Genomic DNA, 54,015 nt, shown 5'->3' on the forward strand with positions numbered 1-54,015 from the left:
AGCTCGGCCATGAGGCCACCGTCTCGAAGGTCAGCGAGGAGCAGCTCTTCTACCTGCAGTCCCGCGGCATGCCCGAGGACGAGGCGATGGCGATGATCGTGCGCGGCTTCATCGAGCCGATCGCGCGGGAGCTGCCGATGGAGTACGCGATGGAATTGAACAAGCTCATCGAGATGGGCATGGAAGGCAGCGTCGGCTAGATGACGGCTCAGGCTACGGCGTCCGCAGGGACGCAAGATTCGAACGCGCACATCGACCCGGCGGCACAGGTCGCCTCGGCGGGCTTCGTCCCGGTGCAGACCCGCTCCGAGCGGCCGCACTCCTTCGAACCCGGCGACTTCGGTGCGCCCACCGGCCGCGAGGTCAACTGGAAGCACACGCCCGTCGCGAAGCTGACGTCGCTCTTCGCGGTGGCGTCCCCCAACGACGGAGTCCGGTACGAGTTCGGCGCGGGGGAGCAGTACGTCTCCTCGCCGCTCGCCGCCGGCGACGCTCCTCGCGGCGAGGTCTTCCTCGCCGAGGACGTGACCGCGGCCGTGGCGTGGCAGGGCTCGACCGAGGGTCTGCACGTGCGCATCCCTCGCGAAGAAGAGGTCGCAGAGCCCGTCTTCGTGTCGATCACCGGACTCGGTGCCGACCGACGCGCCGACGCGCACATCGTGATCGAGGCGCTCGAGCACAGCTCCGCGACGGTGGTGCTCCAGCACACCGGTTCGGCGCAGTACGCGCAGAACGTCGAGATCATCGTGCGGGACGGTGCCAAGCTCACCGTGATCAGCCTCCAGCAGTGGCAGGATGACGCCGTTCACGCGGCCGCGCATCAGGCCCGTGTCGGAGCCGACGCGACGCTCAAGCATTTCGTCATCAGCTTCGGCGGCGGCGTCGTCCGGGTGAACCCGAACGTCGAGCTCGCGGGAGCCGGCTCCGAGGGCTACCTCTACGGCCTGTCCTATGCCGACGCCGGGCAGCACCTCGAGAGCCAGGTGTACCTGCACCACAAGGGCCCGCACACCAAGGGCGACGTGCTCTACAAGGGTGCGCTGCAGGGCAAGGGTGCACACAGCGTCTGGATCGGCGATGTGCTGATCGGCGCGAACGCCAACGGCACCGACTCGTACGAGGCCAACCGCAACCTGGTGCTCACCGAGGGTGCACGGGCCGACTCGATCCCGAACCTCGAGATCGAGACCGGCGACATCCTCGGCGCCGGGCACGCGAGTGCGACCGGTCGTTTCGACGACGAGCAGCTCTTCTACCTCCAGGCTCGCGGCATCAGCGAAGAAGAGGCACGACGTCTGGTCGTGCTCGGCTTCCTCACCGACATCGTGCAGCGTCTCGGCATCCCGGCCCTGGAGACGGAGCTGCTCGACGCCATCGAGACCGAACTCTCGGCGGTGAACGGATGACCGCCGAGCGCGTCTGCGGCGTCGCCGACCTCGAGCAGGACACGCCCCTGCGCGTCGAGCCGGCCGGCGTTCCCATCACCGTGATCAAGGACGGCGAGGGTGTCATCCACGCCATCGGCGACGTCTGCACCCACGGCGACATCTCCCTCTCCGAGGGCTTCGTCGAAGGTGACACGGTGGAGTGCTGGGCCCACGGCTCCGCCTTCTCCCTGATCACCGGCAAGCCCCAGAACCTCCCCGCTTATGAGCCCGTCCCGGTCTACGTCGTCGAGATCGACGGCGACGACGTGCTCATCGACCCGACCGTGACGAAGGAAGTCTGAATGTCTGTTCTCGAGATCCGCGACCTGTTTGTGACGGTCGAGACCGAGTCGGGGAACACCCCGATCCTCAACGGAATCACCCTCACCATGAACACCGGTGAGACCCACGCGATCATGGGCCCCAACGGCTCGGGCAAGTCGACGCTCGCGTACACGATCGCCGGTCACCCCAAATACACCGTGACCTCCGGTTCGATCACCTTCGACGGCGAGGACGTCCTCGCGATGACCGTCGACGAGCGCGCTCGCGCCGGCCTGTTCCTCGCGATGCAGTACCCGGTGGAGATCCCCGGCGTCACCGTGACGAACTTCCTCCGCACGGCCAAGACCGCTCTCGACGGCGAAGCGCCGGCGATCCGCGGCTGGACCAAGGACGTCAAGGCGGCCATGGCCAACCTGCGCATGGACCCGAAGTTCGCGCAGCGCAACGTCAACGAGGGGTTCTCCGGCGGTGAGAAGAAGCGCCACGAGATCCTGCAGCTCGAGGTGCTGAAGCCGAAGTTCGCGATCCTCGACGAGACCGACTCCGGTCTCGACGTCGACGCGCTGAAGATCGTCTCCGAGGGCGTCAACCGCGCCAAGGAGTCGACCGGCCTGGGCGTCCTGCTCATCACGCACTACACGCGCATCCTCCGCTACATCCGCCCCGACTACGTGCACGTCGTGGTCGCGGGAAAGATCGTGGAAGAAGGCGGACCCGAGCTCGCCGACCGGCTCGAGGACGAGGGATACGACCGTTTCCTCGACCCCGCCGCCCCCATCGAGGCGTAGGCTGACCGCATGACCGCGACGCTCAACGACCAGAAGTACGACGAGGTCACCGAGGCACTGAAAGACGTCATGGACCCCGAGCTGGGGATCAACGTCGTCGACCTCGGTCTGATCTACGACCTGGCCTGGGATGACGAGAACGACGCTCTCGTGATCCACATGACGCTGACCAGTGCCGGTTGCCCGTTGACCGATGTCCTCGAGGAGCAGACCGCCGAGGCGCTGGACAACGTGGTGGATCGCTTCCGCATCAACTGGGTGTGGATGCCGCCGTGGGGCCCCGAGAAGATCACCGACGACGGCCGCGACATGATGCGAGCCCTCGGCTTCGCGATCTAGGGATGCTCCGGGTCACGGCCCTGCCTCTGGCAGAGCTCCGCGAGCGCAGCAGCGAGAAGTGGCGGGAGTACCCTGCCGACGTCCTGCCGCTGTTCGTCGCGGAGACGGACTTCCCGCTCGCGCCGGCGATCACGACGGCTCTGCAGCGTGCGATCGACGTCGGGGACACGGGCTACGTGGCCTCGCGCACTCCGCTCGCCGAAGCGTTCGCCGCGTTCGCGCAGCGAAGATTCGGCTGGACGCCCGACCCTGCGCGCATGCGGAGCACGGCCGACGTGAGCATGGGGATCGTCGAGATCCTCCGCCGCGTCACCCAGCCCGGCGATCGCGTCATCGTCACTCCTCCGGTGTACCCGCCGTTCTATGAGCTCGTCGCCGAGGCCGGCGCCGAGGTCGTGCGCGTTCCCCTGGCCGACACCGGCACGGCGTGGGAGCTCGATCTCGACGGCATCCGTGCCGCCTTCGAAGACGGCGCCGCGGCGATCCTGCTCTGCAATCCGCACAACCCGACCGGCACCGTGCACGACCGTGACGCGCTGGCCGCCCTTGCGGAGATCGCCGACGAGTTCGGCGCCGCGGTCGTGTCGGATGAGATCCACGGACCGCTGGCCCAGCCCGGGACGGCCTTCACGCCGTTCCTGTCGGCCGGCGATGCCGCGCAGCGCGTCGGCTACGCGGTCGTCAGCGCGAGCAAGGCCTTCAACCTCGCGGGTCTCAAGTGCGCGCTGATGGTCACGGCGGATGACGAGACGAGCGCCGTCGTGCGCGGCCTTCCCGTCGAGGTCGAATGGCGCACCGGACAGTTCGGGCTGCTGGCCGCGGTCGCCGCGTTCTCCGAGGAGAGCGACGAGTGGCTCGACGGGCTGCTGCGCACGCTCGACGAGAACCGGGTGCTCCTCGAAGACCTGCTCGCCTCGCGCCTGCCGGGTGCCCGCTACCGCATCCCCGACGCCGGCTACCTCGCGTGGATCGATCTTTCGGCCTTCGAGTGGGGAGACAACCCTGCTCGACGGATCCTGAAGGACGCCAGAGTCGCGCTGCACTACGGTCCCGCGTTCGGGACCGAGGGCGCCGGACACGTGCGGCTGAACTTCGGCACCAGTCCCGAGATCCTCATCGAGGCCATCGAGCGCATCGCGGCGCTCGTCGCTCGATGACTCTCCCCGGCGCCGTCGCTTCGATCTGGGACCGCAGCCGCATCTGGGTCACGCTCGGCGCTGTCGCGCTCATCTTCCTCGCAGCCATCGAGGCGCTCGCGGTGACGACGGTGATGCCGATCGTCAGCGAGGCCCTCGACGGGCAGTCGCTCTACGCGGTCGCGTTCGCCGGGACGCTGGCGACGAGCGTGATCGGCATGGTGGCCGCGGGGGCATGGTCGGATGCGCGCGGGCCGCGCGGGGCGCTGTACGTGGCCGTGACCCTCTTCGTCGCGGGCCTCCTCATCTCGGGCCTCGCCGTGACCATGCACCAGTTCCTCATCGGGCGTCTGGTGCAGGGCCTGGGCACGGGCGGGCAGACCGTGGCGCTGTACGTCGTGGTCGCACGGCTGTACCCGCCGCACCTGCACGGGCGCATCTTCGCCGCGTTCGCCGCCGCGTGGGTGGTTCCGTCGATGGTCGGGCCGTTCCTCGCCGGAGCGGTCGCGGAGTACCTCGACTGGCGCTGGGCCTTCCTCGGTGTCGCGGTGCTGACCGCTGCGGCGTTCCTCATGATCGCCGTGCGGCTGCGCGGGGTGGATCTGGGACACGGAGAACCGCAGGACGGCCGCGCGCTGGTCCGGCGGCTGCTGCTCGCCGTGGTGGTGGCCGTGCTCGCCGTCGTGATCGGCTTCTCCGCCGACATGACTCCGGCGATCGGCTGGCCGGTCGCTCTCGGTGCGGTCGTGGTGATCGCCTTCGCGGTGCTCCCGCTGGTGCCGCGACGCACTCTGCGCGCCGGGGCCGGCCTGCCGAGCGTCGTGCTGATGCGCGGCATCGTGGCTGGGGCGTTCTTCGCCGCAGAGGCCTATATCCCGTACCTGCTGATGGAGCGGTTCGCGTTCACGGCGACGTGGGCCGGCGTCGCTCTGATGCTGGCTGCGTTCGCCTGGGCCGGAGCGTCCGCACTGCAGGGGAAGTTCGGCGAGAGCCTCGGCAATCACCGCATCACCCTGATCAGTCTCAGCCTGCTGCTGGTGGCGATGATCTGCGTGCTGCTGGCCGCCGTGTTCGGCGTCTCACCGCTGTTCGTGATCGTCGGCTGGGCTTTCGGCGGCGGCGGCATGGGACTGCTGTATCCGCGCCTCACCGTGCTGACGCTCGCCTACTCCGACGAGACGAATCAGGGATTCAACTCCTCGGCGCTGTCGATCTCCGACGCCACGGGGTCTGCCGTCGCCATCGCTCTCGCCGGGCTCGGTGTCGCCACTCTCGGCGGCGGGGCAGGTGCGTTCGCGGTCGTGTTCGTGTTCGGGATCGCGCTGGTGCTGGTCGCGGTGGTCCCAGGACTCAGGCTCGGTCACGCGGCGGAGTCGCGGACGCACTGACCGCACCCGCGAGGGCGGTGACACCCAGGTCGAAGATGCGATCGAGGCCCGCGGTGACGTCGGTCTCGTCGCCGCCGAGCAGGGCTCCATGGCTGTCGGCGTGCATGCGCTGCTGCACGAGCGTCGCGTGGCCGAGCACGAAGTGCAGGATCGCGACGGCGCGTTCCTCGGTGTCTGCGGCGCCCTCGCTCTCGAGTGCCGTCGCCAGAGCGGACTGGGCGGGGGACGACCCCAGGCGCAGGGCGTAGGTGCTGAGCACGAGTTCGGCGCCGTCCCGGTGGGCGAAGAGCGCGTCGCGGATGCTGCGGGCCGTCGCCAGGACGCCGGCGCCGTCGGCGGGAATGACCGCGGTGATGCGGTCGGTGAGGTCGGCGAGGAGTTCCTGCTTACTGGAGAAGTGCCAGTAGAGGGCGCTGGGCTGCACGTCGAGACGGGCGGCGATGCGCCGCATGGAGAGGTCGGCGAGCCCCACCTCGTCGAGCAGCGCGAGGGCTGTGCGGGCCACACTCTCGCGGTCGTGCCGTGCCGGATTGTGTTCGGGGCTCATGCTCTCACTATAGTGAACAGCGTTCAGGTGAACAGTGTTCAGGAAGCGAAGATCTCGCCGACAGACGGAGTGCGGAGTGCGGATGACGAAGAGCAGCACGACGACGGAGGTCGCGTCGATCATGCTCGAGCAGGTGTCCGTCGACCTCGACGGACGCGCCGTGATCGACGACGTCACCCTCGAGCTCCGCGCGCCGACCATCGCGGTGATCGGTGCGAACGGCTCCGGCAAGTCGACGTTCGCCCGGCTCCTGAACGGGCTCGTCGCTCCGACGAGCGGTCGTGTGCTCGTGCACGGGATGGATGCGACCCGCGACCGCGCAGCCGTCCGTCGGCGCGTGGGCTTCGTGTTCGCCAACCCCGAGGCGCAGATCCTCATGCCGACCCCGGCGGAGGACCTCGCCCTGTCCCTACGCGGGCGCCCTCGCGACGAGGCGGCCCGCCGTGTCGCCGAGACGCTCGACGCGCACGGGCTCGCCGGCCATGCCGACGTTCCGGCGTCGGCGCTCTCCGGCGGACAGAAGCAGATGCTCGCCCTCGCGTCGGTCCTCATCACCGAACCCGACCTGATCGTGGCCGACGAACCGACGACGCTCCTCGATCTGCGCAATGCCCGCCGCATCGGCGATCTGCTGCTCGCGCAGTCGGCGCAGGTGGTCCTGGTGACCCATGATCTCGAGCTGGCCGCCCGGTGCGACGCCGCCGTGCTCTTCGACGACGGTCGCGTCGCGGCATCCGGTGAGCCGGCAGAGGTCATCGACGCCTACCGGCGAGGGTGCGGATGATCCAGCTGTACCGGCCGGGATCGAGCCTGATCCACAGGGCGCCCGCCGCGGCCAAGCTCGCCGTCCTCGCGGTTGCCGCACTGGTGCTCTCGCTGTACCCCCACGATGCTCTGAGCATCGGCGTCGCCCTGCTCGTGGTGGTTGTGCTCTACGGCGTTGCGCGCCTTCCCGTGCGGGTGCTGGTCGCCGAGCTCTGGAGGCTGCGCTGGATCGTGCTGGTCCTCTCCGTCGCCCTGGTCGTGTTCGTGTCACCGCAGGCGGCGTGGATCAGCGCCGGACGTCTCGTGGCTCTGCTGCTGCTGGCAAGTCTGCTGACTCTCACGACCCGCATGTCCGCCTTGCTCGACGTGCTGCGGGGGCTGGTGCGTCCGTTCCGTCGGGTGGGTGTCGATCCGGAGGCCGTCGCGATGACGATCTCGCTCACCCTCACGATGATCCCGGTGGTCGCGGGGTTCGCCGATCGTGTGCGCGAGGCCGGCCGTGCTCGCGGCGTGCGGCTCGGGCCGCGCGCCGTGGTGCCGCTGCTGGTGCTCGCTCTCCGGCACGCCGACGATGTCGGCGACGCGCTGGCCGCCCGAGGCATCGGCTGATCACTCACGCGACGGCGAGGGACGCCCGGAGCGGCGCCGTCGCCTCGGGTGTGCGCCGGGCGAGGCGGAGCGACGCGGCCATGAGGGCGACGGCGATCATCGCGGTCGCGACCGACGTGCCGAGGACGAGCAGCAGCACGATGCCGATGAGCCCGAGAGACGCGCCGAGCGCGAGGCCGCGTGCGGTCCGTGTCGGCTCAGGTGCCGGCTGCGTCTCGAAACGGGTGAACACCAGCGCCACGAACGCCGTGAGTGCGAGAGCCGTCGCCAGCCACAGCGGACGCCCCGCCCACCATTCCACGCTGCCGAGTGCCGGCAGATCCGCACCGGTGAGGAGCGCGAACACCGCGGAGACCCCGGCCATCGCGAGCAGGACCGGCATGTGCCAGAGGTAGATCGTCATGGCGCGGCGCGTCACGAAGCCGGTGAAGGCGGCGGGCAACGGACGCCGGCTGAACTGCTCGATCCGGTCGCGATGCAGGGAGAGAGCGCCCGTGTGCACGACGCCGACGAGCAGCAGGGCCGCCGTGGGCGGATTGATGTTCGCGATGAGGTCGGGGGAGTAGACGCCGGTGAGGAACGTGACCGCCAGGACGACGAGCGCGCCGGAGACCGCGAGGATGCGCGTTCGACGGCTCAGCGCATCGATGCGGCCGTCCGCGAGGAAGAATCCGAGCTGCTGGAGAGTCATCCACACGAAGGCGAGGTTCAGGAAGCCCAGGCCCTCGATGCCTGTGGCGGCGCGGAGAACGTCCACCAGGACGGATGCCGCGGCCAGCGCGCCGATCGTCGCATACGGCGCGCGCCGATGGGCTGCCGCCACCAGCGGCAGGAGCGCCTGACAGAGGACGAACACGCCGAGGAACCAGAGCGGCTGTCCGTAGCGGAAGCCGGCGGTGGCGATGAGGTCGGCGGGGATGCCTATGACGGTCAGCACGGCGAGGGCGAAGCCGACGACGACCACGGTGAAGATCGCCGGGCGGAGGAGACGGTGCAGGCGTCCGGCGACGAAGTCGGTCGCCGTGCCGCCGCGTTCCCGCAGCCGACCGTAGGCGAGGTACCCGGAGAATCCGCCGATCACGAAGAACAGCGGCATCACCTGGAGCACCCAGCTCAGCGGAGTGATCCACCAGGAGCCGTCGCTGGCGTTCTCGAAAACCGGTGCGGAACCTGTCACCGTGACGCCCACCATGATCGCGTGCAGCAGCACGACGCCGAGGACGCAGAGAGCCCGGACGAGGTCGATTCCGGTGTCGCGCGAAGGGGGAGACGGGGGAGCGGGAGTCGCGGTGCGCGGCGCCTGGGCGATGGTCATGGTTCCTCCTCGGGAGCGGTGTTCCCGAAGACTATGGACGCGGTGCGCGGCGGGACATCACCCCCAGGTGCCGTTCCCGACCCCTACCCGGGGGTGAGTCAGGAGGAGGGCTCGACGAGCCCGGTGTCGTAGGCGAGGATCACGGCGTGCACCCGGTCGCGCAGACTCAGCTTCGCGAGCACCTTGCCGACGTGGGTCTTCACGGTCTGCTCGGCGATGAAGAGATCGGCGGCGATCTCGGTGTTCGAGCGTCCTCTGCCGATCAGCACCAGCACCTCGCGTTCGCGCTCGGTGAGCTCCGCGAGCGCGGTGGCGGACCGGGGAGCGCGGGGTCGTCGCCCGGCGAACTGCTCGATCATGCGGCGCGTGACGCTGGGTGCCAGCAGCGCATCACCGCCCGCGACCACGCGCACGGCGTGCACGAGCTCCTCGGGGAGGGCATCTTTCAGCAGAAATCCGCTGGCGCCGGCTTCGAGGGCGTCGTAGACGTAGTCGTCGATGTCGAAGGTCGTGAGCATGAGGATCCGAGGAACGTGCGCGGCCGGGTAGTTCGGCCCCAGGATGCGGCGGGTGGCCTCGATGCCGTCGAGTTCCGGCATCCGCACATCCATCAGGATCACGTCGGGGTCGACGCGCGCCGCCAGCGTGACCGCCTCGGCGCCGGTCGCGGCCTGACCCACCACGCGGATGCCCTCGTGGGCGTCCAGCAGAGCGGCGAAACCGGCGCGGACCATGGCCTGGTCGTCGGCGATGAGCACGCTGATCGTCACGTGGTCTCCTTCTCGGGGGCGGGGTGGTCGGCGGGGGTGAGGGGGAGCGTCGCCTCGACGGTCCAGCCGCCGTCGGCATCGGGACCGGCGGAGAGACTGCCGCCCAGCAGCTCGGACCGCTCGCGCATGCCGCGAAGTCCGTATCCGGTGCCATGGCTCTCGGGGCTGCGGGGCGGTGCGCCGTTGTGCACGCGGATCCGGATGCTCGTCGCATCGGCGTGCAGACGCACCCCGATGCGCGCGCCGGGGGCATGACGCACCGCATTGCTCAGAGCCTCCTGGATGATGCGGAACGTGGCGATCTGCACGGCGGGGTTCGCGGTGGCCGCGGCATCGCCGCCCTCGACCACCAGTCCGACCTCCACACCGGCGTGACGGATGCTGTCCACCAGGGCCGGCACATCGTCGATGCCCTGCTGCGGGGCGAGCTCCGCGCTCTGATCCTCGGTGCGCAGCACGCCCAGCATCCGCCGCATCTCGGTGAGGGACGCACGGGCGGTGGCGGCGATGTCCTCGAACTCCGCGGTGGCGGCCTCGCCGATCTCCGGGATGCGGTAGCGGGCTGTGGAAGCCTGCACCTGGATCACCGACATGCTGTGCGCCACGACGTCGTGCAGTTCCCGCGCGATGCGGGTGCGTTCCTCGACCAGGGCCCGACGTGATCCCTCGAGTGCGCTGTGCTCCTTCTCCCGCGTGAGCTCCTCGGACACGCGCAGGCGCCCGGCCACCAGCGCGGCGACGACGAACATCGCCGCAGCGATCGAGGCGGTGACGATGAGATCGGCGGTGGAGCTGCCCGCGGTCGCCGGGGTGGCGACCATGTCCGGACGCAGGATCGGCGCGATGAGCGAAGCGAGCACGCCGAAGACCAGCGGGAGGGCACCGACGCGCGCGCCGTGGACGAACGTGACGACACCGACGAAGAGCACGAAGGTCACGAGCGCCGGCACGGACCAGGGCCAGGGGGCGTGGGTCGCGAGCTCCGGGACGACGATGAGCGGCAGGACGAAGGCCGCCACAGTGAAGAGCAGGGTGGCGGCCCGCGGGCGGGAGAGCGCCAGGATCGGCGATCCGCACAGCGCTGCGCCGAGAAGGAACGACAGAGGGAGCGGCGTGCCGTAGGCGACCGTCTGGATCGGCACGAGGTTGGCGTACAGGCCGATGGATGCCACGTACATGGCCACCAGGGCAGCGGTACGCGGACTGATCCGCGGACGGCGCGGGGTACGCTCTCGGCGACGTGCCATGTCTGTCATCCTGCCAGTTGCGCGACGGACTCGCGCCGACGACGGGCCGCGGCGATACGGTCGATCACGAAGCCGATGACGAGGGCGATGACGACGCCGAGCGCGGCGCTGAGCAGCGGCTGGTCCTTGATCCAGGCCCCCGCAAGGAGACCGATGGCGAGGCTGAAGATGCTCCAGCTGAGACCGGCGATGAGACTCAGCGGCAGGAACCGTCGCCACGGGAAGCCGAGCGCACCGGCGGACATGTTCACCGCGACCCGGCCGACGGGGATGTAGCGGGCGCCGAGGATGAGGGTGGCGCTGCGGTGATCCAACGCGGTCTGGGCGTGCGCGAAGGCTGCGGCCACACGGGGTCGCCGCATCCAGGCGTAGCGCGTCGTGCCGAGCCTCCGGCCGATCGCGAAGGCGATGTTGTCGCCGATCGCCGCGCCGATCGCGCCGACGAGACCGAGGAGCAGCAGGTTCCCGTCCCCGGAGGAGGCCGCGACCGCTGCGGCGGCGACCAGGACCGTCTCGCTCGGGATCGGCGGGAAGAACCCGTCGATGATCGTCACGGCGAAGAGCACGAGGTACAGCCACGGAGAGGCGATCGCCTGCATGATGATGTCGTTGAGGATGTCCACTCCTGCACGCTATGAAGCGGATGCCCCTACCGGCATCCCTCTGCGGTATCTCCCTCCTCACTCTCCGGGGTGATCTTCCTGACCGTCGCTCCCTGTCGCGCCGCTTATACTGGGAGGCTGGCCCGTCGGCCGACTCTCTCCCTCTGAACGAACGGACATCCGCTGTGCTTGCCGTGCACGACCTCGAGATCCGCGTTGGCGCGCGCCTGCTCATGGAGAACGTCTCCTTCCGTGTCGCCGACGGCGACAAGATCGGACTCGTCGGCCGCAACGGCGCCGGGAAGACCACGCTCACCAAGGTCCTGGCCGGCGACGTCCTGCCGTCCGACGGCACTGTGACGCGCTCGGGCGAACTCGGCTACCTGCCGCAGGACCCGCGCTCCGGCAACCCGGAAGACCTCGCCCGTACGCGCATCCTCGACGCGCGCGGCCTCGGTCAGCTGAACCTCGGGATGACCGAGGCGTCCCTCGCCATGGGATCGGACGACCCCGCGCTGGCCGAGAAGGCGATGAAGCGCTACGCCTCGCTGACGGAGAAGTTCGAGGCGCAGGGCGGTTACGCCGCCGAGGCCCAGGCGGCGTCGATCGCGCACAACCTCTCGCTGCCCGACCGCATCCTCGACCAGCCGCTGTCGACGCTCTCCGGTGGTCAGCGCCGTCGCATCGAGCTCGCGCGCATCCTCTTCTCCGACGCCCAGACGATGATCCTCGATGAGCCGACCAACCACCTCGATGCCGACAGCGTCGTGTGGCTGCGCGAGTTCCTCAAGGGGTACAAGGGCGGGCTGATCGTGATCAGCCACGACGTCGAGCTCGTCGGCGAGACCGTGAACCGCGTGTTCTACCTCGACGCGAACCGTCAGGTCATCGACACGTACAACATGAACTGGAAGAACTACCTGCGCCAGCGGGTGGCCGACGAGGAGCGCCGCAAGAAGGAGCGCGCCAACGTCGAGAAGAAGGCCACGACTCTGCAGCTGCAGGCGGCGCGCTTCGGCGCGAAGGCCTCGAAGGCGGCGGCCGCGCACCAGATGGTCGCCCGCGCGGAGAAGATGCTCGCAGGGCTCGATGACGTGCGCCAGGAAGATCGCGTCGCGAAGCTGCGGTTCCCGAAGCCGGCGGCGTGCGGCAAGACCCCGCTCATGGCGACGGGACTGTCGAAGTCCTACGGCTCGCTGGAGATCTTCACCGACGTCGACCTCGCGATCGATCGCGGCTCCAAGGTCGTCATCCTCGGTCTCAACGGTGCCGGGAAGACGACGCTGCTGCGCATGCTCGCCGGCGTCGACCAGCCCGACACCGGACAGCTCGAGCCGGGGCACGGTCTCAAGGTGGGCTACTACGCGCAGGAGCACGAGAACCTCGATGTGCACCGCTCGGTGCTCGAGAACATGGTCTCGGCGGCTCCGCACATCACCGAGACCGAGGCGCGCAAAGTGCTGGGCTCGTTCCTGTTCACGGGCGACGATGTGCTGAAGCCGGCGGGCGTCCTGTCCGGCGGCGAGAAGACGCGTCTGTCGCTCGCGACACTCGTCGTGTCGTCGGCGAACCTCCTGCTCCTCGACGAGCCGACCAACAACCTCGACCCCGCCTCGCGCGAGGAGATCCTCGGCGCGCTCGCGCACTACGAGGGCGCGGTCGTCCTCGTCTCGCACGACCCGGGTGCCGTGCAATCGCTCAACCCGGAGCGGGTCCTGATCCTCCCCGACGGCGTCGAGGACATCTGGAGCCAGGACTACCAGGACCTCATCGAGCTCGCCTGAGCGCGGCCGTCGCGTGGCATAGTCGAGAGCGTGACTCCCGACGAAAATGTTCGCGACATCCTCCCTCTCAACGAGTGGCTTCGCGGTCGACATGCGCTCACCGGTGACGCACCGGAATGGGACCTCGACGCATTGCCCCCGGAACCGACATCCCTCTTCACGGAGTGGATGCTGCGGGCAGATGCGGACCGGGTTCCCGAACCCCACACGGCGACTCTCGCGACCGTCGATGCGAACGGGGTTCCGGACGCGCGGACTCTGATCCTGAAGGGAATCGACGACGGACGCTGGGCCTTTGCCAGCACCCGGTCGTCCCGCAAAGGCTCCCAGCTCGCTCAGGTGTCCGCGGCTGCGCTGAACTTCTGGTGGCAGCCGCAGGTGCGCGCTGTGCGGGTGCGCGGGCGTGTGGAAGAGGCGACGACAGAGGAGAGCGCCGCGGACCTCGCCGCGCGCTCCCCGGCGGCGCAGCAGGGCATCGAACCCGGGGATTGGGTCCGCTGGCGGATCGTCCCGTCGAGGATCGAGTTCTGGCAGGGGTCACGCGACCGTCGTCACACGCGGGTGGTCTACGTGCCCGACGGTGAAGGCTGGGCGTACTCGATCCTCGGGGACGCAGGATGAGCGCGGAAGGAACACGATGAGCGGATACCAGGTCGTCGAGATCGGAGCGCTGGACGAGTGGCGCGGCCATCACGGCGGTTTCGATGCGACGCGGTCGCGTGACGGACGCCGGGTCGTCGACCACGAGCTGACGATGCAGTACATCGGCATGACGGCGAATGCCCTCGAGCCCGGGGAAGAGGCCGGCTACTGGCACGTGCACGCGAAGATCGAGGAGGTCTACGTCTTCCTCAGCGGGCGCGGCCAGATGGGTCTGGACGACGATGTCGTCGAGGTGGGACCCGGTACCGTCATCCGCGTCGGTCAGGGGGTGGCGCGCACCTGGCGGGCCCGCGCGGACAGCATCGGAGAATTGCGCTGGCTGTGCATCCGAGCCGGCGGTGACGAGCTGCCGCACCTTCCGGACGACAGCACGCGTCTGCCGGAGAAGCCGATGCCCTGGGCGGACTGAGCCGTGGCGGAGGCGCTCCGGCCCGTGCCATCGCGGGCGCCGGACTTCACCGATGGTTTCCGGGACGGACTCGACCCGGAGAAGTGGATCGCCCACTACCTTCCGCAGTGGACCGTCCCCGAACGATCGGAAGCACGGTACAGGATCGTCGAGTCCGGTCTGGAGCTGCGCATCGAGTCCGATCAGCTCGACTGGCGCGTCGAGGATGCTCCGATGCGTGTGTCGAATGTGCAGACCGCCGTCTTCTCCGGTCCGGTCGGTTCGACGCGCGGAACTCATCGTCATCGCCCCGACGGTCTCGAGGTGCGGACCGCCATTCCGACGCGCATGCTGTTCAGTCCGTCGCGAGGTCGGATCGACCTGACCGTCGCGGCGAGCACCGACGAAGGATGCATGCTCGCCGCCTGGCTCGTCGGAACGGAACATCTCTCGGAGACGGATTCCGGCGAGATCTGCATCTTCGAGATCGACGCCGACGCCGTCTCGACGACGACGCGCGCGCGATCGGGCATCAAGGCGCATCATGATCCGCGGCTCACGACCGACATGACCGAGGTGGTGCTCCCGTTCGATGCGAGCGCGTCCCACACCTGGACCGTGATCTGGGGAGACGGCGAGACGGCGATCGGCTGCGAAGGGCGGGTGCTGCGTCGCGTGCCGCAGGCGCCGGACTACCCGCTGCTGCTGTTGATCGATCTCTTCGAGGTCAGTGCTCCCTCGGGCAGCTACCCCAAGACCGCCGTCATCTCCGGGGTGCGGGCCTGGAATTGATCGGTCTCAGCGCGCGTCGAGCAGTTCGTCCTCGACATCGGCGTCGGCGTCTCGCCGGCGCCGTCTCTTCGCCGGGGCCGGGGCGCCCTCTTGATCCTCGCGATGCTTCACGATCTCGGTGCGGATGATGTATCCGATGAACACGAAGCCCATGAGCGCGAACAGGATCCACTGGATCGCGTACGAGAGATGCGGGCCGGGGTCGTCGGTCGGCGAATCGAATCCGCCTAGAGCGCCCGCCCCCGCCGGCTCCTCGCTGACGATCTGACCGTACGCTCCGGTGATCACGTCGCCGTCGACGAGGTCGGCGATCGTCGGCAGGTTGATGGTCGGCACCTGGCCCTCCGGCGCGCCACGACCTGACGCCGGGACCTGCTCGCCCGGGCGCAGTCGCACCGTCACCTCGACCTCGCCTTCGGGCGGCGCCGGCACGGCATCGGGAGAATCGCCGTCACCGGGCGGAACCCAGCCGCGGTCGACGATGAACACGCGCCCGTCCGCGTCGCGGAAGGGTACCAGCACCTCGAAGGCGCTCGTACCGCCGTGCGGGCGGTTGCGCACCAGCAGCTGCTGATCGGCCAGGTACTCGCCGCGCAGAAGAACCGGATGCCACTGATCTCCGGGATCGAGTTCGCCGTCATCGCCGATGAGGTCGGAAAGCGGCACCGGTTCGGCATCGTAGTTCTGCTCGACGAGCGCGATCTGCTCGGACCGGGACTCGTTCCGATCGAACTGCCAATGGGACAGGAAGGCGCACGCGATCGCGAAGCCGATCGCGATGAGCACGTACACGCTCCACCGGGTCATCCTCTTGCTCATGCGGTGACACCGGCCCGGACGGTCACAGGGAAGTCGCGTGCCGCGAGGTAGTCGTGGAGGAAGCCGACGTGCTCGTCGCAGGCCAGCCAGATCTTCTCGCGGTCAGCGGCGTGGATGCGCGGATTCCGCCACACCACGCGGCTGGTCGCCGCGCTCCGGCAGCCGGCGCGCGAGCACTCGAGTTCCGTCACGATTCGTCCCGGCGGCTTTCGCGGATCGTGTACACCGTCGGATCCGCTGTCTCGATGACGACCGGCTCGGGCTTCGGCGCTTCCAACTCCTGGAGCGGCGATTCCACGACGGTCTCCGTGCTGTCGCTCCCTGCGTTCGCGAACACGACGGCGATGTAGGGAAGCACGGCGGCGGCGATCCCGAAGATCCAGGTGTACCAGCCGTAGGGCTGTACGAGGACCATCAGAGCGAAGCACGCGATACGGATCGTCATCGTGAGCGCGTAACGGCGCACACGATGATCAGCCTCATCCCGCGGGGACTGCGGCAATGAGGTGACAGCCGGAACCTGACGTGCGTTCTTCACGATGCCTCCAGCCTACGCCGGTGCGGCACTCGCGGCGTGCGGTCTCGCGGCTCAGCTGGAGAACAGGAACGGCAGCGTGAAGGCTCCGAAGAAGAGGGCCCCGATGACGCCCGACACGATCGTGAAAGCCAGCAGCGCCACGACGACGTAGCCGGTGATCAGACCGGCGAACGCCATGCCGCGGCCGCCGAGCGCGGGGTTGCGCTTCGTCTGACCGAGCGCCATGTGGCCGGTGATGACGGCGACGATGGAGGCCAGCATCGGGATGACGGCCCAGAACAGGACGATTCCGGCGATTCCACAGACCAGCGAGGTGACCGCGAGGCCACTGGTCGGCCGGGGCGCGGGCACGGGGTACCCGGGTGTGACGTACGGCGCATATCCCTGCTGCGGGGGGAACTGAGCGCCGGCGTACCCCTGCTGCGGCGGTGCGATGCCGTACGCGGGCTGCGCGGGGACCACGGCGTATCCGGGCTGGACGGGAGCGACGCCGTACCCCGGCTGGGGCGGAGCGGGGGGAGGGGTGCTGTATCCCGGCTGCGCCGCGGGAGGCGGAGCGTACGTCGGCGCGGCACCCGGATACGCCTGAACGGGCTGTGCCGGAGCGGGCGCCGGATAGGCGGGCGGCGGAGGAGTGAGCGGCTGCTCGTCGGCCGGGGGAGGGAAGCTGTTGTCGCTCACGCTGATGCCTTTCGTCTCGTTCAGAGTTCCAGCACGGCCTGCTCCTGTCAAACGCCTCGCCGGTGCTCGCCGGAGCATCCTCGGTAGGATCGATGACGGCTCGGAAGACCCGGGGCCACCGCCCAGATCAGGAGTGATACCCATGAGTGCTCAGCGCGTCGTCCTCGTCACCGGAGGAAACCGCGGCATCGGCCGCGCCATCGCGGAGCGCTTCGTCCGTGACGGCTACCGCGTCGCCGTGACCGCTCGTTCGGGCGAAGGCCCGGAGGGAACCCTCACGGTCCGTGCCGACGTGACGGATGCCGTGGCTCTCGATGCTGCGTTCACCGAGGTGGAGCAGCAGCTCGGTCCGGTCGAGATCGTGGTCGCGAACGCGGGCATCACCAAGGACACCCTCCTCCTGCGCATGAGCGAGGACGACTTCGACAGCGTCGTCGCGACCAACCTCGGCGGCACGTTCCGGGTCGTGAAGCGCGCATCGAAGGGCATGATCCGGGCCCGCTTCGGTCGCGTGATCCTCATCTCCAGCGTCGTCGGGCTCTACGGCTCGGCCGGTCAGGTGAACTACTCGGCATCGAAGAGTGCATTGGTCGGTTTCGCCCGCTCGCTCACCCGGGAACTCGGCGGCCGCGGGATCACCGCGAACGTGGTCGCGCCCGGATTCATCGAGACCGACATGACCGCGGAACTCCCCGAAGAGACCCAGAAGCAGTACAAGGCGAATATCCCCGCCGGACGTTTCGCCACGCCCGACGAGGTCGCCGGAGTCGTCACCTGGCTCGCGGGCGACGACGCCGGTTACATCTCCGGCGCGGTCATCCCGGTGGACGGCGGACTGGGCATGGGGCACTGACCCCTCCAGGAGTGCCCCGAGCTCTCACCGCGCGATCGCCGCGTTGATCAGCTCACCGAGCTTCTCCGGCACGGAGAACTGCGGCCAGTGGCCGGAGCCGACCTTGACGACCTCTGCGTCGTCGATCGCGTGGAACTCGTCGGCGTACGGACCCCACTGGTCGATCATGCCCTCGAACGTCTCCTGATCGAGGCTGCCCATGAGCAGCGTCACCGGGACCCGGTAGCGGGCGCTGTCGTGGAGGACGATCTCGTCGGTGGGCACGCGTGCCGGCACGCTGCGCGTCAGGGGCACGGTGCGCGCCCGGGTCGCCTCGTCCAGATCGTTCATGTCTTCCTCAGGGAAGAAGTCCCAACCCGGAAAGGGGACGACCCCGTCGGCGAGCTCGAACTCGCTGATGCCGCTGCCGGACGGCGGCGGCACGGTGTCGACGAAGATCACGCGGGAGACCCGATCCGGCCGAGCGTCGGCGACGCCCCACGCCACGTTGCCGCCGCCGCTGTGCCCGACCACGACGGCCTCGCCCGGAAGCGCGTCGAGGGCGCGCGTCGCATCGTCGACCCAGTCGGCGATCCCGATCTCGGCCGACTCGGAAGCCGGCGCTCCGAGGCCCGGCAGGGTGAGCGGATGAACGCGGTGACCTGCTCTCTCGAGCGTCGGGATCACGTCGTCCCAACTGGATGCGTCGAGCCAGAGTCCTGGTATGAGGATGATGTCCATGACCCGACGGTAGTGGGGGTCACCGACATCCACCACGGCATCCTCAGGGCAGGAGTGCGATGACCTCGGCGAGGTTCTGCGGTCCGATCACGAGGCTGGCGGCGGCCCGGACAGCGGGCTTCGCATTGAAGGCGAGGCCGAGGCCGGCCGCGGCCATCATCTGCAGATCGTTCGCGCCGTCGCCGATCGCGATCGTGGCGCGCGGCGCGACGCCGAGCTCCGCGGCCCACTCCAGCAGCGACGATGCCTTGGCGGCAGCGTCCACGATCTCGCCGGCGACGCGACCGGTGAGGGTGCCGTCGCTGACGTCGAGGCGATTCGCGCGCCAGCGATCGACGCCGAGTTCGGGCGCGACGCTGTCGAGGATCTCATGGAACCCGCCGGAGACGACGCCGACCACGCCGCCGCGCTCGTGCACGGCCGCGGTGAGGGTCTGCGCTCCGGGTGTCGGCTCGATCCGTGCCCGCACGCGTGCGAACGCGGAAACCGGCACGCCCTCGAGTGCGGCGACACGGGAGCGGAGGCTCGTGGCGAAGTCGACCTCGCCGCGCATCGCCGCCTCGGTCGCTGCCTGGACCTCCTCGCGGCGTCCGGCCTCGTCGGCGAGCAGCTCGATCACCTCATTGCGGATGAGGGTGGAATCGGCATCGAGGACGACGAGGAAGCGCGCGGAGGTCACGGCTTCGAGCCTAGCGACCGCTCGCACGCACCTCGCGCCGCGTGACCGCTCAGCGCTCGATGAAGACGCCCTTGCCGACGACCGTGATCCCGGACTCGGTCACGGTGAACCCGCGTGCCAGATCTCGTTCGCGATCGACGCCGACCGTCGCGCCGTCGGCGAGGACGACGTTCTTGTCGAGGATCGCGCGATGCACCCGCGCGCCCTGCCCCAGGCGGACATGATCGAAGACGACCGAGTCGGTGATGGTCGAGCCGCCGCCCGCGAGCGCCCAGGGACCGACCACACTCCGCTCGAGATGGGTGCCCGAGAGCACGGAGCCGAGCGAGACGATCGAGTCGATGGCGTTGCCGATCCGGCCGACCGAATCGCGCACGAACTTCGCCGGCGGCGAGTTGACCGCCTGCGAGTGGATCGGCCATTCCATGTTGTACAGGTTGAAGATCGGCAGCGTCGAGATCAGATCCCGGTGGGCGTCGAAGAACGAGTCGATCGTCCCCACGTCACGCCAGTAGGAGCGGTCGCGCGGCGAGGACCCGGGGACGTCGTTCTGCTTCATGTCGTAGTACCCGGCTTCGCCGCGGTCGACGAAGTACGGGACGATGTCGCCACCCATGTCATGTCCGGACGTGGGCGATTCGCCGTCGGCCTCGACGGCCGCGATGAGCGCGTCGGCGTCGAAGATGTAGTTGCCCATCGAGGCCAGCACCTCGTGGGGCGAGTCCTCGAGGCCGGCGATGTCGGTCGGCTTCTCGAGGAACTGCTTGATCCTGCCCGTCTCGGCATCCGCGTCGATCACGCCGAACTGCGATGCCAGGGCGAGGGGCTGACGGATGCCGGCGACCGTGGCCTTCGCTCCGGAGGCGATGTGCGCATCGAGCATCTGCCGGAAGTCCATCCGGTAGACGTGGTCGGCGCCGATCACGACGACGATGTCGGGCTTCTCGTCGTTGATGAGGTTCATGCTCTGCAGGATCGCGTCCGCGGATCCCGAGAACCATCGCTTGCCGAGCCGCTGCTGCGCGGGCACGGACGCCACATACGAGTCGAGGAGGGCGGACATCCGCCAGGTCTGCGAGATGTGCCGATCGAGACTGTGCGACTTGTACTGGGTCAGCACGACGATCTGGCGCAGGCCGGAGTTGATGAGGTTCGAGATCGCGAAATCGATCAAGCGGTACTGTCCGCCGAAGGGAACGGCAGGTTTGGCGCGATCGGCCGTCAGCGGCATGAGGCGCTTGCCCTCGCCGCCGGCGAGGATGATTCCGAAGACCTTCTTTGGAGCGGACATGGCTCCACCCTAGATCCCACTGCATTCCGGTTCCTAGCGTCTGGACAAGTGAGTCGCTAGCGTCTATTGCATGCGAGTCGAGATGATCACCAAGGAATACCCGCCGGAGATCTACGGCGGGGCCGGCGTGCACGTCGCCGAGCTCGTCACAGCCCTCCGGAAGAGCATCGAGGTGCGCGTGCGCGCGTTCGGCGCGTCCCGCGATGAGGAGGGCACCTTCTCGTATCGGGCACCCGTCGAGCTGGCCGACGCGAACGCCGCGCTGCAGACGCTCGGCACGGATCTCGAGATCGTCTCGGCGATCACGGATGCCGACGTGGTGCACAGTCACACCTGGTACGCGAACTTCGCGGGACACCTCGCGTCGCAGCTGCACGGGATCCCGCACGTCCTCACGGCCCACAGCCTCGAACCTCTGCGCCCGTGGAAGGCCGAGCAGCTCGGCGGCGGCTACGCCGTGTCGAGCGGCATCGAGAAGCTGGCCTATGAGAACGCGGCGGCCGTGATCGCGGTGAGCGCCGGGATGCGTGCCGACATCCTGCGCAGCTACCCTCAGGTCGACCCGACGAAGGTCCGCGTGATCCACAACGGGATCGACGTCGAGCGGTGGCGGCCGGTGCAGGACGCCGCGTTCCTGCAATCGATCGGGATGGACCCGGCGCGCCCCTCGGTCGTGTTCGTCGGCCGGATCACCCGGCAGAAGGGGCTTCCGTACCTGCTGCGGGCAGCACGTCTGCTGCCGCCCGAGGTGCAGCTCGTGCTGTGCGCCGGCGCGCCTGACACCCCGGAGATCATGGCCGAGGTGCAGGAGGGGGTGCGTCAGCTGCAGCAGAGCCGTGACGGCGTCATCTGGATCGAGCGGATGCTGCCACGCGATGAGCTGTCCGCGATCCTGACGGCGGCCACGACGTTCGTCTGCCCGTCGGTGTACGAGCCGCTGGGGATCGTGAACCTGGAGGCGATGGCGTGCGGCGCGGCCGTGGTCGGCACCGCGACGGGCGGAATCCCGGAGGTCGTCGCCGACGGAGTGACCGGGCGCCTCGTGCCGATCGAGCAGCTGCAGGACGGCACCGGGACACCGGTGGACCCGGACCGGTACGTCGCCGATCTCGCGGCGGTCCTGACCGAGGTCGCCATGAATCCGGAACGCGCCCGCGAGTACGGCGAGGCCGGCCGAGAGCGTGCGAAGGCCGACTTCAGCTGGGGTGCGATCGCCGACACCACCCGCGCGCTCTACGCGGAGCTCCTCGCCTGAGCCGATAGGCTTGACGCATGCCGAGCGCTCTGGAATTCACCGACGTCGTCGTGCGCCGTGAAGGACGCAACATCATCGATCACGTGACCTGGGAGGTCGCAGACGACCAGCGATGGGTGATCCTCGGTCCGAACGGCGCAGGCAAGACCACGCTGCTCCAGCTGGCCGACACGCTCATGCACCCGACGGCGGGCACGGTCACGATCCTGGGCGAGACCCTGGGTCGCACCGACGTGTTCGAGGTGCGTCCGCGCATCGGGTTCGCGTCGTCGGCGATGGCCAAGCGCGTGCCGCGCGACGAGACGGTGCTCAACGCCGTCCTGACCGCCGCGTACTCCGTGCTCGGACGCTGGAACGAGGACTACGAGGACATCGACGAGCGCCGCGCGCTGCGGGTCCTGGGCGACTGGCGCCTCGATCACCTCGCCGAGCGCACGTTCGGAACTCTGAGCGACGGCGAGCAGAAGCGCGTGCAGATCGCCCGGGCCGTGATGACCGATCCGGAGCTCCTGCTCCTCGACGAGCCGACGGCGTCGTTGGATCTGGGTTCGCGGGAGGAGCTGCTCGCGCTGCTCAGCGGCTATGCCTCTTCTCCGACGACGCCCGCCATGCTCATGGTCACCCACCACGTCGAGGAGATCCCCGTCGGCTTCACGCATGTGCTGCTGCTGCGGGAGGGCCGGGTCGTCGCTGCGGGACCGATCGCCGAGACGCTCACCGCCGACACGCTCAGCGAGGCGTTCGGAATGGCGATCACGCTCAACAGCGAAGACGGCCGTTACGCGGCTCGCGCCGCGTCCTGACGTCGATCTGATCGAAGTCGGGGATCTGATAGAATCGATCCTTGGTGCTCACTGCGCCGCAGACTTCCCTCGTCCCTGGCACAATCCAGGGCAGCAACTAAGGAATCCCATGAAGACTGACATTCACCCCGACTACCAGGCAGTCGTGTTCCGCGACCTCGGCTCGGGCGAGACCTTCCTCACGCGTTCGACGGTTCCCGTCGACGGCGGCAAGACGATCGAGCTGGACGGCGTGGAGTACCCCGTCATCGACGTCGAGATCTCCTCCGCATCGCACCCGTTCTACACGGGCAAGCAGCGCATCATGGACTCGGCCGGTCGCGTCGAGAAGTTCAACCAGCGCTTCAAGGGCTTCGGCGGCTCCACCAAGTAAGGGCCTCCGCTGCGAAGGCCCCGCTCTCCTCGGAGGGCGGGGCCTTTCACATGCGCCGAAGCGAGTCTCAGAGGTCGAGGGTGATGCGTCCCCTGTCGATCGTGTCCGGCGGATCGCCGGGCGAGGGTGCAGGGGCCGTGCGCTGCGTCTGACGGTCCCGCTCCATGCCTGCCTCGTGCGCGGACGGCGACCAGACGGCATCGAACGCTCCGCCGAGCCCGCCGCCGCTGCTCTCGTACTTCTTCTCCAGCGGCAACGTGGCGAACCTGTGCACGACGGCGACGACGATCGCCACGCCCGCGATGACCACCAGGGACGCCGCCAGGATCGCACCGAGAGTCTCCATCACCCACCCAGCGTAGATCGGCGGAACTCGGGCGTCATCCTCCTCTGGGTGGACTTCTTCTCAGCGGACGCGTCGTCCCTGCGCGAGATCGATCAGGTGTGTGAGCACCGGGCCGGACCTGAGCCCGTTGTGCTCGTGCTCGCTCGTGACCCACAGATCGACGCCGGGGAGCAGGCGCGCGGTCTCCAGGGAGAACTCCATCGGCACATAGACATCGTTCGCATAGACCGCGGCGGCCCCGGTCGCTCCGGACGCCGCGATGGCCTCCGCGTCGTAGATGCGGGACCATTCGAAAGCGGCCAGTTCGAGCGCGACATCGCGCCAGGGCTGGAAGGCCGGGACGGTCTCCGTCCACTCGCGGCGGATGTGCTCTCCGGTGAACAGGGTCGGGTCGGTGCGGAAGTCCTCGGGCTCCGTGCGCTCGGCCGACCAGCGGGTCGCGTCGCCGTCGGCGTAGCTCGACTCGTGGAACGCGAAGTACATCGGATTGCGGCCGTCGTAGGGCATCGCATGCATCAGGTCGTACCGGAAGGCGTTCGACCGCGGATCGCGCTCCAGGAGCGACCACACGGTCTGCCAGCCGTCATTCGTGCCGAGTGCCGACCCCAGCGAGCGGAGTCGCGAGCGGGAGACGACCTCGCCGTCGGGCAGCACGATGTCGCCGGCATCCGCTCGGTCGACGAGACGACGCATCGCGTCGCGGTGCTCCGGGAAGTGCCGGTAGTACCGCTCGGACGCCGCGCGCATCTTGTCGTAGCAGAGCGCGTACACGTCGTCGGGGTGGCGGCCGACGGCGCTCAGGCCTCCGGTGAAGTACACGTCGTCCAGCGATCCGGGGTCCGTGGACAGGTACGCCAGCGTGGTGAAGCCGCCGAAGGACTGACCGAGCACGCTCCAGGTCGCCGCTCCCAGGTGCTCGCGGAGCGCTTCGCAGTCCCGCACGATCGCGTCGGCCCGCAGGTGCGTGAGGTACTCGGCGACCGCCGAGGCTCCCTGCGCGAGATCGTCGTCGCCGACCGGGGTCGATCGACCGGTGCCGCGCTGATCCAGCAGCACCACGCGATAGTGCGCGAGCGCCTCGTCGAGCCAGGCCGGTGAGGCGGGGGAGTGGAACGGACGCGGCGCCTCGTGACCGGGTCCGCCCTGCAGGAAGACCAGGAACGGAAGGGTCTCGCCGCCCTCGCGCGACACGACCGCGGCGAACACGTCGATCGTGCGGTGGTCCGTCGGGTCGTCCCAGACGAGCGGAACGGTGAGGGTGTGCTCCTCGACGGTCAGATCGAGCAGTCGGCGGGTGACGGTCGCAGCAGTGGTCATCACATCACGTTTCCGATGTAGGAGTACTTGACGAAGACCTCCGAGGCGATGCCGGACTCCTCCAGCACGCCCTGCACGGCGGTCATCATGTAGTTCGAGTCCCAGCCCATGTAGAGGAAGTGCGAGTCGTCGAGCTCGTCCCACTGTCCCTTCCAGGCCATCTCGTCGTAGATCGGCCCGCCGTGACTCGCGCAGTACGCGAGGGCGGCGGCCCTGGTGTCGGTCCACGCGCGACGGAACACCCGATTGAAGAGGTACTTGACGTCGGGGACCTCCCACCGCTCTCCGCGGTACTCGACGTAGTCGAACTCGCGCTCCCACCCGGCCGGCCATCCGCGACGGCGCACGGCGTCGAGGATCGGGGTGAGACCGTCGTCGTCGATCTCGGGCAGCGCGGGGCGGGCCCAGATGCGCACGAGCTCGGTGGTGAGCGCGACCGTTCGCTGCGTGATCGCCGCCGTGCCCCACGCCTCGGTGTGGCCGAGGGCCTGCGTGGCGGGTACGTCGCTGCGGAGATACGCCTCGTCGCGCTTGACCGGGAACGACGCCCCGAAGACGCGTTCGGTCAGGGGCTGCTCGAGGAGGGTGAGGTTGCCGAGAGTCGGGGCGAGGGCTCGGTGGCTGTTCTGCTCGTCCTCGGAGTACTCGCTCCACGGGCGCAGTCCGTCGCCCGACCAGGCATCACCCGGAACCGACGGGACGATGTGCTCGACATCGTATCCGTCGACGTCGTCGACGCCCTCGAGTCGGCCGAGCACGTAGGCCGCATGGGGGAGCTCGCTGTACTTGAGCACGGCGCTGACCCGCTCGTCGGACGGTGTGATCCGGGCGAATGCCCGGGCGAGGGCATCGCGACCTCCGGTGCGCGCGCGGCACAGCCGGGCGATGAGCCGCTCACCTGGCAGATTCACCAGCGTGCGGCGGAGGTGCATCGCCTGGATCCACTCCAGCGTCTCGATCAGTTCGTCGCGCGAGATGAGGCCGCGGGCGTGATCGCTGTACGCGCTCATGACGAGCGGATACGTGGAGCGGCCGAACGTGTTGACGTATCCCAGCTGCCGGGCGATCTCGGGGTCCTGCTCCTGGGCGGGATCGAGGAGGATGCCGTAGATCTCGGCGAAGTGCCGCCAGTTCTCGGCATCCGCCTGCAGCTGCGCGACATCGACGCGGGGGAACGAACGACGGAACGCGCTGTAGACCCCGTGCTCGCCGTTCGCCGCCAGTTCGCGCCCCGTCGTCATCACCAGGTAGTGCCGCCAGAACGCGCCGATCGCCTCACCGGTGTGCCGCTCGATCGGCAGCCAGAACCGTGCCTCGACGTCGAGCTGCTCGGCGTGGGTGAGTCCCATGAGGATGTAGTTGTGGATCAGCTCGTCGTCGCGCAGCGGTTCGCCCGTCGAGTTGAGGCTCTCGAAGATCTGCTGCGCGTTCGCCTGGGCGCCGAGCGTGATCGACACATGCTCGAGCTTCTGCAGCCCGCGCCAGATGCGCGGCGCTTCCTCGACGTGGATCTGACTGCGGAAGAACGCGTAGTTGTCGTCGAAGCGCGATTCGCGGTCGGTGTCGTCGCGGCGGTCCAGCACGACGGACTCGTAGAGCTCCGCCCACGCAGCATGGGGGCGCAGCTTCGTGCGACCCGGCGCATCCCGGCGGACCAGTACACGCTCGAGCTCGGCCGCCATGGTCGCATCGGTGTCGCGGACGGCGTGGTGGAGGGCCGCGACGAGGAGCATCAGGGTCGTGATCCGCTGCTGACCGTCGATGAGGATGAGGTCGGAGCCCGGCTCCGATCCGTCTTCGGCGGAGAGGATGGATCCGATGAAGTGGCGATGCGCGTCGTCCTGGCCGGCCACCGCACGGACGTCGGAGAGCAGCCGCTCGCAGCCGCCGATATCCCATCGATACTGCCGCTGATACACCGGAACCACGATGGTCGTCGTTCCTGCCGCGAGCCATTCGATCGTGTTGACTGCTGTCGCCTCGACGTTGGTCGCGGTGCTCATGCTGGTGTCTCGTCCTCCCGTAGCGCCGGGCGCCGAGGACTCGCCGGACGCCCCGCTCAGTCTATTCGGTTATGCACGGCCGCCCTCCGAGGAGCGCCAGGCGGTCGCTGTTAGGCTTGCCTTATCAGGGCCTGTTAAAACGTGCTGGCCCCCGATGAGAGGATCTGACTCAGATCATGGGATACATCAAGTCAAAGGCGCTCGAGGAAAAGGGATTCGTCGTCCTCGACAGCTACAACCAGGAGCTCGACCCCAAGGAATGGCTCGACATCGAGTACAACGACTGGAAGTCGTCGGGCGACACGCGGTTCGCCCCGCTCGCGAGCGCCTTCGGTGACATCGAGTGCAACGGTTTCTGGAACCACAAGCCGCCGCGCACCGACAAGGACGGCGTCTGGATCGACTCGCAGACCGAGAAGGCCCCGAACCTGACGCGTCGCGCGCAGGAGCCGGGTGCGAACGTCGGACGCTGCCGCGTCATCGAGCTGCAGCCCACTCCGTACGGCGAATGCCTCTACAACCTCCACCAGGACGACAACAACCGTCTGAACCCCGACGGCACCGGCTGGGTGGTACGCGGGTTCTTCAATCTGACGGATGACAAGGACAGCTACTTCGTCCTGCGGGAGAACCGCACCGACCCCAGCATCGAGTACCGCATCGCCCTTCCCGCGGGCGCACAGCTCATCGTCGACACGCAGCGCCTCTGGCACGCCGCCACGCACAACGGCGACGAGCCGCGCTACTGCCTCATCACGTCGTGGACCTCGGGTCCGGAGCTCGACGCGTACATCGAGAAGTACAACGGCACCGACGACGTTCCGAACTACGAGGTCGACCAGGAGACACTCGAGCTCGGTTACGCCGAGCAGGCCCGCAAGGATGCCGCTCGCGCCGCCTACTACGCGGCCAAGGGCCAGCAGGTCAAGCAGGCGATGAGCGAGGCGTAAGCCCGGTTCTCGCGCTCGCTGACGCCGTCGCAGCACGGAAAGCCCCGGTCGAGGTGGCCGGGGCTTTCCCGTACCCGAACTACATGCTTGTGATTTCGGGCCGACTGGGCGAGAATGGGCCCATAACCGCATATTCTCGCCACTCTCGTGGGTTTCAGGTCGTTGGGGAAGACGCACCTGATGAAACGGAGAGATCATGGCGACGGCTTACGCACGTGGAGTGGTGTTCATCCACTCTGCGCCTCGCGCGCTCTGCCCCCACCTGGAGTGGGCGGTCGGTCGCGCTATCGGGCGCGCGGTGAATTTCGACTGGACCGAGCAGCCTGTGCTCGACGGTGCCCGCCGCGCCGAGTTCTACTGGGACGGACCTGTCGGCACGGGCGCTGCTCTGGCGACCGCGATCCGCGGCTGGGAGCACCTCCGCTTCGAGGTCACCGAGGATCCGACTCCCCGCAGCGACGGCGGCCGCTGGCTGCACACCCCTGATCTCGGGATCCACTACGCGCAGACGGATGCCGCGGGCAACATCGTCATCGGCGAGGATCGCATCCGCTATGCGATGGAGATCTCCGCGGGAAGCGCGGTCGAGCTGCAGCGCGAGCTGGACATCGCGCTCGGCTCGGCCTGGGACGAGGAGCTGGAGCCGTTCCGCCACGCCAGCGACGACGCGCGCGTCGTCTGGCTCCACAAGGTCGGCTGACGCCGCCGAAAGACCTGGAGCGGGGGAGGCGTGAGTATCGGATGCCGGTGATTCGTCCCGGACGCTGAGAAGACGTATCCCCGCTTCACATGACGAGGACCCCGCCCCGAGAAGGGGGCGGGGTCCTCGTCTGCGACGCCGGTCAGTCGTCGACGCCGGCGAACACGGCGACCGCGTTGTGGCCGCCGAAGCCGAAGGAGTTGCTGATCGCGATCTGCGGTCCGTCGCCGAGCGGAGTCGCCTCGCCGGACAGGCGGAACGGCACGGCCGGGTCGGGCTCGGTCATGTTGATCGTCGGCGGTGCGACGCGGTCGCGCAGCGCGAGCAGCGAGAAGATCGCTTCGAGCGCGCCGGTGCCGCCGAGCAGGTGCCCGGTGGACGCCTTCGTCGCCGAGACCGGGATCTCGTCGATCCGGTCGCCGAAGACCTTCTTGAGCGCGACATACTCGTTCGGGTCGCCGACCGGGGTCGACGTCGCGTGCGCGTTGATGTGCGTGACCTGGTCGGCGGTGACGCCGGCCTCGGCGAGGGCCTGCGTGACCGCGCGCGCCGCACCGGTGCCCTCGGGGTCGTTCCCGGTGATGTGGTACGCGTCCGCCGTCACGCTGCCGCCCAGCACGTAGCCGTAGATCTTCGCGCCGCGCGCCTTCGCGTGCTCTTCGGTCTCGAGGATCAGGGCGGCGGCGCCCTCGCCCATGACGAAGCCGTCGCGGTCGATGGCGCCGGGCCGGGAGGCGTGCGCGGGGTCGTCGTTGCGGCGCGACAGGGCCTGCGCCGAGGCGAACGACGCCATGGTGATCGGGTGGATCGCGGATTCCGTGCCGCCGGCGATCACGATGTCGGCATCGCCGTCCTGCAGGTGGTGGAAGGCGTGGATGATGGACTCCGTGCTCGACGCGCACGCGCTCACCACGGTCTGGGCGTAGGCGCGGGCGTGGAACTGCAGGGAGAGGTTGCCCGCTGCCGCGTTCGGCATGAGCATCGGGACGGTCAGCGGCATGACGCGACGCGGACCCTTCTCGCGCAGGGTGTCCCAGGCGTCGAGCAGCGTCCACAGCCCGCCGATGCCGGTGGCGAAGTCGATGCCGAGACGCTCGGGGTCGACCTCCGGGGAGCCGGCGTCAGCCCAGGCTTCGCGCGCGGCGATCAGTGCGAACTGCGAAGACGGGTCGAGGCGCTTCGCCTCATGACGAGGCAGGACCTCCTCGGGCCGGACGATCGCCTCGGCCGCGAAGGTGACGGGCAGCTCGTACTGCTTCACCCAGTCGTGCTCGAGGGTCCGGGTTCCGGACACGCCTGCGAGCAGGTTGGTCCAGTTCTCGGGTGCGGTCCCGCCGATGGCGGACGTGGCGCCGATGCCGGTGACGACGATGCGCTTGGTCATGGTGTGGTTCCTTGTCGAGCGGGTGCTGAGCGAATTCGGGCAAGGCAGAGGATGCCACGCCCCGCAGGTGCGGGGGTGGCATCCAGTCGGGATTACTCCTGGCCCGCGACGATGAAGCTGACGGCGTCGCCGACGGTCTTGAGGTTCTTGACCTCGTCGTCGGGGATGGTGACGCCGAACTTCTCCTCGGCGTTGACGACGATCGTCATCATCGAGATCGAGTCGATGTCGAGGTCGTCGGTGAACGACTTCTCGAGGGCGACCTCGGAGGCGTTGATGCCGGTCTCGTCGGTGATGAGCTCTGCGAGGCCAGCGAGGACCTCATCGTTGGTGAAAGCCATGTGGTCTTCCTCTTTCTAACGGGTTGTATTCGGAACCGTGGAACAGTCTAGGGAAGGTGGCGCGATCTCAGGGGAGGACGACGACCTGTGCGGCGAAGACGAGGCCCGCGCCGAAGCCGATCTGCAGGGCGAGACCGCCCGACAGCTCGGGGTGCTCGGCCATCAGCCGGTGGCTGGCGAGCGGGATGGAGGCGGCCGAGGTGTTTCCGGTCGTCTCGATGTCGCGGGCGATCACCGTGGACTCGGGCAGCTTCAGCTGCTTGGCGAACTCGTCGATGATGCGCATGTTCGCCTGGTGCGGGATGAAGGCGGCGATGTCGGTCGGCTCGACGCCGGCCTTGTCGAGCGCCTCGCGGGCGACCTTCGCCATCTCCCAGACGGCCCAGCGGAAGACCGTCTGTCCCTCCTGCCGGAGCGTCGGCCACGGCACCTCGCCGTCGCGGAACTCCGTGAGAGTGCCGTTCATGCCCACGGCCTCGGCCTTCGAACCGTCGGAGCCCCACACGGCCGGCGCGATGCCGGGCGTGTCGCTCGGGCCGATCAGGGCAGCTCCGGCGCCGTCTCCGAGGAGGAAGGAGATGCTGCGGTCGGCGGGGTCGACGATGTCGGACAGCTTCTCGGTGCCGATCACCAGGGCGTAGCGGGCGGCTCCGGCCTTGATCAGCGCGTCGGCCTGGGCGACCGCGTAGGCGTAGCCCGCGCAGGCCGCGTTGATGTCATAGGCCGCCGCAGGGTTGGCGCCGACGCGGTCGGCGACGATCGCCGAGACGGACGGCGACTGCTTCGGGTTGCTGATCGTGGCGACGATCACCAGATCGACCTGGTCGGCGGAGATGCCGGACTTCTCGATGGCTTCGGCCGCTGCGGTGGTGGCGAGGTCGATCGCGTCGGTGCCCTTGTCGGCACGGGCGCGGGTGATGATGCCGGTGCGCTGGCGGATCCACTCGTCGCTGGAGTCGATCGGCCCGATCAGATCCTCGTTAGGGACGGCGTTCTCGCCGCGCGCGGCGCCGAAGGAATAGATGCGCGTGTATGCGGGACCGGCGGTCTGGGCGAGGATGATGCTCATGCGGCTTCTCCGTTCAGCAGCGCGACGGCCGCATCGAGGTCATCAGGGGTCTTGACGGCGACCGTCGGAACACCGCGGAGTCCGCGCTTGGCGAGGCCTGTGAGGGCACCTGCCGGGGCGAGCTCGATCAGGCCCGTGATGCCGCCGTCGGCGAAGGAGTTCATGCAGAGGTCCCACCGCACCGGCGACGACACCTGGTCGACGAGGTACGACAGCGCCGTGGCCCCGCTGTCGACGACCGAACCGTCACGGTTCGTCCACAGGGTGAGGGAGGGATCCGCGGGCGTCACGGCGGCGACGGCGTCGCGCAGGGCGGCCACGGCCGAAGCCATGTACTCGGTGTGGAAGGCTCCGGCGACCTGGAGCGGGATCACCCGCGTGCCCTTGACCGGTTCGGACGCGAGAGCGTCGAGGCCGGGGAGCTCGCCCGCGACCACGAGCTGGCCGCCGCCGTTGTAGTTCGCGGGGGAGAGGCCGAGTTCGGTGAGCCGCTCGAGGATCGTGGCCTCGTCACCGCCGATGACCGCGCTCATGCCGGTCGGCGTCTGCGCCGCGGCATCCGCCATCGCCCGTCCGCGGATGCCGACCAGGCGCATGCCGGTCTCGGCGTCGATCACGCCGCTGCCGACGAGTGCGGCGATCTCGCCCACCGAGTGGCCGGCGGTTCCATCGGGTCGACGGCCTGCGCGCTCCGTCAGGGCGTCGCCGGCGATCAGCGAGGCCGCGACGATGAGGGGCTGCGCGATGCGCGTGTCACGGATGGTGTCGGCATCCGACACGGTCCCGTGTTCGCGAAGATCCACCTCCGCCGCCTCGGAGTACGCGGCGAGGCGCTCGGCCACCCCGTCGAGCTCGAGCCAGGGTGCGAGGAAACCGGGGGTCTGCGAGCCCTGTCCAGGGCATACGACGACAATCACATCCTCAGTCTGCCAACGATTCGCGCGAAGCGGTGGATGATCCATCACAAGATTCCGAAGATCCCTTGTGTGTGGCGCACAGTTCCGGCGATCCGCCGGCGTCAGCGCGGGGTGCGGCGGAGTGTCGGGCGACGACGCGCCTGATCAGCCACCCCGATGGAGCCGAGGATGAGCGCCGTCTGCAGGATCAGGGCCTCGCGGGGTCCGGTGGCATCCCAGCCGATGACCTCGCTCACACGCTTGAGCCGATAGCGCACGGTGTTCGGGTGAACGAAGAGCTCGCGGGCGGTCGCCTCGAGCGAGCGGCCGTTGTCGAGATAGCTCCAGAGCGTCGTCACGAGGTCGGTGGAGTGTGCCTGCAGCGGGCGGAAGATGCGCTCGATGAGCGTCTGCTTCGCGAGCGGATCACCGGCGAGTGCACGCTCCGGCAGCAGATCGTCGGCCTCGACGGGGCGCGGGGCGCTCCGCCAGGCGCGCGCGACCGCGAAACCGGCCAGGGCCGCGCGGGCACTCTGGCTCGCGTCGACGAGCGCGGCGACCGCCGGTCCGAGCACGACGTAGCCCGGGCCGAAGGACGGCTCGAGTCGCGTCGCGATCTCCAGGAAGCCGAGTTCGTCCTCCTCGCCCTCCTGGCCCTCGACGCGGGCGCGGCCGAGCACGAGGACCAGCCGCGAGCCCTGCACGCCGATGAGAACGTCGACGGCGAGCTTGCGAGCCGTACGGCGGACGAGATCGACGTCGAACTGCGGGGGAGTCGTGCCCACCAGGACCGCGACCTCGCCGTGACCGTGCCAGCCGAGGGCCGCGATGCGGCTGGGGAGCTCTTCGTCGGCCTCACCCGTGAGGATCGAGTCGACGACGAGGGCCTCGAGACGCGCATCCCACAGCCCGCGCGCTTCCGCCGCCCGTGCATACACGTCGGCGGCGGCGAAGGCCACGTCGCGCGAGTACAGCAGGATCGCCTCGCGGAGATCGTTGCCGCGTCCGGCGACGCGTTCCTCGGTGACCTCGACCGTCACGCGGATCAGCTGCAGCGTCTGCTGGAGGCTGACGCTCCGCAGCAGCTCACGAGGAGCGGCCGCGAAGATGTCGGCGGCGATCCACGGCGTCGAGGTCGGATCCTCGTACCACTGGATGAACGAGGTGATGCCCGCCTGCGCCACCAGCCCGACCGCAGAGCGGCGGGCCGGTGGCATGTCGGCGTACCAGGGGAGCGTGTCTTCCAGGCGCTTGATCGTCACCGAGGCGATGTCACCGGAGATCCGGCGCAGCCAGGTGAGGGTCGCGACCTTGTCCATGTCGCGGGAAGACGAAGCTGTCACCGAGGGCTCAGCTCTCCCCGCCCGCGTTGCCGCTGGTGCCGGCGTTCACATCGTGCAGGCTGTACTTCTGGATGGCCTGCGCGGCGAGCGAGCGGTCGACGGTGCCTTCCTCGGCGAGCGACTGCAGCGTGCGCACGACCATCGACGGTCCGTCGATCTTGAAGAAGCGACGGGCGGCGGCACGGGTGTCCGAGAAACCGAAGCCGTCGGCGCCGAGCGTGGCGAAGCGGTTCGGAACCCACGGGCGGATCTGGTCCTGCACCGCGTGCATGAAGTCGCTGACCGCGACGACCGGACCTTCGGCGCCCTGCAGCTTCTGGGTGAGGTAGGCCGTGCGCGGCTCCTCCTCCGGGTACAGGAAGTTGTGCTCGTCGGCGGCGAGGCCGTCGCGGCGCAGCTCGGTCCACGAGGTGACCGACCAGACGTCGGCGATCACGCCCCAGTCGTTCTTCAGCAGCTCCTGCGCCTCGAGGGCCCAGGGGAGTCCGACGCCCGATGCGAACAGCTGAGCCCGAGGGCCTTCGCCTTCGCCGACGGAGACACGGTGGATGCCGCGGACAATGCCGTCGACGTCGACGTTCTCCGGCTCGGCGGGCATCACCATCGGCTCGTTGTACACCGTGAGGTAGTACATGACGTTCGGGTCCTCGTGGTCGCCGCCGTACATGCGCTCGAGACCGGAGCGCATGATGTGCGCGATCTCGTAGCCGTAGGCCGGGTCGTACGAGACCGTCGCGGGGTTGGTCGCGGCGAGCAGGTGCGAGTGTCCGTCGGCGTGCTGGAGGCCCTCACCCGTGAGGGTGGTGCGTCCTGCCGTGGCGCCGATGATGAAGCCTCGGGCCATCTGGTCGCCGGCCGCCCACTGCGCGTCACCCGTGCGCTGGAAGCCGAACATCGAGTAGAAGAGGTAGATCGGGATGAGCGGCTCGCCGTGCGTGGCGTACGCCGTGCCGGCCGCGGTGAACGCCGCGAGGGCGCCCGCCTCGTTGATGCCGACGTGCACGATCTGGCCCTGCGGGCTCTCCTTGTAGGCGAGGAGCAGCTCCCGGTCGACCGACGTGTAGTGCTGGCCGTTCGGGTTGTAGATCTTCGCCGTCGGGAAGTACGCGTCCATGCCGAAGGTGCGCGCCTCGTCGGGGATGATCGGCACGATGCGGTGACCGAAGTCCTTCGAGCGCAGCAGGTCCTTGAGCAGGCGGACGAACGCCATGGTCGTGGCGATCTCCTGCGTGCCGGAGCCCTTCTTGGGCAGCGCGTACGCGGCGTCGTCCGGCAGGGAGAGGCCGACGTGGGTCGTGCGCCGCTCGGGCAGGAAGCCTCCGAGAGCCTGGCGGCGCTCGAGCATGTACTGGATCGTCTCGTCCTGGGGTCCCGGGTTGTAGTACGGGGGCAGGTACGGGTTCTCCTCGAGCTGCGCATCCGTGATCGGGATGTGCATCGCGTCGCGGAACGTCTTGAGGTTGTCCAGCGTCATCTTCTTCATCTGGTGGGTCGCGTTGCGGCCCTCGAAGTGCGGACCGAGGCCGTAGCCCTTGACGGTCTTCGCGAGGATGACGGTGGGCTTGCCCTTGTGCTCGGTCGCGGCCTTGAACGCGGCGTAGACCTTGCGGTAGTCGTGGCCACCGCGCTTGAGGTTCCAGATGTCGTCGTCGGAGTAGTCCTTGACGAGAGCTGCGGCACGCTCGTCGCGACCGAAGAAGTGCTCGCGGATGTACGCACCCGACTCGGCCTTGTACGTCTGGTAGTCACCGTCGGGGGTGACGTTCATGAGGTTGAGCAGTGCGCCCTCGGTGTCGCGGGCGAGCAGGTCGTCCCACTCGCGACCCCAGACGACCTTGATGACGTTCCAGCCCGCACCGCGGAAGAACGACTCGAGCTCCTGCACGATCTTGCCGTTGCCGCGCACCGGACCGTCGAGGCGCTGCAGGTTGCAGTTGACGATGAACGTGAGGTTGTCGAGACCTTCATTGGCGGCGACCTGCAGCTGGCCGCGGCTCTCGACCTCGTCCATCTCGCCGTCGCCGAGGAAGGCCCAGACGTGCGAGGCGGAGGTGTCCTTGATGCCGCGGTTCTCGAGGTACTTGTTCGACATCGCCTGGTAGATGGCGTTGATCGGGCCGAGACCCATCGAGACCGTCGGGAACTGCCAGTACTCGGGCATGAGGCGCGGGTGCGGGTAGGACGGGATGCCGTTGGGGGCGTGCGACTTCTCCTGGCGGAATCCGTCGAGCTGGTCCTCGGTCAGGCGGCCTTCGAGGAAGGAGCGCGCGTAGGTCCCGGGGGAGGCGTGGCCCTGGATGAAGATCTGGTCGGCGCCGCCGGCGTTGTCGGCACCCTTGAAGAAGTGGTTGAAGCCCACCTCATAGAGCGCGGCAGAGGACGCGTAGGTCGAGATGTGACCGCCGACGCCGATGCCGGGGCGCTGCGCACGGTGCACCGTGATGGCCGCGTTCCAGCGGATCCAGGCGCGGTAGCGGCGCTCGACCTCTTCGTCGCCGGGAAACTCGGGCTCGTTCTCGGGGGCGATGGTGTTGATGTAGTCCGTCGTCGGGACCATCGGCACGCCCAGGTGCAGCTCCTTGGAGCGCTTGAGCAGGCTGAGCATGATCTCGCGACCGCGGCCGTGGCCCTTCGCGTCCACCAGCTCATCGAGCGACTGCTGCCACTCGCCGGTCTCTTCCGGATCGCTGTCCTGGGGGCCCTGGGAATACGGATCCTGGTCGTGCACGGTCACGGAGCGAACCTTTCGTCAAGCTGGCAGGTCATGCCAAGGAAACGGGAAGCGACGCGGGCAGCCTTGTCGGCTGTACACAACGCGCGCCGGGTTCAGCCTATCCCTCTTCCACGACACGGTCGCGCAACGGGTGCCCGATAGACTGAGAACACCAGGGCCTTTAGCTCAGCTGGTAGAGCGCCACGTTTACACCGTGGATGTCGTCGGTTCGATCCCGGCAGGGCCCACCTTGATCTAGCCGCGGAATCATGCGGGAGAAGGGCTCAGGTCCTGTTCTCAGCCCTCCGGACCTTACGCCCTCGCGTCCCCAGGGCGTCCCCCAGAACCGCGTTCATACGGGCCAGTGCCGCCGTGTCGGCATCGGACCCCATGTAATGGGCGTAGAGGTCGGCGGTGAGTTTGGCCGACGAGTGCCCCAACCATGCCTGCACGGTCTTCAGGTCCACGCCGTTCTGCAACCAGATGGTGGCGGCAGTGTGCCGGAGATCGTGGACACGACGGCCCAGGTTGACGTCAGCCCAGTGGCTATCACGGGTCCAGTTTCGACCTGTGCGGGCTGCGCCCACTGTGTTCGGGAAGACGAGCGCGTCGGGCCGCAGGCCACGGATGCGAGGCAGGACGATCGCGGCGACGTCGTCCGCGAGCGGCACTGTTCGGGCCTTGCCGCCCTTGGTGACTGTGCGCACCGACTGGCCGTCCGATTTCGAGCGGCTCACGCGTAGAGCGGGGTACGGGAGCTGCTGCACGTCTCGAACACGGAGAGCTGCCAGCTCGCCTCAGCGCAAGCCCGTGAGGCCCAGCACGAGCACGATGTTGGCGTTCGTCTCGTTTGTGTGGGTGAGCATATCGGTGTGGACGGCCCGTAGCTCGGCGAGGGTGAATGGGAAGATCTCGCGCTTGGGCCTGTGCGACGTCCCCTTGGGTACCTGCGACTCGATGGCTGCGTTCTTGCTGACGAGCTTCGTCGCCACGGCCCACGAAAAGAACGAGCTGTAGACCTGCCGGTATCGCACGACTGTGTCGCGGCTGAGCGTGCGTAGAAGCGTCCCGTACAGCGCTTCCATGTCCTTGGCCGTCACAGCGCTGATCGGACGGTTGCGGAGCGGTTTCACATGTCCCAGGGCGGGGCGTTCGGTGTCGTTGAACGTCTTCGTTCCGACCGTGCCCTCTCGATCGGAGCGCCAACGGTCCATAGCCGCGCCTAGCAACTCTTTCCCGGCTTTGGGATCTACGAACTCGCCCAGGTACAGCGCCCGCTTCTGTGATGCCTCCCACAGCACGGCTTCCGGCTTCCTGTCGAACGTGCGGTCCGCCACGACATTGCGACCGCTCTTCACTCGAACTCGGAACCGGAAGGTTCCGTCCTTGCGCATCACCTTTGAGATTGTCACCGTTCGTTCTCCTTGACCCACTGTTCGACCGACTCAGGTCGGTACCGAAAGATGCCCTTGACGACGAGGACCGGAGGTCCGTCACCGGAGCTGCGCCATCGCGAAAGCGTGGGCTCAGAGACACCCAGCAAGGCTGCTACCTCCTTGCTGCTGAGAAGTGTTCGCATGTCCGCCTCCGTGGGTATCCGGCTGTTTAACCGTGATACGCGGACGGGGGACCGTTCGTACACCCTGACAAACACGGTTCGCTCACTTTGCTCGGGGGACTTGGCCCTCGGCCCATCGCTCCACGTCCTCCGGCGTCAAGGTGTACCCGTGGCTAAGGCTCATGCTGCTGGTTGCGTCGATGGCGTTGTAGAGGCCGTAGTCAGTTGCCACGGGCAGTCGCGAGCGCGAGCGCGAGAGCGTGAGACCCTGCACTGCAAAACGTCGTCGCACGCGGTTCTCCCAAGCCTTGAACTCGGAGGGCGTCATGTCGTTGTGATCGACCATTACTGATCCTCTCGTACTCGAAACGTACTGGAAGCGTACCAGGAGGGGGATCGCGGTGGGAGATAGTCTGTGGTGCAACCTGGGAAAGGACGTCGATGCCGACCTACGACTGGCCGCTCATATCTCACCGCAGTGGTGAGTCAATCGAATCGCTCGTGGCCACCCTGCTTCGCCTGGAGTACGCCGATGCTCGGCAGGTAAACCCGTCGCAAGGCGATGGAGGGATCGACATAGTCCGGGAGACCACAGGGGGCGTAATCGTTTGGCAGGTGAAGGGCTTCACGACGGCGTTGTCGAGCGGCCAGTTCCGACAAGTGAAGAATTCGTGGCTCCGCTTTAACGAAGAACACGTCGGGGCGGAACAACCAGCAGTCCTGGAGTACCACCTTGTCACTCCGTGGACGCCCACCGAAGAGCGGCTGCGTGACTTCCGGGACCTGACGGGCGGGGCAGACTTTGCGTGTACCTGGGACGGAGACGCCTATCTGAGCGGGTTGGGTGACCGGCACCAGGCCACTATGCATCGCTTTACCTACGGGGACGGCGCGTTGGAGCAGTTCGTCAACCAGAAGGCAATGATCGCCTCCTCGCCGGTAGAGCGCGCCGATTCCATCTCGATGCTGAGCGCCATCGAGACGAGACAGGACGCGCTGAACGAACTCCGGGATCAGTTAGACGACAACTACCGGATCGAGCACGGCACGCTGACGGTGAGCGGCGACGGCCCGCCCATGCCCCCCGGCCTATCCGATCCAGCGATCTTCCATCGGATGGAGTACCTCGGCGACGGCAGGTGGAAGTACCAATCTGTCGTCCCGCGTTCCGCCGATTCGACCACGGTGGACCCGGTGTCGTGGGACGTGACCTTTCTGGAAGAACCAGGGTCTGAAGGTGCTTTGGCTATTCAGGAATGGGCGGAATGGGGTACACCGTTCAGCAATGTCCGCGGACAGGCGCGGATGGTTGGCGGTCCACTCCCTGACCCGTCCGACAACAACGATGAGCGCGAGTCTCGACTGTCGTTCGCGCAGGTCAAGCGAGCTGATCCACCGCCGCTCTACCTCCGTTGCCTGACTGCTTCTGGTGACACTCGGTTCCGACTCCGCCTGACCCCTCGAATCCGTACTACCGGAGCTACGACCGGCTGGATGAGGCTCGTCACAGAGACGCCTGAGGCGATCATCCGATTTGAAATTCGGATCAAGGGTGACGAGGGCATGCAGGTCAATGCCGAAATCGGGCAACTGCATGGCAAGGACCCTGAGTCGGTGCTTGCGGAGTCCCGCGTGCTACTCCAAATGGCAGAAGATGACGTGATCTCTGTGGAGATCAATCAGACCGCACCGTTGTTCAAGGCGAACGGGACAGTCCTGCCGAGCGCGTTAGAAGGCACTGTCGTACCGATAGCTGAGGCCTTGTCGTCCCTCCAGAGACGCACAAGCGCGGCCCTGACGATGCCGGACATGTCCAGCATCACCGACAGCCAATTCGGCCTACTACTGCGTTACGCATCGATCTACGGGGGAGAGGCGCATGTTTGGCGTTGGCGCGAGGTCTCGATCTACGCGCCGGGCGATGCGTCTGAGATCCCTGCTTTCATCGAGCAGATCGGAGAGCTCGTCGGTGGCGAATTCATGCCCGTCTACGTGGAGGAGCCTGTGTTCCAGCTTGGTGACGACTCATACAAGATCGACCATCCTCTCGTGACGATGCGACACTCGGTGCGTCTGTTTGAGGGACAGAACTTGGATGCGGTGCAACCAGGCGAACGAATTCGTCTGGTGCCGGGCGCTGACGAGAAGGTGACAACGGCAATGGTTGCTGACTGGACGCCCGACACGCCGGTCTTCTGAGCTAAATGGAGGCGTAGCCTTGGAGCATGAGCGCCCCCGCCGACCTTGATGCCATGATCGCCTCAGGTGAGTTCGAGACGGACTCTGAGCGGCGACGGCACGCGCGTCTGCGGTTGCTCTGGCGTGAAGCAGACGCGGCGATTCGAACCGATGTCTCGTACTCCATCGCACTGGCAGAGGAAGCAAACAAGGCCAAGGCGAGCGAGAAGGATCGTGACGCTCGGCGCGAGCGCGCCCGGCACGCCAGCCTGCGGGCCGTCGAAGCGCGTGCAGCGCGCAAGACTGCTGCCGCGCTGTAGAGCTACTTCGCTGCGGCGATGTAGCGGTAGATCGTAGGAACGTTAACGTTCAGCGTCTTCGCGATCTCAGACACCTTCTCGCCCTCATCCGAGAGCCGCACGGCGAGAGCTGCTTTCTTGCTATCCAGAGCCCGCGGACGCCCGCCCACGCGCCCCTGCGCCTTGGCCTCCGCCAGACCGGCCTTGGTGCGGCGCTGGATGAACCGGCGCTCCATCTGAGCCATGATCGCGAGGAATCCCATCATCGCCTCGCCCATGTCCGTGGTTGAGTCCACGCCATCGGCCAGAGCCTTCACATGGATGCCCTGGGCTCGGAGATCGGCAACGGATATACGCGCTAACCTGGGATTCTTTAATGCTGCATACGCGCTAATCTGTCCACAGAGTTGCTAACAGGCATACGCGCTAGCCGTGCGAACAGCGCTCGTCGCAATGGCCGCGTATGTTTCATCGGCCCAGTCGTGTCGCGCTCGCGACTCGGGCTCGATTGGAGCATGTCACGCAGACGGGCCTGGGCGATGGAGGCCACTAGGCTGACCGCGTGGACGTGACCAACCTGAGCGAGGCGCTGGATCTTGGCTCTCGGGCTCTCGCTGTGATCGTGTCTGCGGTCGGCCTCATCGTCGCCGTGAGCCAATGGACTAGGCCAGCTCTTCTCGCTCGCCGGGAGAAGTGGCTGCGTGAGGCCATGGCGTCGGAGACGAACACAGCGCGCCGCGACACCCTGGCAGGGATGCTTACGGACACGACTGCGCAGTTGGTAGCGGGTGTTCACGTGCCTGGTTGGCGTTTCATCGTCCTAGTGGCCCTGATGCTCTTTGGTCCTGTGCAAGCGTTCGGGATGGCCAAGGGTGACGCATCCGTGTGGGGTGTTGTGCTCGCTGTTTTCCTCTCCTTCGTCATCACGGCCAACCCCATGCGGATGGCCATTCGAATGCTTGCTGAGCGCTACAGGGTTGCTCACGAGTACAGAACCGGCCAGGCGATCAATCCGCCTCGGGTCGGCATCTTGAACCTGACAGAGGGCGGTAGCCGTCGCGAGTTCACCTTCGCCTACCTGATCGCATTGGCGGTGAACGTGCTGGCGGCTAGCGTCTCCCTCTTTGTCGCCGGACAGACTCTGTGGGGGCTCGTCCTCGGCCTTACTGCCGTAGCCAGCGGGGTGGTCCTCGCGGGACTCGTGAACCGCTACGCCGCGTCTCGTGTCGGCATCTATGGCCCGTGGTCCGTCGAAGATCCGAAGATGTAGCGTCTGCCGTTCTCGCTCAGACCCCGCGCACGGGGTGAGCGTCCCACCAACGGTCGTCGGTCTCGACGTCGAGGCAAATCTGATTCCTGCCTTTGCCACTTCCGTTGAGCATACGAACTCTCACCACTGTTGCTGTTCCATGAGCGTTCTTGTCTTCGTCGTACAACTCAATCGTTGCTCCCACAGGCAAGAGCACACGCTCATCGAAAGCGCAGACCTGTCTGTTGTGGGTCACGTCGAAGACCAAAGTCTGCTCGTGGACGGGCCATACCGGATACGCGCTCGATTCATACATCGTCATGCTCTAAAGCTAGTGAGGGCGGTCAACGCTGGCTAGAGATAGCAAACCGACGGGCCCCCGGCGTCCCCCTGGGACGGTCAGTCAGTCCGAGCGTGCAAGATCTGCAACCGTAGAAACGCGGGAAATCAGGGTTGATGCGAACGGTCCGCATTTACACCGTGGATGTCGTCGGTTCGATCCCGGCAGGGCCCACCTCCTCTCGATCCCCGCGGCCTCGTCTGTGCCGCGATGCGTGCTGTCGCCCCATCTGGCCAACTCCACCAAAACTCTTGAGTACAAACGTCCATTTGTGTTATGTTCTCCACGCCGACGGAGAGGATCTCGCATGGGTGCGGAAGCAGCAGACGATCTCGACCTCGCACTGCGCGCCCTGGCCGACGGGAACCGGCGCGCGATCCTGCGACTTATCCGTTCGACCGCGCTGCCCGTCGGGGAGATCGCCGAGGCGGCGGGCCTCTCTCAGCAGACAACCTCGCACCATCTCGGCGTGCTGCGGAACGCGGGACTCGCGGTCAGCGCGCGGGAGGGGACACGGCACCTGTTCGCGGTGAGCACCGACGGTCTCTCGGCCGTGCGCTCCTATCTCGATGACTTCTGGCCCGGCAGGCTGGCCACGCTCAAGGCCGTCATAGAAGCGCGCGAAGGCGACGGCCGTGGCTGAGTTCCGCGACGCGATCGAGATCGAGGCCGCGCCCGAGACCGTGTTCGACTACCTCGTCACGGCAGAGGGGATGACGGCCTGGATGGGGCAATATGCTGAGCTCGATCCGACGCCCGGCGGGCGGTTCGCCGTCGACATCGCCGGACACGCCATCCGCGGCGAGTACCTGCACGTTGAGCACCCGCGTCGCGTCGTCGTGTCGTGGGGCATGGCGGGGAGCGAGACCCTCCCGGCGGGTGCGTCGCGAGTGGAGTTCACGCTCACTCCGACGAGCACCGGCACGCGCGTCGAGCTGATCCACTCCGACCTTCCTGAGCTCGAGGTCCGCGGTCACGCCCACGGCTGGGCGCACTTCCTGCCGCGTCTCGCAGCTGTCGGCGCAGGCGTCGATCTCGGAGCCGACGACTGGCGTCCGCTCGACGACTGAACAACCACCGTCCACTGCACAGCAAGGGGAAGAACATGGATACCGCTTACGACATCGTCCAGAGCTATCACCGGGCCTGGACCAGCGGCGACGTGGAACGGGCCATGACCTACGTCGCGGACGACATCACGTGTCGCGCCCCCGGGGTCGACCTGCAGGGCAAGGAGGCATACGGCCGATACATCGCCGGTTTCGCCCCGACGCTGACGGGCATCGGCGACATCACCGAGTTCTCCGACGGCGACCGCGTCGCCCTGTTCTACTATCCGCAGACCGCCGCGACATCCACCGCACCGGCCGCCGAGTACTTCACGGTGCGCGACGGCAGGATCAGCGACAGCGTGCTCATCTTCGACCGACTCTCATACGGCCCGCCGAAGGGGTGATTCCGACGCCGGTTCACGCGGTTAGTGTGGACACCACTCACACCGTGAGCGGATCGTCACAGCACAGCCACTGAACCCAGGAGCGACCATGGCGCGACGCATCGTCATCAGCGGAGCATCCGGACTGATCGGCAGCGCGCTGACGTCGTCGCTGCGATCGGACGGCATCGAGGTGACCGCTCTGGTGCGTCGGCCGCCCGCGAACCCCTCGGAGCGGCAGTGGGCGCCGGGAGAGCGCGACCTCGACCCTGGAGTGCTCGACGGGGCTGAGGCGATCGTCGCGCTCGGGGGCGCGAGCGTCGGACGGTTGCCCTGGACGCCCCGGTACAAGACCGAGCTGATCGATTCCCGACTCAAGGGCACACGAACGATCACGACCGCGCTGCGGGCACTGCGTCAAGACGCTCCCGCATTCATCTCGGCATCCGCTGTGGGCTACTACGGATCCGCCCCCGGCGAGCGACTCACCGAGGATTCGCCAGCCGGGCAGACCTTCCTTGCCGAGCTCTGCGTCCAATGGGAGGCCGAGGCACGCCGGGCCGAGGACCACACCAGGGTCGCTCTGCTGCGGACCGCCCCGGTGATCCACCGGCAAGGCGTCCTCAAGCCGATGATCCAGCTGACCCGTTTCGGGCTCGCAGGGCCGCTCGGCAAGGGCACGCAGATCTGGCCCTGGATGTCGCTCGAGGACGAGGTGCGCGGCATCCGCCACGTCATCGATCAGAAGATCGCCGGGCCCGTGAACTTCACCGGACCGACACCCGCCTCGGCGAACGACATCGGCCGCGCACTCGCCCGCGCGATGAACCGCCCCTTCTGGCTCCCTGCTCCCGCCTGGGCATTGCGACTCGCTCTGGGCGCCGCGGCCGATTCGCTCCTCCTCACCGACGCCGACGTGCGGCCCACCGTGCTGGACAAGTCCGGATTCCGCTTCACTCACGCCACGGCCGCGGAGGCAGTCTCCTCCGCGGTGTGATCACCCGACTCAGCGCGGATCGAAAACCCACGGGAGGCGATGCCCGAACGAGCGTTTCTGATCCAGCGTGAACTTCGCGATCTCACTGTTGCCAAACCGTACCCTCATTTTTTACTTGTAAACGTGTGAAACCTGCTAGCTTCCTCATAAATGAGATAAGCGAGCCACGGAGTCACATTGCTGCGTCATTCTGACCTTTCTGCTGATTCCGGCGTACCTGCAGAAGCGCCCGTCACCCCCGAGCGACTTGCCCGCGAGAACATGGCGCTGGCGACGTTCCTCGCGTTGGAGAAGGCGCGCACGGCGGAGCATGTCGACCTCGACGATCTGATGTCCGCCGCGCGATGGGGGCTCGCCCGGGCCGCCTTGACGTACGAGCCGGAGCGCGGCATCCCGTTCGGTGCCTTCGCGCGCACGCAGATCAACTGGGCGATGCTGTCGGAGATGCGCAAGGCCGACCCGGCAGGGGAGCGCGGGCGGGACAAGATCGAGCTGATCCGCGCCGCGGCGGATGCCGTGCTCGCCCGCACCGGTCGCCCTGCCACGGTCGCAGAGCTGTCGAAGGAGTCGGGGATCGATGCGGCCTCGGTCGCGGAGATGCAGCAGCTCGACGCGATGGTGCGAACCGCCACCAGTTTCGAGGAGCACTTCGATCTCGAGTCCGGTCGACAGGCGGCCGACCTCACCGACACCATCATCCTGCCGGAGCACGCGGTCGAGCAGAACGAGACGCGGATGATGCTCGTGCGTGTGCTGGATGCGCTTCCGATCGCGATGCGTCGGGTCATCCGCGGAATCTACGTCGACGACCGCATGGTCAAGGACATCGCCGAGGAGCTCGAGGTCAGCCACGCGTACGTCTCGAAATTGCGCACGCGCGGCCTCGCGCTGATGCGCGAGGCCATGGAGGCGTGGGAGGACGGCACGACCGGCGATCGCTCCACCAGCGCGAAGGCGGACTTCTTCGGCGCCCTGTTCGGGCCGGCGTCGGAGGCCCCGACCGTGCGGACCGGCGATCTGCTCCCCGCACTCTGATTTTCCTCAGGACCCCTGGTTACGCGGCACCGCACCTGTCGCGAATGTCGGTTGTGCAGGCCCACGGATGGGCCCGCATTCCAGTCCCATAACCACGGAGGATACTCATGGGTCTTCAGATCGCAACCAACGTCAGTGCGCTCAACTCGTACCGCAACCTGTCCGCCAACCAGAACGACGTCTCGAAGTCGCTCGAGAAGCTCTCGAGCGGCCTGCGCATCAACCGCGCAGCCGACGACGCCGCCGGCCTGGCCATCTCCGAGGGCCTGCGTTCACAGGTCAACGGCCTGAACGTCGCAGCACGCAACGCTCAGGACGGCATCTCGGTGATCCAGACCGCGGAAGGCGCGCTGACCGAGGTCCACTCCATTCTGCAGCGCGTCCGCGACCTCGCGGTCCAGGCAGGATCCGACTCCAACAACGTCGATTCCCGCAAGGCCATCACCACCGAGGTGACTCAGCTGGTCGACGAGCTCACGCGCATCTCCGACACCACGAACTTCAACGGCATCAAGCTGCTGGATGCTTCGGCCGGTGCCGCGAGCGACGGCGTGCTGAGCTTCCAGGTCGGTGCCGACGGCGCCGCCTCGAGCCAGATCTCGGTGAACCTCGGTTCCGCCGACATCAAGACGCTCGCGGCCGACCTCAAGACCGCCATCGTCACCACCGATGGATTCGCGACCCCCACGCTGGCGGCTGCGACCATCACCACGGTCGACACGGCGATCAAGAGCGTCTCCTCGGCTCGCGCCGACCTCGGTGCGGTCCAGAACCGCTTCGAGTCGACGATCAACTCGCTGCAGGTGTCGGCCGAGAACCTGTCGGCGGCCAAGAGCCGTATCGCCGACACCGACATGGCGGCCGAGATGGTCAAGTACACCGCTGCGAACATCCTGCAGCAGGCCGGCACCGCCATGCTCGCGCAGGCGAACCAGTCGGGCCAGGGCGTGCTGCAGCTGCTCCGTTGAGCCGCTGCGCCTGAGGCGCGCTCGGCGCCCGGGCGGGGTCACCTCCGCCCGGGCGCCTTCCTGTAGACCATCTCGACCCGCATCGCACAGACAGACCGCACAGAAGGCAGCTGAGGATGAAACTCGACGGACTGGTATCCGGGCTCAAGACCGACGAGCTCATCACCGCGCTGATGGACGTCGCGGCGATCCCGAAGAAGCTGATCACGAACAAGATCACCGATCGCGGCGCGATCATCACCAACCTGCAGTCGCTGAACAAGACGCTGCAGGACCTCGTCACGAAGGCGAAGACCGCGGCCGCTGCGACGTCGTTGGCCGCTTTCACCGCGACCGCGTCGTCGGAGAGCGTGACCGTCGTCGCCGGTGCTAAGGCCAGCGCCTTCTCGACGAGCGTCGTGGTCGACGCCGTCGCATCGGCGCACTCCGTCATCACGGCGGCCGCCGGCGCCGAGGCCTGGGGCGGGGACTTCACGCTCGTCGCGTCCGACGGTACGCAGAAGTCGATCACGCCGATCGGCTCCAGCCCGCAGGATCTGGCCAAGGCCATCAACGCCGCCAAGGCGGGCGTCACGGCCACCGTCGTCCCCGCGGGAACGGATGCCGACGGCAAGCCGCTCTCGCGCGTCCAGCTCACCGCGGTCGATACCGGCCAGGCCGGTGCGTTCACGCTGCACCGCGGCACGGCTGCGGACGTCGCTGCCGGCACCGCCCCCGACGTCGCCACGGAAGCCGGAGCCGCGATCCTCACGCAGGGCTCCGACGCCAGCATCCGCCTCTTCGCCGGCACCGCAGCCGAGCAGACCCTGACCAGCGCGAGCAACACGATCAGCATCGGCGAGGACATCGACGTCACCGTCACGAAGGCGAGTGCCGACCCGGTCGTGGTCTCCGTCGCGCTCGACGCCAAGGCGCAGACCGCGAAGGCCGAGACCTTCGTCAAGGAGATCGCCGCACTGCTCGTCCGCATCGACAACGGCTCGAAGGCCACGGTCGGAGCCGTGGGGGAGAAGACTACACTCGGCGTGTTCACCGGCGACAGCACGGTGCGCAACCTCCGCACGGCTCTGGCCGACGCGGTGCAGTACCCGGTCGACGGCGTCTCGCCGTCGACGATCGGCGTCTCGATCAGCGACAAGGGCGTGCTGTCGTTCGACGCCGAGAAGTTCGCGAAGGCGCTGGCCGATGACCCGGAGAAGACGCAGGCCGTGTTCTCCGGCCTCGCCGGGCGGCTGGAGGAGGTCTCGGACAAGTACTCCGACAAGTACGACGGACTGCTGACGCAGCGGATCACCGGTCAGGAGTCCGAGGTCAAGACCCTGAAGACCCAGGTGGAGCGGTGGGACATCCGTCTCGAGCAGCGCAGGGCCACCCTCGAGCGCACGTACTCGCAGCTGGAGGTGCAGCTCTCGAAGCTGCAGTCGCAGTCCTCATGGCTCAGCTCGCAGCTCGCCGGTCTCACGCCGACCTCGTCGACGTGACACGCCCCGCCTCCATGAACGCTCGCACCCGCTAGGAGATCTCGACGATGCCTCTCACCTCGATGGAACGCGCGAAGCAGCAGTACCTCCAGCAGCAGGTCGCTTCCGCGTCGCCTGAGCGGCTGCTCACGATGCTCTACGACCGGCTGCTCGTCGACATCGATCGTGCGGCCGCAGCGCAGGACGCATCCGACTGGACGGCCGCCGGCACCCACCTGACGCATGCGCAGCAGATCGTCGCGGAGCTCAGCGGATCGCTGACGGATGCCTGGGACGGCGCTGCCGACCTCCGCGCGGTCTATACCTACCTGACCGGCCGCCTGATCGCGGCGAACATCTCGCGCGACCCGGCCGCCACCGCCGAGTGCCGCGAACTCATCGCGCCGCTGCGCGAGGCCTGGCATCAGGCCGCGTCGGCGACCGCGGCAATCGCCCCGGCGTCTTCCTCGGCGCTGGCCTGACGACGGTGCCGGAGAACCTCGCGGCCTGGCTGACCGTGCTCGACCAGTTCGAGCGCGCCCTCGATGCCGCAGACGAACAGCTCGACCCGCAGCCGTTCGACCCGCCTGCCGGCCCCGTCCCCGAGGAGCTGCGTGAGCGGGCCGAAGCGGTGCTCGCCCGCCAGCAGCTGATGATCGGCGGGCTGATGACCTCCAGAGCGAACGTCGCGCGCGAACTCGCCGCGCTGCGCCGCGTGCCGACGTCCCCCCAGGACACCCCGGCATACCTCGACGTCGAAGGCTGAACCGCGACTCCCAGAACGCCCCGGTTACGGAATCGCGCCGCGTCGCGATAGTCGACCACGAGCACGGATCGCTCGACGATTGGCCAAGGATCGGCTTCTCCATCAACCTCCCGGAGTGCCCTCGTGCTCGAGTCCGTCACCTCCTCCGCGCTGATCAGCGCGCTCGATGGTCTGGCGCTGCGTCAGCGTTCGATCGCCGACAACATCGCGAACATCAACACCCCCGGCTATCAGGCCAAGCGCGTGCAGTTCGAGGATGAGCTGCGACGAGCCGTCGACAGCGGATCCGGCACGGTCGCCGCGACCATCGAGCGGTCGCTGGAGCCCACCCGGCTGAACGGCAACAACGTCAATCTCGACACCGAGACCCTGTCGAACATCGACACGGTGCTGCGGTTCCAGTTCGCCAGCCAGGCCATCGGCGGCCAGGCGGCCTCGATCACCAAGGCGATCGGCCAGGCGTCCGCATGACCTTCGACGCGATCGGCATCGCCGGCACCGGACTGAACGTGCACCGCAAGTGGCTCGACGCCCTGAGCGACAACATCGCCAACGTGAACACGGCGACGCCCGCGGGCGAAGAGGCGTTCCGTGAGAAGTTCGTGACCGTCAGGGCGGGAGCCGACGGTCAGGGCGTCTCCGTCGCCGGAGTGGTGGAGTCCGAAGCCGAGGCCAAGCTCGTCTACGACCCCGAGCATCCTTATGCGAATGCCGACGGCTACGTGCAGTACCCGAACGTGGAGCTCGGCGACCAGATGAGCATGCTGATCCTCGCGCAGCGCGGCTACGAGGCGAACGCCGCAGTCGTGGACCGCGCGAAGACCACCTACGAGGCCGCTCTGCAGATCGGACGCAACTGATGTCCACCCCGATCGACGCCGTGTCCGCGGCCGGCGTGACCCCGCTCTCATCCCTCAGCTTCGAATCGGGCTCGGGCGCCGTCGGCTCCACGACCGGTGCCGGAGCGTTCGCGACCTCGCTCTCCGGTGCCGTGGAGAACCTCCAGCAGCTGCAGTCCACCTCGAACGATCTCGCGGTGCAGGCCGTCACCGGCGATCTGCAGGACATCCATCAGGCGATGATCGCCTCCGCGCGCGCCGGCGTCACCCTCGATCTCGTCGTCGCCGTGCGTGACCGCAGCGTCTCCGCGTTCAACGAGATCATGCGGATGCAGGCCTGATCATGCCGAAGGTGCTCACGACCTCGTTCGATCGGGTGAAACGGATCGTCTCGGGCTTCACGGTCGCCCAGCGCACGATCGCCATCATCGGGGTCGCATTGCTGGTGATGGGCGCGATCGCGCTCGGCACATGGTTGACCAAGCCGCAGATGAGCCCGCTGTTCACCGGCCTCAGCGCGAGCGACGCCTCGGCTGTCGTCGAGCAGCTGAAGTCGGCCGGGGTCGGCTACGAGCTCACCGAGGGCGGCGCGACGATCCTGGTGCCCGACGATCAGGTGTATCCGCAGCGGCTCGCGGCGGCATCCGCCGGCCTTCCGGGCGACAGCAGCGAGGGCTACACGCTGCTCGACAAGATGGGCGTGACGGCGAGCGAGTTCCAGCAGTCGGTCACCTACAAGCGCGCGATCGAGGGGGAGCTCGCGAGCACGATCAGCGCGATGGACGGCATCTCCACGGCGTCCGTGCAGCTCGCGATCCCCGAGGAGAGCGTGTTCGTCTCGGAGCAGCAGAGCCCGACCGCGTCGGTCTTCGTGAAGACGCGCAACGGCTCGACGCTCAGCGACGAGAAGATCGAGGCGATCATCCACCTCACGAGCGCGGCAGTGCCTGGCATGACGCCCGAGGATGTGGCGGTCACCGATCAGAACGGCACGGTGCTCTCGGCGGTCGGCTCCGGCGTCGCCGGCAGCTCGTCGAAGCAGGCGACCGAGCACGAGGCGAGGGTCGCCGCATCGGTGAGCCGGATGCTGGAGACCATCGTCGGCCCAGGCAACGCCACGGTCACGGTCGCCGCGGACGTCGCGAACTCGACGTCCGAGCGGATGGATGAGACGTACTCGGCGCCGGAGGGCGATCTGAGCCCGAACGAGCAGACGAAGACCGAGACCTACACGGGCACCGGGGACGCCGGCACCGGGGTGCTGGGACCCGACAACATCGCCGTGCCGAACGGTGCGGACGGCGACGGCTCCTACGAGCTCGAGGAGACGTCGCGCAGCAACGCCGTGAACAAATCGACCGAGAAGACGATCACGCCGGCCGGCGAGGTGACGCGCCAGACGGTCAGCATCGCGCTGAACCGCGGATCGGTGACCGGTGTGACCGCCGACCAGGTGGAGGCGCTCGTCGCATCCGCTGCCGGGATCGACCTCGAGCGCGGCGACACGATCGCCGTGGAGTTCGTCGAGTTCGCAGCAGGCGGAGCGACCGCGGCGCAGGCCGCGCTGCAGGCCGCCGAAGCCGAGCAGGCGGCGCAGTTCCAGCAGGAGCTGCTGCGGTCCGTGATCATCGGCGGATCGGTGCTGCTCGCGGTGATCATCCTGGTGGTGTTCTTCTCGATCCGTCAGCGCATGAAGCGCCGCGTGCTCTACACGGACGAAGGGCCGATCGAGTATCTGTCCACGATGAGCGAGAACGAGGAGCAGAAGCTCAAGTCGCTCAAGGGCCTGAAGGACCGCGAGGCGATCACCGCGCCGCTGCTCCCGCAGATCGATCCGACGGCCGTCTTCGACATCGAGGAGGAGCCGCAGATGGACCAGGTGCTGGTGGAGCGCCGGCGTCGCGAGATCGACGACATCGCACGGCGCGAGCCGCGAGCCACGGCGACGGCCCTGGCCAGCATGATGGATGAGTCCACCGTATGAGCGCGCAGATCGAATTCCCCGACACCAGGACTGATTCGGGGGAGCACGCCGTCACGACGGCATCGGAGGTCGCTGTCGTCGAGACGACGGGCCTGCGCCAGGCGGCCATCGTTCTCCTCAACATGGACCGCGAGGTCAGCGCCGAAGTGCTTCGCCACCTCGGGGAGGACCGGTCCGAGCTGCTCGCCGCCGAGCTCACCCAGCTCGGCGGCGTGGACCTCGCCTCGACCGCGCAGGCGCTCGGCGCGTTCGCGCGCATCGCGGCGGGCGGCTCCGTGCCGTCGCGCGGCGGGCAGGAGCTCGCGACCGGGCTGCTGGAGACCGCGTTCGGCCGGGAGAAGGCCGTGGGAATGGTCGGCCGCGTCATGTCGCAGGGTGTGGTGTCGTTCGACTTCCTCAATGCCGCAGACCCCGCTCAGCTCGCCACGATCCTGGAGGGCGAGCTGCCGACGACCGTCGCCGTGGTGCTCGCGAACCTACGGGCCGATCGCGCGGCGGCCGTGCTCACCGCGCTGCAGGACCCGTTGCGCACCGACGTCGCGCAGGCGATCGCGACCATGGGCACGGCGACGCAGGAAGCGATCTCGATCGTCGCCGACTCGCTGCGCTCTCGCACCGGTGTGTTCGCGATGCGCGACAACCACGAATCGATCGGCGGCGTGCAGCCGCTCGTCGAGATCATCAGCCGCTCCGACACCGCGCTCGAGAAGGCGCTGCTCGCCAGCCTGGAGGGGCGCGACCTCGCACTGGCGGAGGACATCCGCAGCCGCATGGTCACGTTCGCCGACATCACCCGCCTCGAGGACCGCGATACGCAGCGGGTGCTGCGCGGCATCGATCTGCGGGTGCTGGCGCTCGCGCTCAAGGGCGCGGACGAGCAGGTCACCGCGAAGGTCACCGGCAACATGACCGAGCGCAACCAGGAGAACCTCGCCGAGGAGGCGCGGGTGCTCGGCTCGGTGCGCGTGCGGCAGGTCGACGAGGCACGTGCCGAGGTCGTGCGCATCATCCGCGAGCTCGAGGCCGCGGAGGAGATCACGATCTCCCGCGAGGATGAGGACGAGCTCATCGAATGACCCCCTCCGATACCCCCTTCACCGCATCCGCCTTCACCGACACCTCGTTCACACCGCTGACGGCGCCGCGAGTGGGCGAGATCCCGATCGACCTCCGCGCGGAAGCCGACAGGGCGCGCACGCGCGGGTATGCGGAGGGCTTCGCAGAAGGACGCCGGATCGCGCTCGACGAGGGGCGGATGCAGCAGGCCGCAGAAGAGTCTCGGATGCAGCGGCAGCGCGCGGAGTATCTCGCGCAGCGCGGCTCGGTCCTGAGCGCCGTTCGTGCGTCCTCCGATGCGCTCGATCAGCGCGTCGCGGAGCTGAGCGCGGTCGCCTCCGACCGGATCGAAGAGCTCGCGCTCGAGCTCGCGACAGCGATCCTGGGCGTCGAGGTCTCGGACTCCGCCCGGTCGGCGTCGCACGCGCTGCGTCGCGCGCTCGCGGAGATGCCTGTCGAGCGGTGGACGCGGGTCGCGTTCAGCCCGCAGGACGGTGCGATCCTCCGTGAGGACGAGGATGCCGTGGCGACCCTGCAGGGCATTCAGGTCGTGGAATCGGCATCCGTCGACGCGGGTGGGGCGATCGTCGAGGTCGAGGATGGCGCCGTCGACACCCGTATCGTGCAGGCGCTCGCTCGGGCGGCCGTGGCACTCCGGGGCGACGGCGATCAGCAGCCCGAGGTGCTCGCATGACCGTCGCGACGGCATCGTGGCGCCGCGCGGTCGACGCCGCGCGCCCAGAGCGCTCCGGCACGGTGAAAGCCGTGCTCGGCCTCGGTGCGGAGGTGATCGGCATCGACGCGGCCGTGGGCGACCGGGTGCGGATCGAGATGGCGGACGGCCGTCCGGTCGACGCGGAGGTCGTCGCTGTCGACGGCGCAGCGGCGCGGTGCATGCCGCTCGGGCCGCTCGACGGGATCACCGCCCGTGCCAAGGTGCTCCACACGGGTGCCCGCGTGCAGGTGCCGACCGGGCGGTCGCTGCTCGGACGCGTGCTCGACGGGCTCGGTCGGCCGATCGACGGCAAGGGGCCGCTCGAACGCGGTGTCGACTTCGTCTCGCTCGATCACGACGCCCCGAGCATCCTCCACCGGCAGCGCATCGACACTCAGCTCGCCCTGGGCGTTCGCGTGCTCGACACCATGACGCCGGTCGGCACCGGCCAGCGTCTCGGTCTGTTCGCCGGATCCGGCGTCGGGAAGTCGTCGCTCATGTCGATGATCGCTCGCGGCTCGACCGCCGACATCACCGTGATCGCCCTGGTGGGGGAGCGAGGCCGCGAGGTGCGTGAGTTCATCGAGGACGACCTCGGTCCGGAGGGTCTGGCGCGCTCGGTCGTGGTGGTGGCCACCTCCGACCAGCCGGCGATGGTGCGCATGCGGTCCGCATTCGTCGCCACGCGCATCGCCGAGCGGTTCCGTCAGGACGGTGCGGACGTCATGCTCATGATGGACTCGCTGACCCGTGTCGCTATGGCCCAGCGCGAGATCGGACTCAGCGCGGGGGAGCCGCCGGCGACTCGCGGATATCCGCCGTCGACCTTCTCGGTGCTGGCGCGGCTCCTGGAGCGCGCAGGAACCGGGCCGGTCGGATCCGTCACCGGCCTGTACACCGTGCTCGTCGACGGTGACGATCACAACGAGCCGATCGCGGATGCTGCCCGCGGCATCCTCGACGGGCACGTCGTGCTGGACCGCGCTCTGGCGGTTCGCGGCCATTTCCCGGCCGTCGACGTCTTGGGGTCCATCTCGCGCGTCGTCTCGAAGATCACCACGGCGGAGCAACGCGCACACGCGGTGACGCTGCGCAGCGTGCTCGCCGCGCGGCGCAGCGCGAACGACCTGATCGACATCGGCGCCTACCGTGCCGGCGCGAACCCGCTCGTCGACGCGGCCATCGCTCATGAGGACGCGATCTCCGGCTTCCTCACA

General features: G+C 68.1%; 65 protein-coding genes and 1 tRNA gene (1 of these 66 only partly in view). 39 read left to right on the top strand and 27 right to left on the bottom strand.

The window, feature by feature from the left end; genetic code table 11:
- From LC452_RS20245 to LC452_RS20275, 7 genes are all read left to right on the top strand, one after another.
- The coding region (locus tag LC452_RS20245) for a SufD family Fe-S cluster assembly protein (protein ID WP_223628203.1) at positions 1-200 on the top strand (200 nt) is incomplete at its 5' end.
- On the top strand, positions 201-1,406 hold the full coding sequence (gene sufD, locus LC452_RS20250) for a Fe-S cluster assembly protein SufD (protein WP_223628594.1): 1,206 nt from the start codon (positions 201-203) through the stop codon (positions 1,404-1,406).
- Positions 1,403-1,729: a non-heme iron oxygenase ferredoxin subunit gene (locus tag LC452_RS20255; protein WP_136056372.1), complete on the top strand. Its 327-nt coding sequence runs from the start codon at positions 1,403-1,405 to the stop codon at positions 1,727-1,729. Before sufD ends, LC452_RS20255 begins: the two co-directional genes overlap by 4 nt.
- Entirely contained in the window at positions 1,730-2,500 is a 771-nt protein-coding gene (gene sufC / locus LC452_RS20260) for a Fe-S cluster assembly ATPase SufC (protein ID WP_223628595.1), read from the top strand. It abuts the gene before it with no gap.
- 9 nt (positions 2,501-2,509) lie between these two features.
- A complete protein-coding gene (locus tag LC452_RS20265) occupies positions 2,510-2,839 on the top strand; it encodes a metal-sulfur cluster assembly factor (protein WP_223628597.1) in 330 nt (109 codons plus the stop codon).
- A gap of 2 nt (positions 2,840-2,841) precedes the next feature.
- Positions 2,842-3,996, top strand: a complete 1,155-nt coding sequence (locus tag LC452_RS20270; RefSeq protein WP_223628599.1) for a MalY/PatB family protein — start codon at positions 2,842-2,844, stop codon at positions 3,994-3,996.
- Positions 3,993-5,363: an MFS transporter gene (locus LC452_RS20275; RefSeq protein ID WP_223628601.1), complete on the top strand. Its 1,371-nt coding sequence runs from the start codon at positions 3,993-3,995 to the stop codon at positions 5,361-5,363. Before LC452_RS20270 ends, LC452_RS20275 begins: the two co-directional genes overlap by 4 nt.
- On the opposite strand, the gene LC452_RS20280 is transcribed toward LC452_RS20275, so the two are convergent.
- Positions 5,326-5,910: a TetR family transcriptional regulator gene (locus LC452_RS20280; protein ID WP_223628602.1), complete on the bottom strand. Its 585-nt coding sequence runs from the start codon at positions 5,908-5,910 to the stop codon at positions 5,326-5,328. The genes LC452_RS20275 and LC452_RS20280 overlap by 38 nt on opposite strands.
- A gap of 82 nt (positions 5,911-5,992) precedes the next feature.
- Here LC452_RS20280 and LC452_RS20285 point away from each other — a divergent pair, with 82 nt between their 5' ends.
- A complete protein-coding gene (locus tag LC452_RS20285) occupies positions 5,993-6,694 on the top strand; it encodes an energy-coupling factor ABC transporter ATP-binding protein (RefSeq protein WP_223628604.1) in 702 nt (233 codons plus the stop codon).
- Positions 6,691-7,284 (top strand): energy-coupling factor transporter transmembrane component T, encoded by a 594-nt coding sequence (locus tag LC452_RS20290; protein ID WP_223628605.1) that lies wholly within the window; start codon positions 6,691-6,693, stop codon positions 7,282-7,284. The genes LC452_RS20285 and LC452_RS20290 overlap by 4 nt, the downstream gene beginning before the upstream one ends.
- Positions 7,285-7,288: 4 nt before the next feature.
- Here LC452_RS20290 and LC452_RS20295 read toward each other — a convergent pair whose 3' ends face one another.
- The 4 genes from LC452_RS20295 to LC452_RS20310 all read right to left on the bottom strand — a co-directional run bounded on the left by LC452_RS20295 (position 7,289) and on the right by LC452_RS20310 (position 11,239).
- Positions 7,289-8,599, bottom strand: coding sequence for an acyltransferase (locus tag LC452_RS20295; RefSeq protein WP_223628606.1), 1,311 nt, complete (start codon positions 8,597-8,599; stop codon positions 7,289-7,291).
- Positions 8,600-8,697: 98 nt separating this feature from the next.
- On the bottom strand, positions 8,698-9,369 hold the full coding sequence (locus LC452_RS20300; RefSeq protein WP_223628608.1) for a response regulator transcription factor: 672 nt from the start codon (positions 9,367-9,369) through the stop codon (positions 8,698-8,700).
- Positions 9,366-10,616 (bottom strand): sensor histidine kinase, encoded by a 1,251-nt coding sequence (locus LC452_RS20305; RefSeq protein ID WP_223628609.1) that lies wholly within the window; start codon positions 10,614-10,616, stop codon positions 9,366-9,368. Before LC452_RS20305 ends, LC452_RS20300 begins: the two co-directional genes overlap by 4 nt.
- 5 nt (positions 10,617-10,621) lie before the next feature.
- Entirely contained in the window at positions 10,622-11,239 is a 618-nt protein-coding gene (locus LC452_RS20310) for a DedA family protein (RefSeq protein WP_223628610.1), read from the bottom strand.
- A gap of 164 nt (positions 11,240-11,403) precedes the next feature.
- Here LC452_RS20310 and LC452_RS20315 point away from each other — a divergent pair, with 164 nt between their 5' ends.
- The 4 genes from LC452_RS20315 to LC452_RS20330 are packed head-to-tail and all read left to right on the top strand — an operon-like array spanning position 11,404 to position 14,845.
- Positions 11,404-13,002, top strand: coding sequence for an ABC-F family ATP-binding cassette domain-containing protein (locus LC452_RS20315; RefSeq protein WP_223628612.1), 1,599 nt, complete (start codon positions 11,404-11,406; stop codon positions 13,000-13,002).
- A 30-nt stretch (positions 13,003-13,032) separates the two neighbouring features.
- Positions 13,033-13,623 (top strand): pyridoxamine 5'-phosphate oxidase family protein, encoded by a 591-nt coding sequence (locus tag LC452_RS20320; RefSeq protein WP_223628614.1) that lies wholly within the window; start codon positions 13,033-13,035, stop codon positions 13,621-13,623.
- A 16-nt stretch (positions 13,624-13,639) separates the two neighbouring features.
- On the top strand, positions 13,640-14,074 hold the full coding sequence (locus tag LC452_RS20325; RefSeq protein ID WP_223628616.1) for a cupin domain-containing protein: 435 nt from the start codon (positions 13,640-13,642) through the stop codon (positions 14,072-14,074).
- A 24-nt stretch (positions 14,075-14,098) separates the two neighbouring features.
- Positions 14,099-14,845: a hypothetical protein gene (locus tag LC452_RS20330; protein ID WP_223628617.1), complete on the top strand. Its 747-nt coding sequence runs from the start codon at positions 14,099-14,101 to the stop codon at positions 14,843-14,845.
- Between the two features lie 6 nt (positions 14,846-14,851).
- Here the strand turns inward: LC452_RS20330 and LC452_RS20335 are convergent, their stop codons facing one another.
- From LC452_RS20335 to LC452_RS20350, 4 genes are read right to left on the bottom strand one after another with little or no spacing between them, the layout of a single operon-like run.
- Entirely contained in the window at positions 14,852-15,664 is an 813-nt protein-coding gene (locus LC452_RS20335) for an SURF1 family protein (protein ID WP_223628618.1), read from the bottom strand.
- A complete protein-coding gene (locus LC452_RS20340; RefSeq protein WP_136056358.1) occupies positions 15,661-15,855 on the bottom strand; it encodes a hypothetical protein in 195 nt (64 codons plus the stop codon). The genes LC452_RS20335 and LC452_RS20340 overlap by 4 nt, the downstream gene beginning before the upstream one ends.
- Complete coding sequence (locus LC452_RS20345; RefSeq protein WP_223628620.1) at positions 15,852-16,202, bottom strand: DUF3099 domain-containing protein; 351 nt, start codon at positions 16,200-16,202, stop codon at positions 15,852-15,854. Before LC452_RS20345 ends, LC452_RS20340 begins: the two co-directional genes overlap by 4 nt.
- A gap of 51 nt (positions 16,203-16,253) precedes the next feature.
- Positions 16,254-16,883, bottom strand: coding sequence for a DUF4190 domain-containing protein (locus tag LC452_RS20350; RefSeq protein ID WP_223628624.1), 630 nt, complete (start codon positions 16,881-16,883; stop codon positions 16,254-16,256).
- Positions 16,884-17,025: 142 nt separating this feature from the next.
- Between LC452_RS20350 and LC452_RS20355 the strand changes: the two genes are divergently transcribed.
- Entirely contained in the window at positions 17,026-17,736 is a 711-nt protein-coding gene (locus LC452_RS20355) for a beta-ketoacyl-ACP reductase (protein WP_223628625.1), read from the top strand.
- Between the two features lie 24 nt (positions 17,737-17,760).
- On the opposite strand, the gene LC452_RS20360 is transcribed toward LC452_RS20355, so the two are convergent.
- From LC452_RS20360 to LC452_RS20370, 3 genes are read right to left on the bottom strand one after another with little or no spacing between them, the layout of a single operon-like run.
- Positions 17,761-18,456 carry an alpha/beta fold hydrolase gene (locus tag LC452_RS20360; RefSeq protein ID WP_223628627.1) on the bottom strand — a complete coding sequence of 232 codons (696 nt, stop codon included), beginning with the start codon at positions 18,454-18,456 and terminating at the stop codon, positions 17,761-17,763.
- A 43-nt stretch (positions 18,457-18,499) separates the two neighbouring features.
- Positions 18,500-19,135, bottom strand: a complete 636-nt coding sequence (gene serB / locus LC452_RS20365; protein ID WP_223628628.1) for a phosphoserine phosphatase SerB — start codon at positions 19,133-19,135, stop codon at positions 18,500-18,502.
- Positions 19,136-19,184: 49 nt separating this feature from the next.
- Complete coding sequence (locus LC452_RS20370) at positions 19,185-20,426, bottom strand: glucose-1-phosphate adenylyltransferase (protein WP_223628630.1); 1,242 nt, start codon at positions 20,424-20,426, stop codon at positions 19,185-19,187.
- 70 nt (positions 20,427-20,496) lie between these two features.
- On the opposite strand from LC452_RS20370, the gene glgA reads away from it, so the two are divergent.
- The 3 genes from glgA to LC452_RS20385 all read left to right on the top strand — a co-directional run bounded on the left by glgA (position 20,497) and on the right by LC452_RS20385 (position 22,857).
- The gene (gene glgA, locus LC452_RS20375) at positions 20,497-21,681 is read left to right on the top strand and encodes a glycogen synthase (RefSeq protein ID WP_223628631.1); all 1,185 of its coding nucleotides are present in this window, start codon (positions 20,497-20,499) and stop codon (positions 21,679-21,681) included.
- Positions 21,682-21,698: 17 nt separating this feature from the next.
- Positions 21,699-22,484, top strand: coding sequence for an ABC transporter ATP-binding protein (locus LC452_RS20380; RefSeq protein ID WP_223628632.1), 786 nt, complete (start codon positions 21,699-21,701; stop codon positions 22,482-22,484).
- A gap of 109 nt (positions 22,485-22,593) precedes the next feature.
- Complete coding sequence (locus tag LC452_RS20385) at positions 22,594-22,857, top strand: type B 50S ribosomal protein L31 (protein ID WP_136056349.1); 264 nt, start codon at positions 22,594-22,596, stop codon at positions 22,855-22,857.
- A 67-nt stretch (positions 22,858-22,924) separates the two neighbouring features.
- On the opposite strand, the gene LC452_RS20390 is transcribed toward LC452_RS20385, so the two are convergent.
- The 3 genes from LC452_RS20390 to LC452_RS20400 are packed head-to-tail and all read right to left on the bottom strand — an operon-like array spanning position 22,925 to position 26,523.
- The gene (locus tag LC452_RS20390) at positions 22,925-23,203 is read right to left on the bottom strand and encodes a hypothetical protein (RefSeq protein WP_223628849.1); all 279 of its coding nucleotides are present in this window, start codon (positions 23,201-23,203) and stop codon (positions 22,925-22,927) included.
- Positions 23,204-23,263: 60 nt separating this feature from the next.
- Positions 23,264-24,520: an alpha/beta fold hydrolase gene (locus LC452_RS20395; RefSeq protein WP_223628634.1), complete on the bottom strand. Its 1,257-nt coding sequence runs from the start codon at positions 24,518-24,520 to the stop codon at positions 23,264-23,266.
- Positions 24,520-26,523: a DUF262 domain-containing protein gene (locus LC452_RS20400; RefSeq protein ID WP_223628638.1), complete on the bottom strand. Its 2,004-nt coding sequence runs from the start codon at positions 26,521-26,523 to the stop codon at positions 24,520-24,522. The genes LC452_RS20395 and LC452_RS20400 overlap by 1 nt, the downstream gene beginning before the upstream one ends.
- Positions 26,524-26,699: 176 nt before the next feature.
- On the opposite strand from LC452_RS20400, the gene LC452_RS20405 reads away from it, so the two are divergent.
- Positions 26,700-27,473 (top strand): hypothetical protein, encoded by a 774-nt coding sequence (locus LC452_RS20405; RefSeq protein ID WP_223628640.1) that lies wholly within the window; start codon positions 26,700-26,702, stop codon positions 27,471-27,473.
- Positions 27,474-27,669: 196 nt separating this feature from the next.
- A complete protein-coding gene (locus tag LC452_RS20410; RefSeq protein ID WP_136056344.1) occupies positions 27,670-28,173 on the top strand; it encodes a DUF3145 domain-containing protein in 504 nt (167 codons plus the stop codon).
- 142 nt (positions 28,174-28,315) lie between these two features.
- Here LC452_RS20410 and LC452_RS20415 read toward each other — a convergent pair whose 3' ends face one another.
- The 6 genes from LC452_RS20415 to aceE all read right to left on the bottom strand — a co-directional run bounded on the left by LC452_RS20415 (position 28,316) and on the right by aceE (position 35,940).
- A complete protein-coding gene (locus LC452_RS20415) occupies positions 28,316-29,557 on the bottom strand; it encodes a beta-ketoacyl synthase (RefSeq protein WP_223628641.1) in 1,242 nt (413 codons plus the stop codon).
- 92 nt (positions 29,558-29,649) lie between these two features.
- Positions 29,650-29,898 (bottom strand): acyl carrier protein, encoded by a 249-nt coding sequence (locus LC452_RS20420; protein ID WP_017830435.1) that lies wholly within the window; start codon positions 29,896-29,898, stop codon positions 29,650-29,652.
- Between the two features lie 67 nt (positions 29,899-29,965).
- Entirely contained in the window at positions 29,966-30,967 is a 1,002-nt protein-coding gene (locus LC452_RS20425; RefSeq protein WP_223628643.1) for a beta-ketoacyl-ACP synthase III, read from the bottom strand.
- Positions 30,964-31,884 (bottom strand): ACP S-malonyltransferase, encoded by a 921-nt coding sequence (locus LC452_RS20430; RefSeq protein ID WP_223628644.1) that lies wholly within the window; start codon positions 31,882-31,884, stop codon positions 30,964-30,966. Before LC452_RS20430 ends, LC452_RS20425 begins: the two co-directional genes overlap by 4 nt.
- A 101-nt stretch (positions 31,885-31,985) precedes the next feature.
- Entirely contained in the window at positions 31,986-33,182 is a 1,197-nt protein-coding gene (locus LC452_RS20435) for a CdaR family transcriptional regulator (protein ID WP_223628850.1), read from the bottom strand.
- A gap of 31 nt (positions 33,183-33,213) precedes the next feature.
- Positions 33,214-35,940 carry a pyruvate dehydrogenase (acetyl-transferring), homodimeric type gene (gene aceE / locus LC452_RS20440; RefSeq protein ID WP_223628645.1) on the bottom strand — a complete coding sequence of 909 codons (2,727 nt, stop codon included), beginning with the start codon at positions 35,938-35,940 and terminating at the stop codon, positions 33,214-33,216.
- A 154-nt stretch (positions 35,941-36,094) separates the two neighbouring features.
- Between aceE and LC452_RS20445 the strand changes: the two genes are divergently transcribed.
- Positions 36,095-36,167: transfer RNA gene (locus LC452_RS20445), tRNA-Val, on the top strand.
- A gap of 36 nt (positions 36,168-36,203) precedes the next feature.
- On the opposite strand, the gene LC452_RS20450 is transcribed toward LC452_RS20445, so the two are convergent.
- From LC452_RS20450 to LC452_RS20465, 4 genes are all read right to left on the bottom strand, one after another.
- Positions 36,204-36,656, bottom strand: coding sequence for a tyrosine-type recombinase/integrase (locus LC452_RS20450; protein ID WP_308116490.1), 453 nt, complete (start codon positions 36,654-36,656; stop codon positions 36,204-36,206).
- Positions 36,657-36,716: 60 nt separating this feature from the next.
- Positions 36,717-37,331: a hypothetical protein gene (locus tag LC452_RS20455; RefSeq protein WP_223628647.1), complete on the bottom strand. Its 615-nt coding sequence runs from the start codon at positions 37,329-37,331 to the stop codon at positions 36,717-36,719.
- Positions 37,328-37,498 (bottom strand): helix-turn-helix domain-containing protein, encoded by a 171-nt coding sequence (locus LC452_RS20460; RefSeq protein ID WP_223628649.1) that lies wholly within the window; start codon positions 37,496-37,498, stop codon positions 37,328-37,330. Before LC452_RS20460 ends, LC452_RS20455 begins: the two co-directional genes overlap by 4 nt.
- 82 nt (positions 37,499-37,580) lie before the next feature.
- Positions 37,581-37,823, bottom strand: coding sequence for a hypothetical protein (locus tag LC452_RS20465; protein WP_223628650.1), 243 nt, complete (start codon positions 37,821-37,823; stop codon positions 37,581-37,583).
- A 95-nt stretch (positions 37,824-37,918) separates the two neighbouring features.
- Between LC452_RS20465 and LC452_RS20470 the strand changes: the two genes are divergently transcribed.
- Together LC452_RS20470 and LC452_RS20475 are read left to right on the top strand one after the other, a co-directional pair.
- Entirely contained in the window at positions 37,919-39,676 is a 1,758-nt protein-coding gene (locus tag LC452_RS20470) for a hypothetical protein (RefSeq protein WP_223628651.1), read from the top strand.
- A gap of 26 nt (positions 39,677-39,702) precedes the next feature.
- Entirely contained in the window at positions 39,703-39,975 is a 273-nt protein-coding gene (locus tag LC452_RS20475; RefSeq protein ID WP_223628652.1) for a hypothetical protein, read from the top strand.
- Between the two features lie 2 nt (positions 39,976-39,977).
- Here LC452_RS20475 and LC452_RS22155 read toward each other — a convergent pair whose 3' ends face one another.
- Positions 39,978-40,349, bottom strand: a complete 372-nt coding sequence (locus LC452_RS22155; RefSeq protein ID WP_308116492.1) for a recombinase family protein — start codon at positions 40,347-40,349, stop codon at positions 39,978-39,980.
- A gap of 167 nt (positions 40,350-40,516) precedes the next feature.
- Here LC452_RS22155 and LC452_RS20485 point away from each other — a divergent pair, with 167 nt between their 5' ends.
- Positions 40,517-41,224, top strand: a complete 708-nt coding sequence (locus tag LC452_RS20485; protein WP_223628653.1) for a hypothetical protein — start codon at positions 40,517-40,519, stop codon at positions 41,222-41,224.
- A gap of 16 nt (positions 41,225-41,240) precedes the next feature.
- On the opposite strand, the gene LC452_RS20490 is transcribed toward LC452_RS20485, so the two are convergent.
- Positions 41,241-41,525: a hypothetical protein gene (locus LC452_RS20490; RefSeq protein ID WP_223628654.1), complete on the bottom strand. Its 285-nt coding sequence runs from the start codon at positions 41,523-41,525 to the stop codon at positions 41,241-41,243.
- A gap of 325 nt (positions 41,526-41,850) precedes the next feature.
- On the opposite strand from LC452_RS20490, the gene LC452_RS20495 reads away from it, so the two are divergent.
- From LC452_RS20495 to LC452_RS20570, 16 genes are all read left to right on the top strand, one after another.
- On the top strand, positions 41,851-42,186 hold the full coding sequence (locus LC452_RS20495; RefSeq protein WP_223628656.1) for a helix-turn-helix transcriptional regulator: 336 nt from the start codon (positions 41,851-41,853) through the stop codon (positions 42,184-42,186).
- Positions 42,179-42,613 (top strand): SRPBCC domain-containing protein, encoded by a 435-nt coding sequence (locus LC452_RS20500; protein ID WP_223628657.1) that lies wholly within the window; start codon positions 42,179-42,181, stop codon positions 42,611-42,613. Before LC452_RS20495 ends, LC452_RS20500 begins: the two co-directional genes overlap by 8 nt.
- Before the next feature lie 35 nt (positions 42,614-42,648).
- Positions 42,649-42,999 carry a nuclear transport factor 2 family protein gene (locus tag LC452_RS20505; RefSeq protein WP_223628658.1) on the top strand — a complete coding sequence of 117 codons (351 nt, stop codon included), beginning with the start codon at positions 42,649-42,651 and terminating at the stop codon, positions 42,997-42,999.
- An 88-nt stretch (positions 43,000-43,087) separates the two neighbouring features.
- The gene (locus LC452_RS20510; protein ID WP_223628659.1) at positions 43,088-43,975 is read left to right on the top strand and encodes a TIGR01777 family oxidoreductase; all 888 of its coding nucleotides are present in this window, start codon (positions 43,088-43,090) and stop codon (positions 43,973-43,975) included.
- A gap of 261 nt (positions 43,976-44,236) precedes the next feature.
- Positions 44,237-45,010 (top strand): sigma-70 family RNA polymerase sigma factor, encoded by a 774-nt coding sequence (locus LC452_RS20515; RefSeq protein ID WP_223628661.1) that lies wholly within the window; start codon positions 44,237-44,239, stop codon positions 45,008-45,010.
- A 107-nt stretch (positions 45,011-45,117) separates the two neighbouring features.
- A complete protein-coding gene (locus LC452_RS20520; protein ID WP_223628662.1) occupies positions 45,118-45,978 on the top strand; it encodes a flagellin in 861 nt (286 codons plus the stop codon).
- 116 nt (positions 45,979-46,094) lie between these two features.
- The gene (fliD, locus tag LC452_RS20525; RefSeq protein ID WP_223628664.1) at positions 46,095-47,459 is read left to right on the top strand and encodes a flagellar filament capping protein FliD; all 1,365 of its coding nucleotides are present in this window, start codon (positions 46,095-46,097) and stop codon (positions 47,457-47,459) included.
- A 47-nt stretch (positions 47,460-47,506) separates the two neighbouring features.
- A complete protein-coding gene (fliS, locus tag LC452_RS20530) occupies positions 47,507-47,920 on the top strand; it encodes a flagellar export chaperone FliS (RefSeq protein ID WP_223628665.1) in 414 nt (137 codons plus the stop codon).
- A 5-nt stretch (positions 47,921-47,925) separates the two neighbouring features.
- On the top strand, positions 47,926-48,204 hold the full coding sequence (locus LC452_RS20535) for a hypothetical protein (RefSeq protein ID WP_223628667.1): 279 nt from the start codon (positions 47,926-47,928) through the stop codon (positions 48,202-48,204).
- 123 nt (positions 48,205-48,327) lie between these two features.
- Positions 48,328-48,675 carry a flagellar basal body rod protein FlgB gene (locus LC452_RS20540; protein WP_223628668.1) on the top strand — a complete coding sequence of 116 codons (348 nt, stop codon included), beginning with the start codon at positions 48,328-48,330 and terminating at the stop codon, positions 48,673-48,675.
- On the top strand, positions 48,672-49,064 hold the full coding sequence (flgC, locus tag LC452_RS20545) for a flagellar basal body rod protein FlgC (protein ID WP_223628670.1): 393 nt from the start codon (positions 48,672-48,674) through the stop codon (positions 49,062-49,064). Before LC452_RS20540 ends, flgC begins: the two co-directional genes overlap by 4 nt.
- Complete coding sequence (gene fliE / locus LC452_RS20550; RefSeq protein WP_223628671.1) at positions 49,064-49,384, top strand: flagellar hook-basal body complex protein FliE; 321 nt, start codon at positions 49,064-49,066, stop codon at positions 49,382-49,384. The genes flgC and fliE overlap by 1 nt, the downstream gene beginning before the upstream one ends.
- 2 nt (positions 49,385-49,386) lie before the next feature.
- Positions 49,387-51,027 carry a flagellar basal-body MS-ring/collar protein FliF gene (fliF, locus tag LC452_RS20555; RefSeq protein ID WP_223628673.1) on the top strand — a complete coding sequence of 547 codons (1,641 nt, stop codon included), beginning with the start codon at positions 49,387-49,389 and terminating at the stop codon, positions 51,025-51,027.
- On the top strand, positions 51,024-52,103 hold the full coding sequence (locus LC452_RS20560; RefSeq protein WP_223628674.1) for a flagellar motor switch protein FliG: 1,080 nt from the start codon (positions 51,024-51,026) through the stop codon (positions 52,101-52,103). Before fliF ends, LC452_RS20560 begins: the two co-directional genes overlap by 4 nt.
- Positions 52,100-52,777: a FliH/SctL family protein gene (locus LC452_RS20565; RefSeq protein ID WP_223628675.1), complete on the top strand. Its 678-nt coding sequence runs from the start codon at positions 52,100-52,102 to the stop codon at positions 52,775-52,777. Before LC452_RS20560 ends, LC452_RS20565 begins: the two co-directional genes overlap by 4 nt.
- A protein-coding gene (locus LC452_RS20570; protein ID WP_223628677.1) for a FliI/YscN family ATPase crosses the window boundary here: on the top strand, positions 52,774-54,015 show its 5' portion. It continues 87 nt past the right edge of the window; only the first 1,242 of its 1,329 coding nucleotides appear in the window; its start codon is at positions 52,774-52,776; its stop codon lies off the right edge, out of view. Before LC452_RS20565 ends, LC452_RS20570 begins: the two co-directional genes overlap by 4 nt.

Origin of the sequence: Microbacterium sp. EST19A, from assembly GCF_019969685.1 — a bacterium.
Lineage (GTDB): Bacteria > Actinomycetota > Actinomycetes > Actinomycetales > Microbacteriaceae > Microbacterium.

What these genes read in the sequence shown, in the direction of transcription:
- sufD (WP_223628594.1), top strand. Translation starts at nt 201, where the DNA reads ATGACGGCTCAGGCTACGGCGTCCGCAGGGACGCAAGATTCGAACGCG.
- LC452_RS20255 (WP_136056372.1), top strand. Translation starts at nt 1,403, where the DNA reads ATGACCGCCGAGCGCGTCTGCGGCGTCGCCGACCTCGAGCAGGACACG.
- sufC (WP_223628595.1), top strand. Translation starts at nt 1,730, where the DNA reads ATGTCTGTTCTCGAGATCCGCGACCTGTTTGTGACGGTCGAGACCGAG.
- LC452_RS20265 (WP_223628597.1), top strand. Translation starts at nt 2,510, where the DNA reads ATGACCGCGACGCTCAACGACCAGAAGTACGACGAGGTCACCGAGGCA.
- LC452_RS20270 (WP_223628599.1), top strand. Translation starts at nt 2,842, where the DNA reads ATGCTCCGGGTCACGGCCCTGCCTCTGGCAGAGCTCCGCGAGCGCAGC.
- LC452_RS20275 (WP_223628601.1), top strand. Translation starts at nt 3,993, where the DNA reads ATGACTCTCCCCGGCGCCGTCGCTTCGATCTGGGACCGCAGCCGCATC.
- LC452_RS20280 (WP_223628602.1), bottom strand. Translation starts at nt 5,910, where the DNA reads ATGAGCCCCGAACACAATCCGGCACGGCACGACCGCGAGAGTGTGGCC.
- LC452_RS20285 (WP_223628604.1), top strand. Translation starts at nt 5,993, where the DNA reads ATGACGAAGAGCAGCACGACGACGGAGGTCGCGTCGATCATGCTCGAG.
- LC452_RS20290 (WP_223628605.1), top strand. Translation starts at nt 6,691, where the DNA reads ATGATCCAGCTGTACCGGCCGGGATCGAGCCTGATCCACAGGGCGCCC.
- LC452_RS20295 (WP_223628606.1), bottom strand. Translation starts at nt 8,599, where the DNA reads ATGACCATCGCCCAGGCGCCGCGCACCGCGACTCCCGCTCCCCCGTCT.
- LC452_RS20305 (WP_223628609.1), bottom strand. Translation starts at nt 10,616, where the DNA reads ATGGCACGTCGCCGAGAGCGTACCCCGCGCCGTCCGCGGATCAGTCCG.
- LC452_RS20325 (WP_223628616.1), top strand. Translation starts at nt 13,640, where the DNA reads ATGAGCGGATACCAGGTCGTCGAGATCGGAGCGCTGGACGAGTGGCGC.
- LC452_RS20335 (WP_223628618.1), bottom strand. Translation starts at nt 15,664, where the DNA reads ATGAGCAAGAGGATGACCCGGTGGAGCGTGTACGTGCTCATCGCGATC.
- LC452_RS20355 (WP_223628625.1), top strand. Translation starts at nt 17,026, where the DNA reads ATGAGTGCTCAGCGCGTCGTCCTCGTCACCGGAGGAAACCGCGGCATC.
- LC452_RS20360 (WP_223628627.1), bottom strand. Translation starts at nt 18,456, where the DNA reads ATGGACATCATCCTCATACCAGGACTCTGGCTCGACGCATCCAGTTGG.
- LC452_RS20370 (WP_223628630.1), bottom strand. Translation starts at nt 20,426, where the DNA reads ATGTCCGCTCCAAAGAAGGTCTTCGGAATCATCCTCGCCGGCGGCGAG.
- glgA (WP_223628631.1), top strand. Translation starts at nt 20,497, where the DNA reads ATGCGAGTCGAGATGATCACCAAGGAATACCCGCCGGAGATCTACGGC.
- LC452_RS20380 (WP_223628632.1), top strand. Translation starts at nt 21,699, where the DNA reads ATGCCGAGCGCTCTGGAATTCACCGACGTCGTCGTGCGCCGTGAAGGA.
- LC452_RS20385 (WP_136056349.1), top strand. Translation starts at nt 22,594, where the DNA reads ATGAAGACTGACATTCACCCCGACTACCAGGCAGTCGTGTTCCGCGAC.
- LC452_RS20390 (WP_223628849.1), bottom strand. Translation starts at nt 23,203, where the DNA reads ATGGAGACTCTCGGTGCGATCCTGGCGGCGTCCCTGGTGGTCATCGCG.
- LC452_RS20395 (WP_223628634.1), bottom strand. Translation starts at nt 24,520, where the DNA reads ATGACCACTGCTGCGACCGTCACCCGCCGACTGCTCGATCTGACCGTC.
- LC452_RS20400 (WP_223628638.1), bottom strand. Translation starts at nt 26,523, where the DNA reads ATGAGCACCGCGACCAACGTCGAGGCGACAGCAGTCAACACGATCGAA.
- LC452_RS20405 (WP_223628640.1), top strand. Translation starts at nt 26,700, where the DNA reads ATGGGATACATCAAGTCAAAGGCGCTCGAGGAAAAGGGATTCGTCGTC.
- LC452_RS20410 (WP_136056344.1), top strand. Translation starts at nt 27,670, where the DNA reads ATGGCGACGGCTTACGCACGTGGAGTGGTGTTCATCCACTCTGCGCCT.
- LC452_RS20415 (WP_223628641.1), bottom strand. Translation starts at nt 29,557, where the DNA reads ATGACCAAGCGCATCGTCGTCACCGGCATCGGCGCCACGTCCGCCATC.
- LC452_RS20420 (WP_017830435.1), bottom strand. Translation starts at nt 29,898, where the DNA reads ATGGCTTTCACCAACGATGAGGTCCTCGCTGGCCTCGCAGAGCTCATC.
- LC452_RS20425 (WP_223628643.1), bottom strand. Translation starts at nt 30,967, where the DNA reads ATGAGCATCATCCTCGCCCAGACCGCCGGTCCCGCATACACGCGCATC.
- LC452_RS20435 (WP_223628850.1), bottom strand. Translation starts at nt 33,182, where the DNA reads ATGGACAAGGTCGCGACCCTCACCTGGCTGCGCCGGATCTCCGGTGAC.
- LC452_RS20460 (WP_223628649.1), bottom strand. Translation starts at nt 37,498, where the DNA reads ATGCGAACACTTCTCAGCAGCAAGGAGGTAGCAGCCTTGCTGGGTGTC.
- LC452_RS20465 (WP_223628650.1), bottom strand. Translation starts at nt 37,823, where the DNA reads ATGGTCGATCACAACGACATGACGCCCTCCGAGTTCAAGGCTTGGGAG.
- LC452_RS20470 (WP_223628651.1), top strand. Translation starts at nt 37,919, where the DNA reads ATGCCGACCTACGACTGGCCGCTCATATCTCACCGCAGTGGTGAGTCA.
- LC452_RS20475 (WP_223628652.1), top strand. Translation starts at nt 39,703, where the DNA reads ATGAGCGCCCCCGCCGACCTTGATGCCATGATCGCCTCAGGTGAGTTC.
- LC452_RS20490 (WP_223628654.1), bottom strand. Translation starts at nt 41,525, where the DNA reads ATGACGATGTATGAATCGAGCGCGTATCCGGTATGGCCCGTCCACGAG.
- LC452_RS20495 (WP_223628656.1), top strand. Translation starts at nt 41,851, where the DNA reads ATGGGTGCGGAAGCAGCAGACGATCTCGACCTCGCACTGCGCGCCCTG.
- LC452_RS20505 (WP_223628658.1), top strand. Translation starts at nt 42,649, where the DNA reads ATGGATACCGCTTACGACATCGTCCAGAGCTATCACCGGGCCTGGACC.
- LC452_RS20510 (WP_223628659.1), top strand. Translation starts at nt 43,088, where the DNA reads ATGGCGCGACGCATCGTCATCAGCGGAGCATCCGGACTGATCGGCAGC.
- LC452_RS20515 (WP_223628661.1), top strand. Translation starts at nt 44,237, where the DNA reads ATGGCGCTGGCGACGTTCCTCGCGTTGGAGAAGGCGCGCACGGCGGAG.
- LC452_RS20520 (WP_223628662.1), top strand. Translation starts at nt 45,118, where the DNA reads ATGGGTCTTCAGATCGCAACCAACGTCAGTGCGCTCAACTCGTACCGC.
- fliD (WP_223628664.1), top strand. Translation starts at nt 46,095, where the DNA reads ATGAAACTCGACGGACTGGTATCCGGGCTCAAGACCGACGAGCTCATC.
- fliS (WP_223628665.1), top strand. Translation starts at nt 47,507, where the DNA reads ATGCCTCTCACCTCGATGGAACGCGCGAAGCAGCAGTACCTCCAGCAG.
- flgC (WP_223628670.1), top strand. Translation starts at nt 48,672, where the DNA reads ATGACCTTCGACGCGATCGGCATCGCCGGCACCGGACTGAACGTGCAC.
- fliE (WP_223628671.1), top strand. Translation starts at nt 49,064, where the DNA reads ATGTCCACCCCGATCGACGCCGTGTCCGCGGCCGGCGTGACCCCGCTC.
- fliF (WP_223628673.1), top strand. Translation starts at nt 49,387, where the DNA reads ATGCCGAAGGTGCTCACGACCTCGTTCGATCGGGTGAAACGGATCGTC.
- LC452_RS20560 (WP_223628674.1), top strand. Translation starts at nt 51,024, where the DNA reads ATGAGCGCGCAGATCGAATTCCCCGACACCAGGACTGATTCGGGGGAG.
- LC452_RS20565 (WP_223628675.1), top strand. Translation starts at nt 52,100, where the DNA reads ATGACCCCCTCCGATACCCCCTTCACCGCATCCGCCTTCACCGACACC.